At 61.5% G+C, this 50,441-nt stretch carries 31 protein-coding genes; 16 read left to right on the top strand and 15 right to left on the bottom strand.

From position 1 onward, the window contains the following. The first annotated feature begins 375 nt into the window (after positions 1 to 375). The 14 genes from gyrA (at position 376) to ABEH27_RS23905 (ending at position 19,470) form a co-directional block, all read left to right on the top strand. Positions 376 to 3,147: a DNA gyrase subunit A gene (gyrA, locus tag ABEH27_RS23840; protein ID WP_346615924.1), complete on the top strand. Its 2,772-nt coding sequence runs from the start codon at positions 376 to 378 to the stop codon at positions 3,145 to 3,147. Between the two features lie 197 nt (positions 3,148 to 3,344). After that, the gene (serC, locus tag ABEH27_RS23845; RefSeq protein WP_346615925.1) at positions 3,345 to 4,430 is read left to right on the top strand and encodes a 3-phosphoserine/phosphohydroxythreonine transaminase; all 1,086 of its coding nucleotides are present in this window, start codon (positions 3,345 to 3,347) and stop codon (positions 4,428 to 4,430) included. Further along, positions 4,430 to 5,524 (top strand): prephenate dehydratase, encoded by a 1,095-nt coding sequence (gene pheA / locus ABEH27_RS23850; RefSeq protein ID WP_346615926.1) that lies wholly within the window; start codon positions 4,430 to 4,432, stop codon positions 5,522 to 5,524. The genes serC and pheA overlap by 1 nt, the downstream gene beginning before the upstream one ends. 164 nt (positions 5,525 to 5,688) lie before the next feature. Then, a complete protein-coding gene (locus ABEH27_RS23855) occupies positions 5,689 to 7,896 on the top strand; it encodes a bifunctional prephenate dehydrogenase/3-phosphoshikimate 1-carboxyvinyltransferase (RefSeq protein WP_346615951.1) in 2,208 nt (735 codons plus the stop codon). Then, positions 7,893 to 8,579, top strand: coding sequence for a (d)CMP kinase (gene cmk / locus ABEH27_RS23860; protein ID WP_346615927.1), 687 nt, complete (start codon positions 7,893 to 7,895; stop codon positions 8,577 to 8,579). The genes ABEH27_RS23855 and cmk overlap by 4 nt, the downstream gene beginning before the upstream one ends. A gap of 124 nt (positions 8,580 to 8,703) precedes the next feature. After that, the gene (rpsA, locus tag ABEH27_RS23865; protein WP_012313291.1) at positions 8,704 to 10,380 is read left to right on the top strand and encodes a 30S ribosomal protein S1; all 1,677 of its coding nucleotides are present in this window, start codon (positions 8,704 to 8,706) and stop codon (positions 10,378 to 10,380) included. A gap of 257 nt (positions 10,381 to 10,637) precedes the next feature. Next, on the top strand, positions 10,638 to 10,934 hold the full coding sequence (ihfB, locus tag ABEH27_RS23870; protein ID WP_008095149.1) for an integration host factor subunit beta: 297 nt from the start codon (positions 10,638 to 10,640) through the stop codon (positions 10,932 to 10,934). A gap of 19 nt (positions 10,935 to 10,953) precedes the next feature. Next, positions 10,954 to 11,217, top strand: coding sequence for a lipopolysaccharide assembly protein LapA domain-containing protein (locus tag ABEH27_RS23875; protein ID WP_346615928.1), 264 nt, complete (start codon positions 10,954 to 10,956; stop codon positions 11,215 to 11,217). 104 nt (positions 11,218 to 11,321) lie between these two features. Beyond that, on the top strand, positions 11,322 to 12,773 hold the full coding sequence (locus ABEH27_RS23880) for an MBL fold metallo-hydrolase (protein WP_346615929.1): 1,452 nt from the start codon (positions 11,322 to 11,324) through the stop codon (positions 12,771 to 12,773). 387 nt (positions 12,774 to 13,160) lie between these two features. Further along, positions 13,161 to 13,757 (top strand): sugar transferase, encoded by a 597-nt coding sequence (locus ABEH27_RS23885; protein ID WP_346615930.1) that lies wholly within the window; start codon positions 13,161 to 13,163, stop codon positions 13,755 to 13,757. Next, positions 13,754 to 14,380: an acetyltransferase gene (locus ABEH27_RS23890; RefSeq protein ID WP_346615931.1), complete on the top strand. Its 627-nt coding sequence runs from the start codon at positions 13,754 to 13,756 to the stop codon at positions 14,378 to 14,380. Before ABEH27_RS23885 ends, ABEH27_RS23890 begins: the two co-directional genes overlap by 4 nt. Positions 14,381 to 14,472: 92 nt before the next feature. Further along, positions 14,473 to 15,651: a DegT/DnrJ/EryC1/StrS aminotransferase family protein gene (locus ABEH27_RS23895; RefSeq protein ID WP_346615932.1), complete on the top strand. Its 1,179-nt coding sequence runs from the start codon at positions 14,473 to 14,475 to the stop codon at positions 15,649 to 15,651. Between the two features lie 150 nt (positions 15,652 to 15,801). After that, entirely contained in the window at positions 15,802 to 17,796 is a 1,995-nt protein-coding gene (locus ABEH27_RS23900; RefSeq protein WP_346615933.1) for a nucleoside-diphosphate sugar epimerase/dehydratase, read from the top strand. A 246-nt stretch (positions 17,797 to 18,042) separates the two neighbouring features. Then, positions 18,043 to 19,470: a hypothetical protein gene (locus tag ABEH27_RS23905; protein ID WP_346615934.1), complete on the top strand. Its 1,428-nt coding sequence runs from the start codon at positions 18,043 to 18,045 to the stop codon at positions 19,468 to 19,470. A gap of 85 nt (positions 19,471 to 19,555) precedes the next feature. On the opposite strand, the gene ABEH27_RS23910 is transcribed toward ABEH27_RS23905, so the two are convergent. From ABEH27_RS23910 to ABEH27_RS23940, 7 genes are all read right to left on the bottom strand, one after another. Then, positions 19,556 to 20,986, bottom strand: a complete 1,431-nt coding sequence (locus ABEH27_RS23910; RefSeq protein WP_346615935.1) for a hypothetical protein — start codon at positions 20,984 to 20,986, stop codon at positions 19,556 to 19,558. Positions 20,987 to 21,211: 225 nt separating this feature from the next. Next, a complete protein-coding gene (locus tag ABEH27_RS23915; protein ID WP_346615936.1) occupies positions 21,212 to 22,333 on the bottom strand; it encodes a glycosyltransferase family 4 protein in 1,122 nt (373 codons plus the stop codon). After that, complete coding sequence (locus tag ABEH27_RS23920) at positions 22,326 to 23,366, bottom strand: NAD-dependent epimerase/dehydratase family protein (RefSeq protein ID WP_346615937.1); 1,041 nt, start codon at positions 23,364 to 23,366, stop codon at positions 22,326 to 22,328. The genes ABEH27_RS23915 and ABEH27_RS23920 overlap by 8 nt, the downstream gene beginning before the upstream one ends. Before the next feature lie 11 nt (positions 23,367 to 23,377). Next, positions 23,378 to 24,661: a nucleotide sugar dehydrogenase gene (locus tag ABEH27_RS23925; protein ID WP_346615938.1), complete on the bottom strand. Its 1,284-nt coding sequence runs from the start codon at positions 24,659 to 24,661 to the stop codon at positions 23,378 to 23,380. A 31-nt stretch (positions 24,662 to 24,692) separates the two neighbouring features. Then, the gene (asnB, locus tag ABEH27_RS23930; protein WP_346615939.1) at positions 24,693 to 26,630 is read right to left on the bottom strand and encodes an asparagine synthase (glutamine-hydrolyzing); all 1,938 of its coding nucleotides are present in this window, start codon (positions 26,628 to 26,630) and stop codon (positions 24,693 to 24,695) included. A gap of 17 nt (positions 26,631 to 26,647) precedes the next feature. Beyond that, entirely contained in the window at positions 26,648 to 27,955 is a 1,308-nt protein-coding gene (locus ABEH27_RS23935) for an O-antigen ligase family protein (RefSeq protein WP_346615940.1), read from the bottom strand. Between the two features lie 6 nt (positions 27,956 to 27,961). Further along, positions 27,962 to 29,413: an oligosaccharide flippase family protein gene (locus ABEH27_RS23940; protein WP_346615941.1), complete on the bottom strand. Its 1,452-nt coding sequence runs from the start codon at positions 29,411 to 29,413 to the stop codon at positions 27,962 to 27,964. A gap of 545 nt (positions 29,414 to 29,958) precedes the next feature. On the opposite strand from ABEH27_RS23940, the gene ABEH27_RS23945 reads away from it, so the two are divergent. Further along, a complete protein-coding gene (locus tag ABEH27_RS23945; RefSeq protein WP_346615942.1) occupies positions 29,959 to 37,461 on the top strand; it encodes an SDR family NAD(P)-dependent oxidoreductase in 7,503 nt (2,500 codons plus the stop codon). A gap of 9 nt (positions 37,462 to 37,470) precedes the next feature. After that, a complete protein-coding gene (locus ABEH27_RS23950) occupies positions 37,471 to 38,826 on the top strand; it encodes an aminotransferase class I/II-fold pyridoxal phosphate-dependent enzyme (RefSeq protein WP_346615943.1) in 1,356 nt (451 codons plus the stop codon). 197 nt (positions 38,827 to 39,023) lie between these two features. Here ABEH27_RS23950 and ABEH27_RS23955 read toward each other — a convergent pair whose 3' ends face one another. From ABEH27_RS23955 to ABEH27_RS23990, 8 genes are all read right to left on the bottom strand, one after another. After that, entirely contained in the window at positions 39,024 to 40,067 is a 1,044-nt protein-coding gene (locus ABEH27_RS23955) for a phytanoyl-CoA dioxygenase family protein (RefSeq protein ID WP_346615944.1), read from the bottom strand. Between the two features lie 3 nt (positions 40,068 to 40,070). Then, positions 40,071 to 42,191 carry a capsular polysaccharide biosynthesis protein gene (locus ABEH27_RS23960; RefSeq protein ID WP_346615945.1) on the bottom strand — a complete coding sequence of 707 codons (2,121 nt, stop codon included), beginning with the start codon at positions 42,189 to 42,191 and terminating at the stop codon, positions 40,071 to 40,073. After that, positions 42,188 to 42,757, bottom strand: a complete 570-nt coding sequence (locus tag ABEH27_RS23965) for a GNAT family N-acetyltransferase (protein ID WP_346615946.1) — start codon at positions 42,755 to 42,757, stop codon at positions 42,188 to 42,190. The genes ABEH27_RS23960 and ABEH27_RS23965 overlap by 4 nt, the downstream gene beginning before the upstream one ends. 4 nt (positions 42,758 to 42,761) lie before the next feature. After that, entirely contained in the window at positions 42,762 to 44,360 is a 1,599-nt protein-coding gene (locus ABEH27_RS23970; protein WP_346615952.1) for an LTA synthase family protein, read from the bottom strand. A gap of 7 nt (positions 44,361 to 44,367) precedes the next feature. Next, positions 44,368 to 45,144 (bottom strand): SDR family NAD(P)-dependent oxidoreductase, encoded by a 777-nt coding sequence (locus tag ABEH27_RS23975; protein WP_346615947.1) that lies wholly within the window; start codon positions 45,142 to 45,144, stop codon positions 44,368 to 44,370. Beyond that, positions 45,141 to 46,460, bottom strand: a complete 1,320-nt coding sequence (locus ABEH27_RS23980; protein WP_346615948.1) for a capsular biosynthesis protein — start codon at positions 46,458 to 46,460, stop codon at positions 45,141 to 45,143. The genes ABEH27_RS23975 and ABEH27_RS23980 overlap by 4 nt, the downstream gene beginning before the upstream one ends. Further along, on the bottom strand, positions 46,400 to 48,424 hold the full coding sequence (locus ABEH27_RS23985; protein ID WP_346615949.1) for a capsular polysaccharide biosynthesis protein: 2,025 nt from the start codon (positions 48,422 to 48,424) through the stop codon (positions 46,400 to 46,402). Before ABEH27_RS23985 ends, ABEH27_RS23980 begins: the two co-directional genes overlap by 61 nt. 586 nt (positions 48,425 to 49,010) lie before the next feature. After that, complete coding sequence (locus ABEH27_RS23990) at positions 49,011 to 50,060, bottom strand: phosphotransferase (protein WP_346615950.1); 1,050 nt, start codon at positions 50,058 to 50,060, stop codon at positions 49,011 to 49,013. Positions 50,061 to 50,441: the final 381 nt, after the last annotated feature.

Here is a 50,441-nt window from a genome sequence, read left to right on the forward strand (position 1 = left end):
TGAAAGGAGGAGGGGTGATTTCTCCCACGGTCTGTACTGCTGCGAACAGTCAGAAGCGAGCTATGTCCCTCCTCCTCCCTTCAAGTCCTACCATACAAGCGGGCTTGCCCCGCGAAAGGGCCGGCACAGCCGTCGAAAATCTTCAAAGTGATGCCGCTTAAGGCAACCTGCCATATCTCCCCACCGCTACTGCCTTTGTGATAACATCCGGCAGTTTCCAAGACCGCCCATCACGGCGGCTAATTTTGCGCAGATCCATGGCACAACTCATTGATTTGTCGTAAGTCGTCGCACCCCTATGCGCTGCGGCGGCGAGCTTCGTTCGGCCCTTGATGGAGCTGCGAAGTTTCACCAGAAAAAGGAATCAGGCTTCTCATGGGCGAACTGGCCAAAGAAATCCTCCCGGTCAATATCGAAGACGAACTGAGACAGTCTTACCTCGACTACGCGATGAGCGTGATTGTCGGGCGAGCGCTGCCCGATGCGCGTGACGGCTTGAAGCCCGTGCATCGTCGCGTTCTCTATGCGATGAGCGAACTGGGCAACGACTGGAACAAACCGTACAAGAAGTCCGCCCGTGTGGTCGGTGACGTGATCGGTAAGTACCACCCGCACGGCGACACTGCGGTCTACGACACCATCGTGCGTATGGCCCAGCCGTTCTCGCTGCGCTACCTGCTGGTCGACGGCCAGGGCAACTTCGGTTCGGTGGACGGCGACAACGCCGCGGCCATGCGATACACCGAAGTGCGCATGTCCAAGCTGGCCCACGAGCTGCTGGCCGACCTGCACAAGGAGACCGTCGACTGGGTGCCCAACTACGACGGCACCGAGCAGATCCCGGCGGTCATGCCAACCCGCATCCCCAACCTGCTGGTCAACGGTTCCAGCGGTATCGCCGTGGGCATGGCGACCAACATTCCGCCGCACAACCTCGGTGAAGTCATCGACGGCTGCCTGGCGCTGATCGACAACCCGGACGTCACCATCGATGAGCTGATGCAGTTCATCCCTGGCCCGGACTTCCCGACTGCCGGCATCATCAACGGCCGCCAGGGCATCATCGAGGCGTACCGCACCGGCCGTGGCCGCATCTACATGCGTGCGCGCTCCGAGATCGAAGACATCGACAAAGTCGGTGGTCGCCAGCAGATCGTGGTCACCGAGCTGCCGTACCAGCTGAACAAGGCCCGCCTGATCGAGAAGATCGCCGAGCTGGTCAAAGAGAAGAAGATCGAAGGCATCACCGAGCTGCGCGACGAGTCCGACAAGGACGGCATGCGCATCGTCATCGAGCTGCGCCGCGGCGAGGTGCCGGAGGTGGTGCTCAACAACCTCTACCAGCAAACCCAGCTGCAGAGCGTCTTCGGTATCAACGTCGTGGCGCTGATCGACGGTCGCCCGCGCCTGCTCAACCTCAAGGACCTGCTCGAAGCGTTCGTCCGTCACCGCCGTGAAGTGGTGACCCGCCGTACCGTATTCGAGCTGCGCAAGGCCCGCGAACGCGGCCACATCCTTGAAGGCCAGGCCGTCGCGCTGTCCAACATCGACCCGGTCATCGCCCTGATCAAGGCCTCGCCGACGCCGTCGGAAGCCAAGGAAGCGTTGATTTCCACTGCCTGGGAATCCAGCGCCGTGCAGGTCATGGTCGAGCGCGCCGGCGCCGACTCCTGCCGCCCGGAGGACCTCCCTGAGCAGTTCGGCCTGCGCGACGGCAAGTATTACCTGTCGCCGGAACAGGCCCAGGCCATCCTCGACCTGCGTCTGCACCGCCTGACTGGCCTTGAGCACGAGAAGCTGCTGGCCGAGTACCAGGAGATTCTCGAGCAGATCGGTGAGCTGATCCGCATCCTCAGCAGCGCCCAGCGCCTGATGGAAGTGATCCGCGAAGAACTCGAAGCGATCCGCGCCGAATACGGCGATGCCCGCCGCACCGAGATCCTCAATGCCAGCCACGACCTCAACTACGGCGACATGATCCCGGAAGAAGAGCGCGTGGTGACCATCTCCCACGGTGGCTATGCCAAGACCCAGCCGTTGTCCGCTTACCAGGCCCAGCGCCGTGGCGGCAAAGGCAAGTCGGCAACCGGCGTGAAGGACGAGGACTACATCGAGCACCTGCTGGTCGCCAACAGCCACGCCACCCTGTTGCTGTTCTCCAGCAAGGGCAAGGTGTACTGGAAGAAGACCTACGAAATTCCTGAAGCCTCCCGCGCTGCGCGTGGTCGTCCGCTGGTCAACCTGCTGCCGCTGGAAGAAGGTGAACGCATCACCGCCATGCTGCAGATCGACCTCGAGGCCCTGCAGCAGAGCGCCGACCCGGATGAAGAGCTGGAGGACGGCGACGAGGGCGTGATCGAAGGCGAAGTGGTCGAAGTCGAAGAAGTTGACGAAGAAGACGGTGACACCCTTGAGTGGGTGGCTGAACCGACTGGCGCGTACATCTTCATGGCCACGGCATCCGGTACCGTCAAGAAAACCCCGCTGGTGCAGTTCGCGCGTCCGCGCTCCAACGGTCTGATCGCCCTGAAGCTGAAAGAAGGCGACACCCTGATTGCCGCGGCCATCACCGATGGTGCCAAGGAAGTCATGATGTTCTCCGACGCCGGCAAGGTGATCCGCTTCGCCGAGAGCGTGGTGCGCGAAATGGGCCGTACCGCCCGTGGCGTACGCGGCATGAAGCTGGGCAAAGGGCAGCAGATCATCTCGATGCTGATTCCGGAGTCCGGCGCGCAGATCCTCACCGCCTCCGAGCGTGGTTTCGGCAAGCGTACCCCGCTGTCCAAGTTCCCACGTCGCGGTCGCGGCGGCCAGGGCGTGATCGCCATGGGTACCAAGGGGCGCAACGGTCTGCTGATCGGCGCCATCCAGGTGCAGGAAGGCGAAGAGATCATGCTGATCTCCGACCAGGGCACCCTGGTGCGCACGCGGGTAGGTGAAGTGTCCAGCCTGAGCCGTAACACGCAGGGCGTGACGCTCATCAAGTTGGCCGCAGACGAAACCCTGGTAGGCCTGGAGCGCATCCAGGAGCCGTCCGAGGAAGAGCTCGACGAATTGATCGAGACGGGCGAGGAGGGTGTCGAGGCCGATGCCCCGGAAGCGGCGGACGATGACAGTGCCGGCGCCGAAGAGGCACCTCACGAGTAAGCAAGTGCAACAACCCGAACGGGGCGACCAAGGTCGCCCCGTTTGACTGATTACAGCAGGCAACGCCTGGCCCGCCTCTGTAGCTGGGGTTTAGGTGGGTGGCATTTGTGGGAGCCGCCCTGCACGGCCGCTCCCACAAGGGTGGTGCGCGGCCTGCAACAGATGATTTTGTTCTATTTGGCAGAGCGAGAGTGGATGTGAGCAAACGAGCCTTTAACTTCTGCGCAGGCCCTGCCGCGCTTCCGGAAGCTGTCCTGCAGCGTGCCCAGGCCGAAATGCTGGACTGGCGTGGCAAGGGCTTGTCGGTGATGGAAATGAGCCATCGCAGCGACGATTACGTGGCCATCGCCGAAAAGGCCGAGCAGGACCTGCGTGACCTGCTGTCCGTCCCCTCCAACTACAAAGTCCTGTTCCTGCAGGGCGGCGCCAGCCAGCAGTTCGCCGAGATCCCGCTGAACCTGCTGCCGGAAAACGGCACCGCCGACTACATCGAAACCGGCATCTGGTCGAAAAAGGCCATCGAAGAAGCGCGCCGCTTCGGCAATGTCAACGTTGCCGCCAGTGCCAAGCCCTACGATTACCTGGCCATCCCGGGCCAGAACGAGTGGAGCCTGACCAAAAACGCCGCGTACGTTCACTACGCGTCCAACGAGACCATCGGTGGCCTGCAGTTCGACTGGGTGCCAGAAACCGGTGACGTTCCGTTGGTGGTCGACATGTCGTCCGACATTCTCTCCCGCCCGATCGATGTGTCGCAGTACGGCCTGATCTACGCCGGCGCGCAAAAGAACATCGGCCCGAGCGGCCTGGTCGTGGTGATCGTGCGTGAAGACCTGCTCGGCCGCGCGCGCAGCAGCTGCCCGACCATGCTCGACTACAAGGTCTCGGCCGACAACGGCTCCATGTACAACACCCCGGCGACCTATTCCTGGTACCTCTCGGGCCTGGTCTTCGAGTGGCTCAAGGAGCAAGGTGGCGTCGAGGCCATGGAGCAGCGCAACCGCGCCAAGAAAGAGCGCCTGTACGGCTTTATCGATGCCAGCGACTTCTACACCAACCCGATCAGCGTCAACGCACGTTCCTGGATGAACGTGCCGTTCCGCCTGGCGGACGAGCGCCTGGACAAGGCCTTCCTCGCCGGTGCCGATGCCCGCGGCCTGCTCAACCTCAAGGGCCACCGCTCGGTAGGCGGCATGCGCGCCTCGATCTACAACGCCCTGGGCCTGGATTCGGTTGAAGCCCTGGTTGCCTACATGGCCGAATTCGAGAAGGAGCACGGCTGATGTCCGAACACGAGCTCAAGGCGCTGCGCGTACGCATCGACAGCCTCGACGAGAAAATCCTCGAGCTGATCAGCGATCGCGCCCGTTGCGCCCAGGAAGTGGCCAGGGTCAAAACCGCCTCGCTGGCCGAAGGCGAAAAGCCGGTGTTCTACCGCCCCGAGCGTGAAGCCGCCGTGCTCAAGCGCGTCATGGAGCGCAACAAGGGGCCGCTGGGCAACGAAGAGATGGCGCGGTTGTTCCGCGAGATCATGTCGTCCTGCCTGGCCCTGGAAGAGCCGCTGAAGGTCGCCTATCTGGGGCCGGAAGGTACCTTTACCCAGGCTGCGGCGATGAAGCACTTCGGCCACGCGGTGATCAGCCGTCCGATGGCCGCCATCGACGAAGTGTTCCGCGAAGTGGCGGCCGGTGCCGTCAACTTCGGCGTGGTGCCGGTGGAAAACTCCACCGAGGGCGCCGTCAGTCACACCCTGGACAGCTTCCTCGAGCACGACATGGTGATCTGCGGCGAAGTCGAGCTGCGCATCCACCATCACCTGCTGGTGGGCGAAAGCACCAAGACCGACAGCATCACCCGCATCTACTCCCACGCACAGTCCCTGGCCCAGTGCCGCAAGTGGCTGGACGCGCACTACCCGAACGTCGAGCGCGTAGCGGTTTCAAGCAATGCCGAAGCCGCCAAGCGGGTCAAGGGTGAGTGGAATTCGGCAGCGATCGCCGGCGATATGGCGGCCAACCTGTATGGCCTGACTCGCCTGGCCGAAAAGATCGAAGACCGCCCGGACAACTCCACGCGCTTTTTGATGATCGGTAGCCAGGAAGTGCCGCCAACCGGCGACGACAAGACTTCGATCATCGTTTCGATGAGCAACAAGCCGGGTGCCCTGCACGAGCTGCTGGTGCCCTTCCACGAGAACGGCATCGACCTGACCCGCATCGAGACCCGCCCGTCGCGCAGCGGCAAGTGGACCTACGTATTCTTCATCGACTTCGTTGGCCACCACCGCGACCCGCTGATCAAGGCGGTGTTGGAACAGATCAGCCAGGAGGCTGTGGGGCTCAAGGTGTTGGGCTCGTATCCCAAGGCGGTGCTTTGATCGAGTTTGCCGGGTCCCCCGCGGGCCGCGCAACGCCGATCGGTGTGGGAGCCGGCTTGCCGGCGATGGGCTGCAAAGCAGCCCCCTGCGGTCTCACAGACTGCCTTGATTTCTGAACAGGGTTCGCACCAGTGGTAAATGCCGTAACAACCAAACCCGCGCCAATCATCGGTCGCCTTGTCGTCGTAGGCCTCGGCCTGATCGGCGGCTCTTTCGCCAAAGGCCTGCGTGAAAGCGGCCTCTGCCGCGAAGTGGTGGGTGTCGATCTGGACGCGCCGTCACGCAAGCTCGCCGTAGACCTGGGTGTAGTCGACCGCTGCGAAGAAGACCTCGCTGCCGCCTGCATCGGCGCCGATGTCATCCAGCTCGCCGTGCCCATCCTGGCCATGGAAAAGGTGCTGGCCCGCCTGGCTCGGCTTGATCTGGGCGACGCCGTGATCACCGACGTCGGCAGTGCCAAGGGCAACGTGGTGCGCGAGGCGCGCGCCGTCTTCGGTCAGCGTCTGCCGCGCTTCGTGCCTGGCCACCCGATCGCCGGCTCCGAGCAGAGCGGGGTAGAGGCCTCCAATGCCACCCTGTTCCGCCGCCACAAAGTCATCCTCACGCCGCTGCCTGAAACCGATCCCGCCGCGCTGGCGCTGGTTGATCGCCTGTGGCGCGCGCTGGATGCCGATGTCGAGCACATGTCGGTGGAGCGCCACGACGAGGTCCTGGCCGCCACCAGCCATCTGCCGCACCTGCTGGCCTTCGGCCTGGTCGATTCGCTGGCCAAGCGCAATGAAAACCTCGAGATCTTCCGGTACGCTGCAGGGGGGTTCCGCGATTTCACGAGAATCGCCGGCAGTGATCCGACCATGTGGCACGACATCTTCCTCGCCAACCGCGAGGCCGTCCTGCGCACCCTGGACACATTTCGCAGCGATCTCGACGCCTTGCGCGACGCGGTCGATGCTGGGGACGGGCACCAGTTGCTGGGTGTATTCACCCGCGCACGCGTTGCCCGCGAGCATTTCAGTAAAATCCTGGCCCGCCGGGCCTATGTGGACGCTATGAACGCCAACGATCTGATTTTCCTGGCCCAACCGGGTGGCCGCCTGACCGGGCGAATCCGTGTACCGGGCGACAAGTCGATTTCCCACCGTTCGATCATGCTCGGCTCGCTGGCCGAAGGCACGACCGAAGTCGAAGGCTTCCTGGAAGGCGAGGACGCCCTGGCGACCCTGCAGGCTTTCCGCGACATGGGTGTGGTTATCGAAGGGCCGAACCATGGTCGCGTGACCATTCACGGTGTCGGCCTGCACGGCCTCAAGCCGCCGCCCGGGCCGATTTACGTGGGCAATTCGGGTACCTCGATGCGCCTGCTGTCGGGCCTGCTGGCCGGCCAGTCGTTCGATGTCACCATGACCGGCGACGCGTCGCTGTCCAAGCGCCCGATGAACCGTGTGGCCAACCCGCTGCGCGAAATGGGCGCGGTGGTCGAGACCGGTCCGGAAGGCCGTCCGCCGCTGACCATTCGTGGTGGCCACACGCTCAAAGCGCTGACTTACACGCTGCCGATGGCCAGTGCCCAGGTCAAATCCTGCCTGCTGTTGGCCGGCCTGTACGCTGAAGGCAAGACCACCGTTACCGAGCCTGCGCCGACCCGCGACCACACCGAGCGCATGCTGCGCGGCTTCGGCTATTCGGTCGAGTCGAATGGCCCAGTAGCCTCGCTGCAGTCCGGTGGCAAGCTCACCGCTACCCGCATCGAAGTGCCGGCAGACATCTCCTCGGCCGCGTTTTTCCTGGTTGCCGCGTCGATTGCCGAAGGCTCCGAACTGGTGCTCGAGCATGTCGGCATCAACCCGACCCGCACCGGTGTCATCGATATCCTGCGCCTGATGGGCGGCGACATCACCTTGGAGAACCAGCGTGAAGTCGGCGGTGAGCCCGTGGCCGACCTGCGCGTGCGTGGCGCCAAGCTCAAGGGTATCGAGATCCCTGAGCACCTGGTGCCGCTGGCCATCGACGAGTTCCCGGTGCTGTTCGTTGCCGCCGCCTGCGCCGAAGGGCGTACGGTGCTGCGTGGCGCCGAAGAGCTGCGGGTCAAGGAGTCCGACCGCATCCAGGTCATGGCCGACGGGCTGATTGCCCTGGGCGTGAAGTGCGAGCCGACCCCTGACGGCATCATCATCGATGGCGGCCAGATCGGCGGCGGCGAAGTGCATGGCCACGGCGACCACCGTATCGCCATGGCCTTCAGTGTCGCCTCGTTGCGTGCCAGTGCGCCGATCCGCATCCATGACTGCGCCAACGTCGCTACCTCCTTCCCGAACTTCCTCAAGCTCTGCGCTGAAGTCGGTATTCGCGTTGCAGAAGAGGGCAAGCCGTGACTTCGCAACCACCCGTCATCACCATCGACGGCCCAAGCGGTTCCGGCAAGGGCACTGTTGCCGGCCTGATGGCGCGCGAGCTGGGCTGGCGGCTGCTGGATTCTGGCGCGCTGTACCGGTTGCTGGCGTTCAACGCCAGCAACCACGGCGTCGACCTCACCAACGAAGAGCTGCTCACCAAGCTTGCCGCCCATCTGGATGTGCAGTTCATTGCAGCTGAGCCCGGTAAGCTTCAACAGATCATTCTCGAGGGTGAGGATGTCAGCAATGTCATCCGTACCGAAACCGTTGGCGCCGGTGCCTCCATGGTCGCCTCGCTGCCCGCGGTACGTGACGCATTGCTGGTGCGTCAGCGCGAGTTCCGTGAGGCGCCAGGGCTGATTGCTGACGGCCGCGACATGGGTACCGTGGTGTTCCCGGATGCACCGCTGAAGGTGTTCCTCACCGCCAGTGCCGAGGAACGTGCCCGTCGCCGTTACCTGCAGTTGAAGGGCAAGGGCGAAGATGTTAGTCTGTCGAGTCTGCTGGATGAGATTCGTGCACGCGATGAGCGTGACACCCAACGTGCAGTGGCCCCGCTGAAACCAGCGGCAGACGCCATTCAGTTGGACTCCACCGAGTTGTCCATCGAGCAGGTGTTGCAACGTATCAGGAGCGAGATCGCCCAGCGCGACCTTCTCTGATCATCAGGAGAGCAGGCAGGTTCACCAGTCAACGTCCTGTCGGCCCTCCTTTACTTAAAACAGACCCACATTGTCTGGAATGTGGCGAGGGGCGTTTGTTTCGCCCGAATCTACAGGAATTAAAATGAGCGAAAGCTTTGCAGAACTCTTTGAAGAAAGCCTGAAAACCCTCAATCTTCAGCCGGGCGCGATCATCTCCGGTATCGTTGTCGACATCGACGGCGACTGGGTTACCGTACACGCTGGCCTGAAGTCCGAGGGCGTCATCCCGCTCGAGCAGTTCTACAACGAAGCTGGCGAGCTGACCATCAAGGTCGGTGACGAAGTTCACGTTGCGCTGGACGCGGTCGAAGACGGCTTTGGCGAAACCAAACTGTCCCGTGAAAAAGCCAAGCGCGCCGAGTGCTGGATTGTTCTGGAAGCAGCTTTCGCCGCCGAAGAAGTGGTCAAGGGCGTTATCAACGGTAAGGTTAAAGGCGGCTTCACTGTCGACGTTAACGGCATCCGTGCGTTCCTGCCGGGCTCCCTGGTTGATGTCCGCCCTGTGCGCGACACCACCCACCTGGAAGGCAAAGAGCTGGAATTCAAGGTCATCAAGCTGGACCAGAAGCGCAACAACGTTGTCGTTTCCCGTCGCAGCGTGCTGGAAGCCGAGAACTCCGCCGAGCGCGAAGCCCTGCTGGAAACCCTGCAGGAAGGCCAACAAGTCAAAGGTATCGTCAAGAACCTCACCGACTACGGCGCATTCGTGGACCTGGGCGGCATCGACGGCCTGCTGCACATCACCGACATGGCCTGGAAGCGCATCAAGCATCCTTCCGAAATCGTTAACGTTGGCGACGAAGTCGACGTACGCGTTCTGAAGTTCGACCGTGAGCGCAACCGCGTTTCGCTGGGTCTGAAGCAGATGGGCGAAGATCCGTGGGTTGCTATCACTGCCCGCTACCCAGAAGGTACTCGCGTACAAGCTCGCGTTACCAACCTGACCGACTACGGCTGCTTCGCTGAGCTGGAAGAAGGCGTTGAAGGTCTGGTACACGTTTCCGAAATGGACTGGACCAACAAGAACATCCACCCGTCGAAAGTCGTTCAGGTTGGCGACGAAGTGGAAGTCATGGTTCTGGACATCGACGAAGAGCGTCGTCGTATCTCCCTGGGCATCAAGCAGTGCAAGTCCAACCCATGGGAAGACTTCTCCGGCCAGTTCAACAAGGGTGACAAGATCACCGGTACCATCAAGTCGATCACCGACTTCGGTATCTTCATCGGTCTGGACGGCGGCATCGACGGCCTGGTTCACCTGTCCGACATCTCCTGGAACGAAACCGGCGAAGAAGCCGTACGTCGTTTCAAGAAGGGCGACGAGCTGGAAACCGTCATCCTGTCGGTTGACCCAGAGCGCGAGCGCATCTCCCTGGGCATCAAGCAGCTGGAAGACGATCCGTTCTCCAACTTCGTTGCTGTCAACGACAAGGGCGCTATCGTCAAGGGCATCGTGAAAGAAGTTGACGCCAAAGGCGCCATCGTCACTCTGGCCGACGACATCGAAGCTACTCTGAAAGCTTCCGAAATCAGCCGTGACCGCGTTGAAGACGCGCGTAACGTCCTGAAGGAAGGCGAAGAGATCGAAGCCAAGATCATCAGCGTTGACCGCAAATCGCGCGTCATCAGCCTGTCGATCAAGTCGAAAGACGACGCTGAAGAGCGTGAAGCCATCCAGAGCCTGAAAAACGCTCCGGAAGCGGCTGCCGACACCACCATGGCTGCGCTGCTGCGCGAAGCAATGGCCAAGCAGAACTAAGTTCTGTTTGATCGGTACAAAAAAGGGGTGGCCTTCGGGCCACCCCTTTTTTTGTGCCAAGAAACTACCCATGCCCCCGCAATCCCTGTAGGAGCCGGCTTGCCGGCGATGGGCTGCAGCACAGCTCCCGCTTGTTTCCTCTACCCACCAATCTTGAATTTTTTTATCAAGTCAAGAACCGGCCTGTTCAAAACCTTCCGAGCGTGCTACAAACTGATTAAGCAATGATCTAGCTGCTTGATAACGAAGGGAAAAATATGACGAAGTCGGAGCTGATCGAACGTATTGTCACCCATCAAGGGCTGCTCTCGTCCAAGGACGTCGAGTTGGCCATCAAGACCATGCTTGAACAGATGTCCCAATGCCTGGCCACTGGCGATCGCATCGAGATCCGTGGTTTTGGCAGCTTTTCCTTGCACTATCGGGCCCCGCGCGTAGGGCGCAATCCCAAGACAGGTCAGTCTGTGGAGCTCGAAGGCAAGTTCGTGCCGCACTTCAAACCGGGTAAAGAGCTGCGTGACCGGGTCAACGAAGACGAGCACGAGCACCCCTGAGCCATGAAGGAGCAGTCTGATGCGTAACCTCAAGCGCGCCCTGGCGGCGCTGTTCGTGCTGCTGCTGGCGGCTGTGGTGCTGTTCTTCGTGCTGGAGAATCAGCAAGCCGTGGCGCTCGTCCTGTTCGGCTGGTCTGCCCCCGAAGTCCCTGTAGCTGTGCCGGTGTTGGCGGCCCTGGTGGTTGGGCTCGCAGTGGGGCCACTGTTGGGGGCTTATGGCGTGCAGCGCAGCAAGCGGAAGATCCGCGCTTCGGTCCGCCAGTCACTGATTAACGGCAATTGAGGAAAATTCCTACGCCCTCGTAGGAAAGTCTCACCTGTGCACGCGGCTCCGAAAATGAAGTAATAGTCACTTCATTTTTTCGGCCCAGGCGAGCGCGCAGCAGTATGGAATTTCCTGCCCTTTCCCATCATGGTGGCACTCGAGGCGTAACCGGCTCCTGTCACCAACTGCACCTCGACGCCACCACCAGTCTGTTGATCGATTGTGGGCTGGAGCAGGGTGCCGATGCGGCTCCCGGATCAGAATTTGCCCCCATCGGCTTTGATATAGCCGGTATCAAGGCGCTGATCATCACCCATGTTCACCTCGATCATGTCGGTCGCATTCCGGCATTGCTGGCTGCCGGCTACCGCGGCCCCATCCTGTGTAGTGAGCCGTCGGCCAAGCTACTGCCACTGGTGCTTGAGGATGCCTACAAGCTCGGTATCAGCGCAGATCCCATTCAGGTCGATCGTTACCTTGCGCTGGTGCAGCGGTTGATGGTGGCAATACCCTTCGAGCAATGGCACCTGGTGGCCGAGCAGGAGGGCGTGGCATGTTCCATCCGCTTGCAGCGCGCGGGCCACCTGTTGGGTTCTGCCTACGTAGAATGCGACGTGCGCTATCCCGGCGTCGAACCCAGCTCGCGCGTGGTTTTCTCCGGCGACCTCGGTGCGCCGGGCAATCCCCTGCTACGCGCCGTGAAGCCCCCTGAGCGAGCCGATATCCTCATTCTCGAAAGCACCTATGGCGATCGCCTGCACCCAGACCGCAGCGATCGCCAGCAGCGCCTGGAGGCCGTTATCGACCGTGCCTTGGCCGATAGCGGCACCATCCTCATTCCAGCCTTCAGCCTGGGCCGAACCCAGGAGTTGCTGTACGAGATCGAAGACATCCTCCACCGCAAATCGCTGCAGGCCGAACAAAGGCAGGAGCCTGCCGATGATCCGCTCGCTGCGCTCGACTGGTCGCGCTTGCCGGTCATTCTTGACTCGCCGCTGGCCCAGCGCATCACCCGCGCTTACGCGGAGCTGCATGAATACTGGAACTGCGAGGCTCGGCAACGGTTGGGGGAAGGGCGTGACCCGCTTGGGTTTGGGCAGTTGGTTTGTGTTGATACCCATGCCAAGCATCAGCAGGTGGTCAACTATCTGAAGAGTACTGGGCGGCCGGCCATTGTCATCGCTGGTAATGGCATGTGCTCGGGTGGGCGGATCGTCAATTACCTCAAGGCGATGCTGGGGGATTCACGGCATGAGGTGGTGTTTGTGGGGTATCAGGCGAAGGGGACGCTGGGGGCGGTGATTCAAGCTGGTAAGCGAAGTGAAGGGTTTGCGCAGGTTGATCTCGACGGGGAGATGTATGAGGTCCGGGCGAAAATAATGACCCTAGGAGGTTACTCCGCCCATCTTGATCAATCAGGATTACTGGCTTTCGCAAGTGAAATTAGTAAGCCACCCGGCCGAGTGGCGCTGGTCCACGGGGAGCAGCGGGCGAAAAAGGCGCTTCGTTCCGTTTTGCAGCAACGCTACCTGCAGATGAAAGTCGCCGTTGAGGTGAAAATCGCCACCGCTTAGCGTGCATTTGAAGCGAGGCAGCGCCTCGCCTAAGGCGTTGTTTTCAGCCGGTTGGTCCTTCGGCGTGTAGCGAGTCCGGCCATTTTTCCCATGATCTGTTGCAAGTCGTCGCTTGGTCCTTATACTCATTTTTCAATTCTTTCAGCCTGAGCTCTTGGTGGCGGCTTCACCAGCCCTATGAACCCCACCTGGCTACATCCATTTCGTCGCGCTGTACTGAGCGGCGTCAACCCAGAATCAATTGCTTGAGCGGCGAGGTGGTCTTGGGGTAGAGAGTGTTGAGTTGGCCAAACTTCAAGGTACTGCGGGCTGACCCAGTGATCTTGCTTGAGCCGAAAAACAGCGTCGAATATGTGCACGCCTCCACTCAATATCCGAGTCAACTCTATGTTAAAGCGGCTAATCGATATCAGCGCTTCGTTGTGCGCTCTCATTCTCCTTTCTCCGGTCATGGCTGTTGTTGCCTGGAATATTCGAAAAAAACTGGGCTCGCCGGTGCTCTTTCGTCAGATTCGTCCTGGGCTGGATGGCAAAACCTTCGAAATGGTCAAGTTCCGGACGATGCGGGATGCTGTGGACAGCGAAGGCAACCCCTTGGCCGATGCAGAGCGCATGACGGCTTTTGGTAGCTTCCTGCGTGCCAGCAGTCTGGATGAGTTGCCCGAGCTTTGGAATGTGCTGAAGGGGGATATGAGCCTGGTTGGGCCAAGGCCACTGCTGGTGGAGTACCTGCCACTCTATAGCCCGGAGCAGAGACGGCGACACGAGGTGCGCCCGGGTGTGACCGGTTGGGCGCAAGTGAATGGCCGTAACGCACTAGGCTGGGAAGAAAAATTTGCTCTGGATGTCTGGTATGTGGACAACCAAAGCCTGAAACTGGACCTCAAGATCCTGTTCATGACGCTAAAGAAGGTCGTGGTCAAAGAGGGGATCAGCGCAGAAGGCAATGTGACCATGTCCAAATTCACAGGGAAGAGGCAATGAAGAAACTGGCGGTGCTTGGCGCTAGCGGGCATGGCAAAGTTGTGGCGGATACCGCGCAGTGCTGCGGGTGGGGGCAGGTGGATTTTTATGACGATGCGTGGCCAGGTCGTTCGCGCAATGGCTGTTGGCCAGTTGTCGGAGATTCGGCGACAATGCTCGCGCGGCTTGACGACTACGAGGGGGTCATCGTCGCAATTGGCCAAAATGGGGTGCGCCATGCGAAGCTGTCGGCACTGATGGCTGCGGGTGCCCCTTTGGTTTCCCTGTTTCACCCAATGGCCTATATCAGCCAGCACGCCAGCATTGATGTTGGCTCCGTAGCTTTTGCTGGCGCGGTAGTGAATGCTGATGCAAAAATTGGTCTGGGCGCAATCCTCAATACCGGTTGTAGTGTTGACCACGACTGTGTTCTCGGGAACGCTGTTCATGTCAGTCCTGGCGCCAGGCTTGCCGGCGGTGTTTGTATCGGAGAGCGAAGCTGGGTTGGAATTGGGGCTAGCGTCAGGCAGCTAACAAAACTAGGCAGTGACGTCATTGTGGGGGCCGGCGCATCGGTAGTCAGTGATGTTTCTGATGGCCTGGTAGTTGTGGGGGTCCCCGCGAAAGCCATTGCCAAGGTATGAGTTGAGCATCAGCTATGCTGACTTGATGCCTCGAATGAATTGTAAACGATTGATTTCATGAATTTTTATTTTGCAATTGGTGGGTGTGAATTGTGCTGAACTCTCCTTTTTCACCGTGGCCGTCTTTTACAGAAGAAGAAGCCAATGCAGTACGTGATGTCATTCTGTCCAATAAAGTCAATTACTGGACTGGGCAGCAATGCCGTGAGTTCGAGAAAGAGTTCGCCAGCTGGAGCGGGTGTGCTTACGCGGTTGCGCTAACCAATGGTACTGTTGCCCTTGATCTAGCATTTCAGGCGTTGGGTATCGGCGCCGGGGATGAAGTTGTCGTCACCTCTCGCACCTTCCTTGCTTCGGTATCCAGCATCGTCAACACGGGTGCGACCCCCGTGTTCGCTGATGTTGCGCCCGATTCGCAAAATATTACTGCTGAAACCATCGCTGCCGTGCTCACTCCGCGTACTCGCGCTATCGTGTGCGTCCATCTGGCAGGCTGGCCTTGCGATATGGACCCCATCATGGCATTGGCTGAAAAGCATGGCCTGAAAGTCATTGAAGACTGCGCCCAGGCTCATGGGGCCAAGTACAAAGGGCGCCCAGTCGGCTCCATCGGGCATGTGGGGGCATGGTCATTCTGTCAGGACAAGATCATGACGACAGGCGGCGAAGGGGGTATGGTCACTACCAATGACCGTGATCTGTGGTCCGCCATGTGGTCGTTCAAGGATCACGGCAAGAGCTGGGAAGCGGTTTATGAACGCCAGCATGCACCTGGGTTCCGTTGGTTACACGAGAGCTTCGGTACTAACTGGCGGATGATGGAAGTGCAGGGGGTGATTGGGCGAATCCAGCTCAAGCGTATGGCGCAGTGGCATGAGGCGCGATTGGCCAATGCCCGACGCATCTGGGATGTGGCCGAACAGCTGGCAGGCCTGCGCGTTCCTGCCGTTCCGCAGGATTGTTTGCATGCGGCATACAAGTGCTACGTGTTCGTCGACCCCCAGTCATTGAGTGCCGAATGGTCGCGCGACAGAATTCTCAACGAGATCACTGAGCGTGGCGTCCCTTGCTTCTCTGGCTCTTGCTCCGAGGTTTATCTGGAGAAAGCGTTTGACAACACGTCCTTGCGCCCGCAAGAGCGCCTCCCTGTGGCCAAGGACCTGGGCGAAACAAGCTTGATGTTCATGGTGCACCCAACCCTGAGCACTGCAGAAATCGACAAGACTTGCCAGGTTTTGAAAGACGTAATGCAGCAAGCGCATCGCGCTTGAACTTCTGTATGTGTTTGCGGCTCTACCTAAGCTGGCAAGCGCTCAGCGCAAAGTGTCCTGCCGGTCGGGGCTCACGGTAAATATATAATAGAGGCCGGGCCGCTCACCTTATTGAGCGGCTCGAGAAGGTCCAGGTTTTTAGAGGGATTTATGGATAGAGCACGGGCACTATTGCTGGGGCTATCGCGCAGGAAAAAGCGGCTGATCCAGGTTTTTACCGACGTTCTGCTTATCTGGTTGGCACTCTGGTTGGCATTTGTCGTGCGCCTTGGCCTTGAAGAAACCATCAATCCGCTGGAGGGGCATCGTTGGCTGTTTATTAGCGCTCCCATTGTGGCAATACCGTTGTTTATACGGTTTGGCTTGTACCGTGCTGTCATGCGTTATTTCGGCAACGATGCGCTTATCGCGATTATCAAAGCGGTCAGCTTGGCAGCATTGATGCTGACGGTTATTGTTTATTTGTACAGCAATCATGAGCCGGTCGTCCCGCGTTCGGTGATCTTCAATTACTGGTGGCTTAGCCTGATCATGATCGGCGGGCTTCGTTTGGCCATGCGCCAATTCTTTTTGGGGGATTGGTTTGCAGCGGTTCAGCATGTGCCTTTTGCCAGCCGGCCCGATGGTCTGCCTAAAGTGGCTATCTATGGCGCGGGCTCTGCCGGTAATCAGCTGGCTGTGGCGCTGCGTATGGGGCGGGTAATGCGTCCGGTAGCGTTCATTGACGATGATCGCAGCCTCGCCGGCAGGGTCATTGCGGGCTTGCAGGTTTATACGCCCAAGCATATCCAGCAGTTAATCGACTCAACGGGGGCCCAGGAGGTCTTGCTGGCGATTCCATCGGCGACCCGGGGGCGGCGCCGTGAAATCCTGAACTTTCTGGAGCCTTTTCCGCTACACGTGCGAACAGTTCCAGGTTTCATGGACCTGGCCAGTGGCAGGGTCAAAGTAGACGATATTCAAGAAGTGGACATCGCCGACTTGTTAGGGCGGGATATCGTGCCAGCTGAAAAGGATCTGTTCTCCCGCTGTATCGAAGGCCAATGTGTAATGGTTACTGGCGCAGGTGGCTCTATCGGTTCAGAGTTGTGTCGGCAGATTCTCAATGCTCAGCCTAAAACCCTGCTGCTGTTCGAGCACAGTGAATTCAACCTCTACAGTATTCTCTCTGAGCTGGAACATCGGGTCGTCCGTGAATCGTTGCCAGTCAAATTGCTGCCGATACTGGGTTCGATACGCAATGAGACCAAGCTTCTGGATGTCATGAAAACCTGGAATGTCGATACGGTCTATCACGCAGCTGCTTACAAGCACGTGCCGATGGTGGAACACAATATTGCTGAAGGGGTAATGAACAACGTCATTGGGACGCTCAATACCGCTCAGGCTGCATTGCAGGCTGGGGTGGCCAATTTTGTGCTGATTTCCACTGACAAAGCGGTGCGGCCTACCAACGTGATGGGGAGCACCAAGCGTCTGGCCGAAATGACGTTGCAAGCACTTAGTCGTGAAGCAGCCCCGGTGCTATTTGGTGATGTACGCAACGTGTCTCAAGTGAACAAGACACGCTTCACCATGGTGCGTTTTGGCAATGTGCTAGGGTCGTCAGGGTCGGTCATTCCTTTGTTTCACAAACAGATTAAATCCGGCGGACCGCTGACAGTCACGCACCCGAACATTACGCGTTATTTCATGACCATTCCGGAAGCCGCACAGCTGGTCATTCAGGCGGGTTCGATGGGGCAGGGCGGGGATGTGTTCGTTCTGGACATGGGCGAGCCGGTAAAAATCGTCGAGTTGGCCGAGAAGATGATCCACTTATCGGGGCTAAGCATCCGTTCCGAGCGGAACCCTCACGGAGATATCGCCATCAAATTCACCGGGTTGCGGCCTGGTGAAAAATTGTATGAAGAACTGTTGATTGGTGACGGTGTGCTTGCTACCTCACACCCAATGATCATGAGTGCCAATGAGGACTATCTGCCGTGGGAGGTGCTCAAGCCAAGGCTGGTCGCGCTCGTGGCGGCAGTGGAGCAAGACGACTATGCACGAGTGCGCCAGCTTTTGCGTGATTCGGTGAATGGTTATACACCTGATGGCGAAATCGTGGACTGGATCTACCAGCAGCGGAGGCTGGACACATAACCCGCACTGCACACTACCTTCATTCCGGCTGCTGGAGCGCTGCCGCCAGGCGCTCCCCACCGCACATGAAAACGTGGGCTTGAATTGGGCCGGTAGTGGCAGGATCTGACTAATGCCGGATTTCTTCGCTGCAAAGGAAATATCTGCCATCCCGCTTATGGCATACTCGGCCCAGATCTGCTTGGTGTAAGCATTCTCCCGCTGGCCGGTGTCGCGCTTGTCGTTGATGAAAGGATTTGTTCTCCAATGCATAAGAGTAGTGTTGTTCCTGTGGTCGCAGCGCTGATCGCATTCCTGTCGGTTTCAACGATGTTACGTCTTCCAGGGCTGCCGATTGGCGTGGGCGAAATTATCGTTGTGCTCGCAGCCTGTGTTTTCCTACGCCGCGGCAACTTTTTACAGAATCTGAAGCATCCGTTGATGTTGTTCTGGATCGCATTTATTGGAACGGCCGCTGTGGGCTATTTCGCACGGTCGGTGCAGGGGGAAGGTACTGTCCATACTGCGATAGCTTATATATATGCTGCCGGTTTTACCCTCATCGCCTTGGCCTATGTCGGGGATCTGAACAGGGTTGGGTTTCAGCGTTTTATCAGGGCGATGGGTACGATTCCGGTGCTGCTGCTCGCTATCCCGCTGTTTGTTTTCCTGATCGGAAGTGTTTGGCTTTCCGATATGTTAGAAATCAACACCACTTTTTACCCCTCCCGGGTAGCGGCGTGGTCAACCAATCCTAACCAACTTGCATTATTCTTACTGCCGGTGCCTATCTGGTTGGCGGCTATTTATCAAAATACCCAGTGGCAAGGCTGGCGATTGTTTAAGAAATTTTTCTTTCTTTGGTTCTTCTTCTTCCTGGGTTTCTGTGTAAGAAGTGATGCGTTATTGCTGGCATGGTGTATTGGGTTGCCGCTGTTGACAGGGATGGCGTGGTGGTGGCTGGGAGGCTTGAACTGGAAGTTTTTTGTCACGCTGCTTGCAGCTTTTGTGCTGGCATTTGGCTCGTTCAAGTTCTTCTTCGACGGCCCGGGTCAACAAGTTTTCGAAACTGCGCGCGCCACCATTGCCAAGCAGCTTAGCGGGTTCGGGTCTAGTACAACTACCAAGCCAAGCGAATCCGCAGGTTCCGAGAAAGCTGAAAAACCTTCGGGTTTCGCTGCAATTTTGGATCATGCTCGAACGATCGTTCCGGGTATCAAGCAAGAAAGCGCGCTCGACGAGCAGCCCGCGACTCACGCTGGTTTTGGCCGATCGGACTCGGCGCTGGGGATAGGCATGGATCCCAACAAGGCAGGGGTTCGTAAAACTTTATGGGTGCATGCATACGAAGTCTGGAAGTTGTCACCCATTGTCGGCCACGGACCAGGTGCATTTTCTTATCTGGACTCACCTGACGTGAGGCAAGAGGCGCACAACCTTCTGTTGGATATGCTGACTCAAGTCGGTATTGTCGGCGTGCTTCTGTTTGCCGCCCTCTATCTGTGGCTGTTGATCGGTGCAATCAAGGCCCGCGATCCCTACTCGATTACGTTGCTCGTAGTGCTGATGATTTTCTCTGGCGCACACTTCATGCTCCGTCAGCCGATGTTCACCCTGTATATGGTGATGTGCGCGGTGATTATTAGAAACCGGCTCTTCGGCCAGGCCAATACCGAGCCTGAGAAGCTCCAGTAGTCCCTCAATCGCGATATTTGATCGCGACATTTCAGGCTTCTGTGTTTCTACCTTGGATAGAACACAGGAAGCCTGGCTTGTTTGCTCAAGATTTTTGCTGTCGCTGCAGGAGGCGCCTGCCGATATAGCAGGCTAGAACGATCGCAGCGTAGACGAGTAAAAAGGGAATTACGCTGTAAAGCCCAGTTCGCGGTAGCAACATGATTTTCACAAATACCATCACATGTGCACCGAACACGAGTGGGTGTGTGGCGTTTACCAGTCTCGCCATTGCTGCCCCGAACGCGGCTGCTCCAACCAAGTACAGGCCTGGAACCCACAAGGTGTAGGCATGAAAGTCCGACAGCAGCGACCACCCCATGCCGAAGCCTTGTTCGTAAGCACCGCCTGTCAGCGTCGCTTTCGACAGATATTGACCAAAATACAATTGATCCAGCGGAATGGTGATGCCCTGCAATGCGGCGAGTACGGGAGTGACAGGGAAGAAACCATGAAAATAGGCGAGGGCAGGGTAGTGGTCGATTTGCGTCGCTGAGTGAATATAAAGCGCTGTCAGCCCTTGGTTGTCAATGAACCAGGTCAGGAATAGCCCCGCACTTCCACCGAAGTGAGCTGCGCGCGGGCCCAATGCTGCAAACAGTATGATACCGCCCAGCAACGCGGGAATTGCTACCAGCGCAATACGATCAATCCGCCGAATTTTGACATGAAACAACCAGACGCAGAGTAGAGCGAACCCCATGATCCCGCCGCGAATGCCCAGTAGCAGGTTGGCTGTGTAATAAGCGGCCAGCAAGCCCAAAATACTCCACCCCAGCCACCGTGTTCCAGAAGCGAAGGCTAAGCCAAGGGCCAGCAACAAACCGTACTGGGCCGCTGTACTACCACGGGTGGTAAAGTCCCCCGCACTGGTTTCGTACAGCGAAAGGTAGCCATTGCTGTGCACGGCCCGGTAAGCATCAGGGAAACTGACCATGAACGCTATGACGGATAGAGCGGCTAAGGCGATGGCAGGTATGCGCAAGCTGATCGCCCACGGTATTTGCGCCGGCTGTACTTTAGGGACGGGTGCCTTCCACAAGCTGAACATGTACCCCGCATGCATCGCGTGCAAGCAGGTCACAATATAAAGCGTCAAGCTAATGCCCTCTTGGGCCGTTAACTCGATGGAGACAAAATCGGGCCGGTGAACAGAGAAAAAGCTGCTTTCCATTCCCAGGATGCTCACGTCGAACCCCATGGCGTGGGCGACAAAACGGCCCCCGATGAAGAGTGCCGTGCATCCAAGGAACAAAATGTAGGTATGAACGAAGGTTCGGTGAACCAGTGCACCAGATAGAATCATCCAGACGAGCGAGGCTACTACGCATACTGTCGACCAGTTCTGTGCTTGCTGCAGCGTCACTGAGTCGGGGGCCATAAGCCAAAGACCAAAAAACACCGGTATGATGGCTGAAGACACAAGCGCAACGGTACGCGGATTGACCGTGGTTTGAAGCAGATTTTTGATGCGCATGCTAAAAACGATCCCTCTGAAATGGCTGAAGGCAGCGAATCCTGGGCAATCCGTTGGTATTGCATTGGTCGCGCGCTGAGGCGTACTACCTGAGAAACTTACCCGCTATATTGAAAGCGGCGAGCAGTGCTCAGTTAAGTCCGTAACCTTAGCGAGATGTCCATTCGCCTCTTGCAGGTTATGACTCTGGCTGAGCGCTGCGCCGCGAGATCGGCTTGGGTATTATTAGCTGAGTTTCATCGCTTCGAGCATCGCAGCATTCACCCGGTGAACATCATATTTATCTTCCGCCAGTGTGCGGCTGATACGGCCCATTTGCTCCCGCAGTTCGCCCGAGGCAGCCAAGCGCGCCATCGCATTGGCCAACTCGGTTGAGCTGCGCGGCGCTACCAGGAAACCATTGACTCCGTCTTCTACCGTTTCACGGCAACCTGGCGCGTCGGTTGTGATGACTGCCCGCCCACTGGACATGGCCTCGAGCACCGAGCGTGGCGTGCCTTCGCGGTATGAGGGAAGTACAAAGACGTTGCTCGCAGCGAGGTAAGGTTTTACATCGCTGACGGCGCCGTGATATTGCAACGTGCCTTCCTGAACCCAGCCAGCTACGGCTTCAGCGTTGATGCCGGAGGGGTTGGAGTCCAGAGGGCCTACCAAGTGTATGGCGGCATGAGGGTGAAGCGTCTTCAGTGTGCGTGCTGCCTCAATATACTCGATTACTCCCTTGTCCTTGAGTAACCTGCCCACGAACAAGAAGCTCGGTTCGGAAGGCAGCGGTGCAACGGGATAACTTTGCGTGTCGACTCCCGATCCGTTAACCACCCACGTAGCAAGCTTTCCGCTTATCAGCTTTTGCTCTTTAAACAGCTGTTGATCATCTGGGTTCTGGAAGAACAAGCCATGGGCGAAGCGCAGTCCTAGCGTGTACAACCCCGACGCGATACGGTTAATCAGCTTGCGCTTGAAACTCGAATCGACATCGGTGAATGCATAGCCTAATCCGGTGATAAGCGCGTAGCGCCGCCTGACACCAGCCAGTGCTGCAGCAGGCAGGCCATAGACCACCGGTTTGATGGTATAGGCGAGTACAACATCGGCCTTGATAGTGCGCAGACATTTGCTCAGCCGAAGCAAATACGCCAGATCAGCTAGGGGGTTCAGCCCGGCGCGTGCCATGGGCACTACGTGGTAATCCACACCTTTGTCGGCAAGCCGTTGACGAACGGAATCATCATCTTCGGGTGCAATGGCCACGACTTGGTGGCCATTAGCGCGCATCGCATCCAGAAGATCCCCGCGAAACCGAATCAGCGATTCGGCATGCCCGGCAATGACGGCAATCCTAGACATGCTTACCTACATGGGTAATGTAATAAGCGGCAGAATCTTGCAAGCCAGCGGCGATGCGGTGCGTCGGCGTATAGCCCAGCAACGCTTGTGCTTTACCGATGTCTGCCTGGGAGTGGCGTACGTCCGCTGCCCGAAAGTCACGGTAAACCGGGCTTACGCCTCTCAGTTCCGGTTTGTGGGTTGCGGCTAGATCACGCACGTGGGTGAACAGTTCGTTTAAGGTTGTACGGTCGCCAACAGCCACGTTGTAAACCTGATTGACAGCGCCGGTGTTCTGGGTGGTCGCGGCCAGTAGGTTGGCCTGCACAGCGTTGGCGACAAAGCAAAAATCGCGGCTTGTTTCACCGTCGCCATTGATATGAATGTCTTCGCCACGCAGCAAGGCACCGAACCATTTCGGGATAACGGCCGCATAGGCGCCGTCAGGGTCTTGGCGTGGGCCGAATACGTTGAAATATCGCAGGCCGATAGGTTGCAGGTCATAGCAGCGTGCAAACACATCCGCATACAACTCGTTGACGTACTTGGTGACAGCATAAGGCGACAGTGGTCGGCCGATCCGATCCTCCACCTTGGGCAGGTCCGGATGATCGCCGTAAGTGGAGCTGGAGGCCGCGTAGACAAAACGCTTGACGCCGGCATCGCGGCTGGCAACGAGCATGTTCAGGAAGCCATCAATGTTCGTGCTGTTGGTCCGTATCGGGTCTTCCAGAGACCGCGGAACACTGCCGAGGGCTGCTTGATGCAGCACGTAGTCGATGCCCTCAGCCAGAGCCAGCTGGCAGTCTTCCAGTTTGCGAATATCGCCTTTTACGAATTTGAACTGTGCCCAAGCGCTCGCCGGCACGGCTTGCTGTACCAGGTCGAGGTTTTTCTGGTGGCCTGTCTCAAAGTTGTCCAGACCGATCACTCGCTGATTAAGGCGTAGAAGTGTTTCCAGCAGGTTCGATCCAATAAAGCCAGCCACGCCCGTGATCAGCCAGGTACGCGGCGCAACTGACAGCTCGCCGCGCAGTGTTTCGTAAGCGTTCATGCCTTTCTCCATTACAAGCGCCAGAACCTTGAGCCGGCTTTTTCCAGGGCCGGACCGTCGCAGACCCCTTTTACATCAATGACGACCGGATTGCTGTGCATCAGGTTCAAGTATTGCTCCGCAGACCACCGAGCATAGGTGTCGTGAGCCACGGCTACGACTACTGCCGCTGCGGGCTGAAGCTGGTCGAGCGGCAACAGCGAAACGCCATATTCGTGCTGCGCTTCTTCCGGTGCAGCCTCAGGGTCGAACACCTGAACCTTGACGCCAAAATCCTCAAGCTCACGAATGATGTCGATGACTCTTGAGTTGCGCAGGTCTGGGCAATTCTCTTTGAAGGTCAAACCCAGCACTGTGACAACTGCGCCTGCGATGGGGTGACCGGCATGGATCATCTGTTTAATCGTCTGCTGGGCAATGAAGGCGCCCATGCTGTCGTTGATCCGGCGGCCGGCCAGGATGACCTGAGGGATGTACCCGAGTTTCTCAGCCTTGTGCGTCAGGTAATAAGGGTCGACGCCGATGCAGTGCCCGCCGACCAGCCCCGGTTTGAATTTGAGGAAGTTCCATTTCGTGCCGGCTGCTTCGAGTACGTCGAGGGTGTCTATGCCCATGCGATCGAAAATAAGCGCGAGTTCGTTCATGAGCGCGATATTCAGGTCGCGCTGGGTGTTTTCGATAACTTTGGCGGCTTCGGCTACTTTGATGGAGGCAGCCTTGTGGACGCCCGCCGTGACCACGGAGGCGTAGACATCGGCAACTATTTCAAGTGTCCTCTCGTCTTGGCCGGACACCACTTTTTTAATTTTGGTGAAGGTGTGTTCCTTGTCACCCGGGTTGATACGTTCAGGGCTGTAGCCAACGGTAAAGTCTGCGCCGCACTTGAGTCCAGAAAGGCGCTCGAGAATAGGCACGCATATCTCTTCCGTCACGCCCGGGTATACGGTGGACTCATAGACGACGATGTCGCCCTTTTTCAGCGCCTTGGCAACAGTTTCAGATGCCTTCACCACCGGTGTCAGGTCGGGTTGGTGTGCATCATCGATAGGTGTCGGTACCGCGACGATATGGAAATCTGCCTTGGCCAAGATCTCGGTCTTGCTGGTGAACTCGATCTGCGTCTGTGACAGTTCTTCGCGTGTGACTTCGTTGGTGCGGTCCTGGCCAGCTCGAAGCTCCTGCAGGCGGCCTTCATTGATATCGAAGCCGATCACCGCCCCGTGCCTGCCGAAGGCCACTGCCACCGGTAGTCCCACATAACCCAGCCCGACCACGGATATCTTTCTTGGATACATCGACATACCTCAAAGTAGTGACTGCTTATATTCAGATGGCTCGTTTTTTGTCGAGCCAAGCTTGGAACATCAGTACCGGCCATAGTTGTTGCTGATAGTTGCCTTGCCCGCGCAGATGTTTTTCCCAAACCGCGCGGATAGCGCCAGGTTTGAAATAACCTTCTTTTGCAAGACGCTGAGGGTCAAGCAATGACTCAGCCCAGTCGCGCAGCGGGCCACGCAACCAGTCGTGAAGCGGAATACCGAAACCCATTTTTGGGCGTTCGATGAGTTCGCGGGGAACATAGCGATAAAGTAGCTCCCGCAGAATCCACTTGGTATTACCGTTGCGGATTTTCAGCGACATGGGCAACGTCGAGGCGAACTCCACGATACGGTGGTCCAAGAACGGTACTCGGGTTTCCAGGCTTACGGCCATGGCGGCACGATCGACCTTGGCTAAGATATCGTCTGGCAGATAGGTTAATGAGTCCTGTCGCATCATCCATGCGGCGAAATCGCTACTGCCAACGGACGGAAACTCCGGCAAGCTGGCTCCAATGACTACGTCGGCTGCGTTCTGCCATTGCGACACCACATGGTCGTACATCTGGCTAGATGTATCGTGGCGCATCACCCCTGCGAGCTTGTGCAGCTTTTCACCTGGCAAGCGCACACGCAGTGCTGCCGGTGTGATTGGCCCCAGGCCATTGGCTATAGAATCCCAGCGGTCGGGGGAGGCCGATTCGATCATCCGCGCGGCGAGTTTGCGTGCCGGGCTTGGGAGGCCACCCAGTTTTTGCCACACCTTGGGCAGATACTGGTAACGGTTGTAGCCACCGAATAGCTCGTCCCCAGCGTCACCGGACAGGCTCACTGTCACATGGCTGCGCGCCATTTGCGATACGAGGTAGGTGGGAATCTGTGAGGAATCAGCGAAGGGCTCGCCGTAAATCTCAGGCAGTTTTGGTACCACATTCAGTGCATCAGTACCCGTTACGTAAAGCTCGGTGTGGTCTGTACCAAGATGGCGAGCAACTGCTTTGGCGTGTTCCGCTTCGTTATAGCCCGGGTTATCGAAACCGATGGTAAACGTCTTGACCTTCTGCTCCGACAGCGACTGCATCAGGCTGACGATCAATGTCGAGTCGATGCCGCCGGATAGAAACGCCCCTAATGGCACGTCCGCGACCATCTGTTCACTGATTGTGGTGCGCAGCAGCGAATGGAGCTTCTCGATTGCTTCGTCATCCGAGCAAGTTTCGCGTGAGCTGGCATCGACATTTGGCATTTCCCAGTAATGCTGGGGCGTGCCGGTCATGCCGTCGGCCAGTGCCGCACGGTCAAGTGTCAGCCATGTGCCTGGGGGCAGTTTGTGAATGCCTTGGTAAATGGATTGGGGCGCCGGAACATATGCATATTTCAGTAGCAGGGCCAGGCTGTCACGGGAGACGGCCGCATCGAAGCCAGGATGGGCTTCGAGCGCTTGCAGTTCCGAAGCAAATAGCAGTGCGCCGTTCTGAAAGCCGTAATACAGGGGCTTTTCGCCAATTCGGTCGCGGGCCAGCGTCAGTGTTTCACTGTTGCGGTCCCATAAGGCCAAGGCAAACATGCCAACCAATCGGCGCAGCGTTTGCTGAATCCCCCAGCGCTCAAAAGCTGCCAACATGACCTCGGTGTCCGAGTGGCCACGCCAGGGGAGTGGCCCCGAGGCCTCAAGCTCATTGCGTAATGTCCGAAAGTTGTAGATCTCACCGTTGAAAACCATGACATAGCGATCACTGGCTGAAGCCATGGGCTGGTGGCCTGCCGAGCTCAGATCGACGATCGATAGCCGGCGGTGGCCAAGAAACAACCCGGCGCCATTATCCCAGGCGCCCGCGTCATCCGGGCCGCGGTGGATAATGGCGTCAGTCATGCGGGCCAGCGCGGTGAGCCCGTCATACCTACCTTGGCTGTTTGGGTGCCAAAACCCTGCAATACCGCACATAGCACAATCCTTGGTGATCAGTTGGGTTGAGGTTTCTCTCGCAAGGCAGTGAAGATGCCTTGTTTGACAGCAAGGGCGCAGATGATCATGTAGAGGCTGAATACGGGTTGTCGGAGCATGAAGTGAGCCCCCGAAAAAATCAGCAGCACGACAAGAACTGTCAACGAAAAAGGGTCCCGAGCTTGACAGGCCTTGAACATCAACCACAGGTAAAGCGCAGCGAATAGTAGCACGCCGACTATGCCAGCTTGAGTCAGTATGTCGAAGCCCAGGTTGTGAGCTTCTTCCTTTTTTGCCGGGTCATCCAGATAAGAAAATGCCCCTGGGCCATGCCCAATGAGTGGGGACTGCAGCCACACCTCGTAGGAATGGATCCACAGCGTTTTGCGTACACCGCTTTTGTTCTGATCAAAACCCACACCCATTACAGAGTCGGATTTCCCTGGCGCGAACGTACGACCGCTGGTTTGTGAGGGCTTCTCGCCAAACAGCGAGCTGACGGCGCCTACGACAACCGCTTCGGTCTTGGCCAGATGCTCGCGCCCAGGTCCGTCGATCATGAATTTGAAGGCCCCAAAAGCCAACACAAACGCAGCAAGGGTAGTGGCGAACAGTTTCCAGTTGAAGGGTTTGATCCAGGCCCACGCTACAGCGGTGAGCACCGGCAAGCCGATGATCCAGGCCAGCAGCAGCGCATCGCTGCGCACACTGATGCCCAGAAAGAAGAACGCCCACAGCAGCCCGAAATAGCGAAGCCAGTGTAGGCCCTGCCACTTCGTGTTTCGGTAGACGGCCAGCAGCCAGAATGGAACAGGCAGCAACAGTAGGGCGAGCTGGTTAGGGTTGGTCGACCATGCGGACAAGCGAGAAGGGTACTCGGTGTTAATGCCGAACAGCGCTGCCAGGTCGGTGGAGTCGGTCAGAAAACACAAAAATGGTATGAAAAGCATAATCCCCGGTATGATCGACAGCGCTTTGATGAAGCTGATGAACTGCTGTTTTGACACCTGCTCCAGGCAGGCGAGTGCCATAAGTGAGAAGCACCCAGCGTACAAATAGGCGGCAGCGGTATGCAGGGAGCTGGCCCCTTTGAGTGTTCCGACCGCCATGGCCACTGCGACAGTGGCAATAAAACTCATCCAGAACAGCATGATGGGATGCTGAATGTAAAGCATGGCTTTTCTATAACGCAGGGCCCAAATAAAGGCCAGTATGACTGCGACTTCCCCTATGCCTATGGGCATGCTGCCAAATCGCAGTGCTGTTGCAACCGACGCGAAAACTATCAGTGCAGCGCCGATAACAACGAAGTTCATCTTGCTCATTCCATCTCACCTGACAACACGCAACCGCATCGCCAGAAGCGCGAGGCAGCTCATTGATACCGCCAGCAGGAGCAGTGCTGTCAGCACCGCCGCCATACCGTTATTTGATGATGCAGCCATCACGCCGATGCCGACGCCGAGCCAAGGTAGCAGCCCCACCAGAGACTTGAACCATGCTGACTTCAGCAGTGCCCCGTTGCGGATGTCCACAATGGCTACGGCGAGGAATTGAGAGGCAAACCAGGCCAAACCGATTTCACGTGTTCCTTCACCTTGGAATGCAAACAACGTGACCGCTCCCACTGCCAGTGATAACAGATTGATCAGCAAGGCGGTGCCAGCGTCTTTTTGAGCCTGAAGAAACTCGTAACCCAGGCGTACGTGCCCCGACATGCAGATGCCTGACAGCAACCCTGCGGCGAATGGAGCTGCGGCCTGCAAGGGCGGAAACCACTGCGACAGAAAGGGGTACACAATCAGCCCAATCAGCGTGAGGACCGCGTATGCAAGTGCACTACCCAGGTTGATTTTGGCGATCATGCCTTGCAGCCATGTCCGCTGTCGCTCATCGGCCAACCACTGACAGATCCTGGGGTAGACAAGTACCGGATAGAGTGTGGCAACAAACCAGATCTTGTTCAGTACGTCATAAACGGATCGGTACTTGCCCAGTGTCTCAGCACCATAGGCGTGGCTGATATAGATAGAAATGAACTCGGTGCTGAGCACTTGTAAAAGAGCAACGCCCACGATCGGCGCCGCCTGCCGGAAGAGCTTGGCTACGTAGTTCCACGCCACCCCACCTGCCGGCTCGGCCCCCTGCCTGCGCCAGAACAGCCAGAGGATGAGGTAGTCGGGGATCTTGCGCAGAAGAATAGCGGCAAGTACCCACTCGATTTGCTGCGTGGCCGCGGCGACGATAGCCACTGTAAAAAAACGACTCAACTGGATGGATAATTGATATTGCGCGTAGGTGAAGTGCCTGGCATTCAGTACATTGAGCATCTGAAAATACTGGCCAGGCAATGCGAGCACGTATTCGATCAGCGCTGCAGCGCCAATCCAGTAAGCCAAGTCCAGCCGGTCGGTGCGCAAAGGGAATAATAGTGAAATGCCCTGCGCAAGCATTGGGGTCGCTAGAAGCAGCACTACACCGGTTGTGAGGTAAGCTGTTCGGGATGAGCTGATGAGTTGGCCACGCTGTTGGTCATTTGCCGAAAAAACGCTGCTGACCACCGACTTAGATAGCGCGGAGTCCAAAAACAGTAATGTACTCGATAAAACAATATAAACGGAATAAAATCCGTAGCCATCAAATCCGATAAAATAGACAACAATCGGAATAATGAGAATATTCAGAACGAAATTAAGACCGTTGACAGAGTAAAGTGCCAGGGATTTCTTTAACCAATTATTCAACTTTATCTCCCTATGCCGATTATCTTCGGTCTTGGCCATCCGTTTGCCCGTATGGATCGGCTCTACCGCACAATCTATTTTTCTTATGGTTCGGCACGCGCAGCACCCGCTCAGACCCCGTTAATGATTAATCGCTGGCGGTCGCCAGTCGCCTGGGCTGGAGGCGAGCAATAATACTGGATAGGGCGACCCTGACAAGGGTGTTAAATGGCCTGACTGGTACAGGGCGGCACCAAAAAGCGTTTGGCGACAGCCTCCATCTGCAAAGGTGGAGAGGGGTAGTTGCAACGCTGAGGTATCCTGGCGGCGCCAATGGCAAGGGGGCAATGCCTGGCACCGCACGCCCCAGTCGCCACCGCAGCCTTTTCCCACCCCCCCAACCCGCGTATCATCCCGTCACAAAATCTGAACCCACCCCACGCCCCCCTCTCGACCCAGTGTCCAGCCCCCCAGCGTGCAAAGCAGCTTCAGATACCACACGATCATCAGCGACACACAACGACCAGCCAGAATCATGGCAAGGCCAGGCATGCCGGCTGTCCGCAGGATGGGACGGTGCCCGATGAGTTTTAAAGGAATGGGTTTTGATTAAGCGTAGACAGGTTGCAATCGTTGGTTGTTCGTACCGTTTCCCCGGCTCTACTACTGCAAGCTTCTGGCAGAACCTGATGGAAGGGCGTGACCTGGTCACCCAGGTTGACGCGTCGCGTTGGGAGAAGGCCGAGTTCCTGCACCCGGACAAGGCCAACCCTGCCACCAGCTACACCTTTGCCTCTGGCACGCTGGGCGATGTCAGTGCGTTCGATGCGGGGTTCTTCAATATCTCCCCGCGTGAGGCAGGGATGATGGACCCGCAGCAGCGCATGCTGCTGGAAATGTGCTGGGAAACCTTCGAGAACGCTGGCGTCAAGCCGTCGAGCCTGCGTGGCAGCAACTGTGGTGTGTACCTGGGTATCGCCGCGGTCGAGCAAGCCTACCGCCTGGTCGATGACATGGCCTCGATCGATGGCGCCACCGCCACCGGCAACACCATGAGCATCGCTGCCAACCGGCTGTCGTTCTTCTACGACCTGCGTGGCCCGAGCATGGCCATCGACACCGCCTGTTCGTCTTCGCTGGTGGCCTTCCACCAGGCCTGCCAGGCGATCATCAGCGGCGATGTGGACCAGGCGGTAACGGGCGGCATCAGCCTGCACATGCACCCATTCGGCTTCATGATCTTCTCCAAGGCCACCATGCTTTCGCGCACCGGGCGTTGCCAGTCGTTCGACGAGAACGGCGATGGCTACGCGCGCTCCGAAGGGGGTGGCCTGTTCCTGCTCAAGGACTATGACCAGGCCGTGGCCGATGGCAACACCATCCTCGCGGTGGTCGCGGCCAGTGCGGTGAATACCGATGGGCGCAAGTCCAGCCTCACCCTGCCTAACGCCGAAGCCCAGGCGGCGCTGCTCAAGCAGGCCTACGCCAAGGCCGGCATCGCCCCCGAGCAACTGGACTACCTGGAAGCCCACGGCACCGGTACCTCGGTGGGTGACCCAATCGAGACCCGCGCCATCGGCGAGGCACTGGGGCAGGCGCGTGGCGCCGGCAACCCGCTGCCGATCGGCTCGGTCAAGAGCAACCTCGGCCACCTGGAGGCCGCTTCCGGCGTCGCCGGCCTGATGAAGGCCCTGAACTGTCTGGCCGAACGCACCGTGCCGGCGACCATCGGGGTCAAGGCGCTCAACCCGAACATCCCCTTCGGCGACCTCAACCTGCAGGTGGTCACCGAACCGCTGGCGCTCAAGCGCGAAGGCCAGTTGACCGTTGGCGTCAACTCGTTTGGCTTTGGCGGCGCCAACGCCCACGTCATTCTGCAAAGCCCGCAGCCTGTGCAAGCCGCAGCCGAAAAAACCACGGCCGCACGGGTGCCGCTGCTGCTCAGCGCCAAGACCGAGCAGGGCTTGCGCGCCACCGCCGAGCGTTTTGCCGCCTACCTGGCCGAGCATGGCGACGCCGATTACTACGATGTCGCCTACCAGGCGATGTTCCGCCGCGATGCCCACGCCCACCGCCTGCTGTTGGTTTGCGACAACGCCGCTGAGGCTGCCCAGGCACTGGACGATTACGCACAGGACCCAACCCTCAGCGAGCTTAGCGCCGTGCTCGAAGCCGGCCAGGCGCTGGAGGCGGCCAGTGGCCCGGTGTTCGTCTATTCCGGCAACGGGTCGCAGTGGCAGGGCATGGGCCGGGCGATGCTCGACCAGCCGCTGTTCGCCGCTGCCATCGATGAAGTAGACACGCTGTTCCAGCCGCTGGCAGGCTACTCGCTGCGTGCCGAGCTGCTGGGCGACAACGGCGAAGGCCGCTACGCACGTACCGAAATCGCCCAGCCGGCGCTGTTCGCCCTGCAAGTGGCGGTTACCCGTGTGCTGGCTGCCGAAGGCATTCGCCCACTGGCGGTGATCGGCCACAGCGTGGGCGAAGTGGCTGCGGCCTGGGCCAGCGGCGCGCTGAGCCTGGAGGATGCCACCCAGGTCATTTTCCACCGCAGCCGCCTGCAAGGCCTGACCCAGGGAACCGGCCAGATGACCGCCGTCGGCCTCTCGGGCGAAGCCACCGCAGCATTGATTGCCGAGCTGAAGCTGGAAGGCCGCGTGGTGGTCGCCGGCGAAAACAGCGCCCGTGGTGCCACCGTTGCCGGTGAGGTCGATGCGCTGGCCGTGCTGGAACACACCCTGGCCGAGCGCCAAGTGTTCGCCCGCCGCCTGGACCTGGACTACGCCTTCCACTCGCCGGCGATGAACCCCATCGAACAGGCGGTGGTCGCCGACCTGGCGCACATCCGCCCGCGTGCCACGCACACCCCGTTCTATTCCACCGTGGTCGGCGGCGAGCTGGCCGGCGAGCGCCTGAACAGCGAGTACTGGTGGCAGAACATCCGCTTCCCGGTGCTGTTCCAGGGCGCGCTGGACACCCTGGTGCGCAGCGGCCTGAACCTGTTCGTCGAGGTCGGCCCGCACCCGATCCTGCGCAGCTACGTGACCGATGTACTGGCCCAGTGCGAGCAGGCGGGCGAGGTGGTCGCCACCCTCAAGCGCAACGACCCGAGCCCGCAGCTGCTTGAGCGCTGCGTCGCGCGCCTGCTGCTTGCCGGTGTCGAGCCGCAGTGGCCCGCGCGCTTCCCGGTCACTGGTCGCCCGGTCAACCTGCCCACTTACGCCTGGCAGCGTGATCACTTCCAGTTGCCGGTCAGCGCCGAATCCTTTGGCACGCTGAGCCGTGAGCGCGTTCACCCGTTGCTCGGCTACCCGCTGGTGGACCAGGCACTGACCTGGGAAAACCGCCTGGATACCCAACTGTTCCCGACCCTGGGTGACCACAAGGTTGGCGAATCCGTGCTGTTCCCGGGCGCTGGTTTTACCGAGCTGGCGCTGGCCGTGGCGCAACTGCACCAGCCGGGCGAGTTCGTCGACATCGAAGAGCTGGAAATCCACAACCCGTTGCTGCTGAGCAGCGAGGGCAGCAAGAAGGTCCGCGTACAGGTCGAAGAGGCCGACGGCACCCTGCGCATCACCTCGCGTTCCCTGGCCCAGCGTGAAGACTGGGTGCAGCACGTGGTGGCGCGCCTGCCGGGCGAAGCCTGCGGTGTGCTGCTGGGCGGTCGCGCACCGGCGCTGCCGCAGCGCCCGGCCGACTTCAGCGCCGAGCAGCACCTGGCCCTGACCTGCGCCGTCGGCCTGAACTACGGCCCGGCCTACCAGGCCGTGGCGGCCGCCTGGGTCGAGGGTCAGCGGGTGCTGGCGCAACTCACCGTGCCTGCGGGCATCGAAGCCGAGCTGGCCGGCCTGCATGTACACCCGGCGTTGCTCGACGGGGCCTTCCAGCTGATTACCGAGCTGCTGGCCAGCCGCCCGTGGCGCAACAACGGCCTGGCGTTCATCCCGGTCAAACTGGGCCGTATCGCCTTCACCAAGGCCGGCGGCGTGCCGGTGCTGGCCGAAGTGCGTCAGCTCAAGCGCACCGAGCATTCCTTGCTGGTGGATGTGACCTTGTTCGACGGCAACGGCGACGCCGTGCTGGCCATCAAGGAAGCCCGCCTGCGTGCCGTGCGCCTGCAGTACGACCGCAGCGGCGAAATCAAGCGCCTGGGCCATGTCGGCCTGGCGGCACCGGGGGCGGTAGTGCCGCTGGCGCGTCATGCGGTGGCCGCAACACCGTTGGCTGACGCCCTGAGCAGCCTGGCGGATGAGCCGGCGCAGGTGCGCTACCTGAACGAGGTCGAGCCGCTGCTCGACGTGCTGTGCGCAAGTTTTGTGCTCGACCTGGTCGAGCAGGCCGGTGGCCGCCTGAGCGCCGAGCAGGTGGCGCTGTGGTCGCAGGGGCAGGGCGATTTCCTTGCCGCCTTGCTGCGCCATGCCGAACACGATGGCAGCCTGCGGCGCAGCGCCGATGGCAGCTGGTTGCTGGCCGACGCTGGCGAGCGCCCGTCGTCCGAAGCCATCTGGCAGGAGCTGTTCCAGAGCTACCCGGAATACTTCCAGATCATCCATTCGGTGGGCCGTATCGGCCGCCACCTGGCGGCGCTGCTGGATACCAGCCAGGCGCTCGAAAACCTGCTGCCACGGGAAACCAGCGGTGCCAGCCTGGCCCGCCTGGTGCTCGGTGCAGCCGGCCAGCAGCGCGTGCTGGCCGGCATTGGCCAGGCCTTGGCTGCGCGCCTGGCGCAACTGCCGGCCGGGCAGCGCCTGCGGGTGCTGGAGTTCGGCTTTGGCGGCGCATCGTTTGCCGAGCTGCTGTATGCCGGGCTCGATTTCGACCGTATCGATTACCTGTATTGCGTAGCCGAACCGGACCTGGAGCAACGCCTGCGCGACGATTGCCCGGCGCTGAACGTGCTCGGCCATGAGCAACTGGCCGAGGCTGGCAGCTTCGACTGGGTGCTGGTGCCGACCGACCTCAGCGCCTTGGCCGCCGTGGGCGATGCCCTGCGCCAGGCCAGCGCGCAACTCAACCCGCATGGCCAGCTGGCGCTGCTGGGGCAGTACCCGGCACGTTGGGCCGACTTCGTCTTCGGTGCCCAGGCTGACTGGTGGCTGGCAGGCCCGGAGCAGGCGCTGTCGCGTCAGCAGGGCCCGGCGTTCTGGAGCCACGAGCTGCAACGCCACGGCCTGACCGGGTTGCGAACCCTCGACGCACTGCCGGGCAATGCCTGCGGTAGCTACCTGCTGCTGGCCGACAAGCCGGCCCATGCCGCGCAGGTTGCAGCCCCCGTGGCTGTACAGCGTTGGGCGCTGCTGGCCGAAGCCGGGCAGGGCGCTGCAGAGCGCCTGGCCGCGCAGTTGCGCGAGCAGGGCCAGCAGGTCAGCCTGCTGCTGCCGGGTGATGCCCAGGCGCTCGCCGCCCAGCTGGCTGCACTCGACCAGGCACCCGAACACATCGCGCACCTGGCCGGTTTCGACAGCACTGCCGGCCTCGATGGCCAAGCCCAGCGTTGCCTGCAGGCTGCCGCGCTGGTGCAGGCCTGCGAATCACTGGCTATCGCCCCACAGTGCTGGCTGTTCAGCCGTGGCGCTGCCCAGCACCTGTACGCTGCCGACAGCGCTGCCGATGTCGACGCGATCGCCGACGCCGCCTTCTGGGGCTTCGGCCGTACCCTGGCCAACGAGTCGGCCAGCTGCCGCATTCGCTTGCTCGACCTGGCCCACAACGCACCCGTCGAGCTGGCGCTGCCGGCACTGCTGAACGCCGATGGCGAAACCGAGCTTGCCCTCGACGCCGAGGGCCGCCGCTTCGTGCCACGCCTGCGTGTGCTGGGCGATGCCAAGGCAGCCCGTGCTTCCGACGCACAGTGGGTGTGCCTGGGCTTCGACCTGCCCGGCCAGCTGCGCAACCTGCGCTGGGAAGTGCGCGAGCCGCGCCAGCCTGCCCCCGACGAGCTGGACATCGCGGTGCGCGCCACCGGCCTCAACTTCCGCGACGTGATGTTCGCCCTCGGCTTGCTGTCCGATGAAGCCATCGAGAACGGTTTCTCCGGCCCCACCCTGGGCTTCGAGTTTGCAGGCGTGGTACAGGGCAAAGGCGCTGAAGTGCTTGGCGACCTCGCCCCGGGCGATCGCGTGGTCGGCTTCGGCCCGTGCAGTTTCGCCAACCGCCTGGTGACCAATGCCAACGCCGTGGCGCGCATCCCTGAAGGCATGTCGTTCGAAGCAGCCGCTACTATTCCGAGTACCTTCTTCACCGTGTACTACGCGCTGCATCACCTGGCGCGTCTGGAGCCGGGCGAGAAGGTGCTGATCCACGGCGCCGCCGGCGGCGTCGGCATCGCCGCCATCCAGGTCGCCAAATGGCTGGGGGCGGAGATCCACGCCACCGCCGGCAGCGACGAGAAGCGCGACTTCCTGCGCCTGCTGGGCGTGCACCACGTCTACGACTCGCGTTCGCTGGCCTATGCCGACCAGGTGCTGGCGGCGACCGGTGGGCGGGGTGTCGACGTGGTGCTCAACTCGCTGGCTGGTGAGGCGATCAACCGCAACTTCCGTGTGCTCAAGCCATTCGGGCGCTTCCTCGAACTGGGCAAGCGCGACTTCTACCAGAACACCCGCATCGGCCTGCGCCCGTTCCGCAACAACATCAGCTACTTCGGCATCGACGCCGACCAGCTGATGAGCGAACGCCCGCAACTGACGCGCCGGCTGTTCGGCGAAATGATGGCGCTGTTCGAGCAGGGCATCCTGCACCCGTTGCCGTTCCGCGAGTTCGACGCCAACCAGGTGGTCGAAGCCTACCGCTACATGCAGCAGGCACGGCAGATCGGCAAGGTGGTCGTTACCTACGGCAACCCCATCGAGCAAACCGTCGACACCCGTGAACAGCCGCAGCGTGCGCTGCAGCTGGCGGCAGATGCCACCTACCTGGTCACCGGCGGCCTCGGCGGTTTCGGCCTGCGTACCGCGCAGTGGCTGATCGACAAGGGCGCCCGTCACCTGGTGCTGCTGGGCCGCCGTGGCCCGGCCAGCACCGAGGCGCAGCCGCAGCTGGCGCTGTGGCATGCCCAAGGCCTCGATGTGCAGGCCGTGGCCTGTAACATCACCGATGCAGCCCAACTGCGCGGCGTGTTCGAACGCATTGCCGCCAGCCCGTGGCCGCTGCGTGGCCTGGTGCATGCCGCGACGGTGATTGACGACAGCCTGATCCGCAACCTCGACGGCGAGCAGATGCAACGTGTGCTGGAGCCCAAGGCCAAAGGTGCCCAGTACTTGCACGCGCTGACGCAAGGGCTGGCGCTGGACTTCTTCGTGATGTTCTCGTCCGCCACCACCCTGTTCGGCAACCCTGGCCAGGCCAACTACGTGGCTGCCAACCACTGGCTCGAAGCGCTGGCACGCCACCGTCATGCCCAGGGCCTGGCGGCAACGGCTGTGCTGTGGGGGGCGATCGACGACGTAGGTTTCCTTGCCCGCAACAGCCAGATCAAGGATGCCCTGCAAAGCCGCATGGGCGGCGCCGCATTGCGTGCAGATGCTGCCCTGGCGCAGCTTGAAGCCATGCTGCTCGATGGCGACAGCGGGCAGGGTGTGCTGGAGCTCGACTTCAAGGCGCTGGCGCGCTTCCTGCCGAGCGCCAACACCCCACGTTTCATCGAACTGGCCCGTGCCCACGGCGGCGATCAGGACGACGACAACGACGGTGAGGACATCCAGCGCATGCTCGCCGAGCTGGACGACACCGCGTTGCTGGAGCGTTTCGTCGAGATGCTCAAGCACGAGGTGTGCGAAATCCTGCGCCTGCCGCCTGCGCGCCTGGACACCCAGCGCCCGCTGCAGGAGCTGGGCCTGGACTCGTTGATGAGTGTGGAGCTGGTGGTCGCCCTGGAGGAGCGCTTCGGCATTCGCCTGCCGGTGATGGAGCTCAGCGAGAGCTCCAGTATCGATAAGCTCAGCGTGCGCCTGCTTGAACTGTTGCGTGGTGAAGCCGGCAATGGTGAAGAGCAGCTGGCGCAGAGCGTGCTGGCCCGACACGGCAGCGAACTTAGCGCCGAGCAGGTGGCTGAGCTGAATGCCGAGCTGGCCGATGCCAGCGTGGCGCCCAACCGTCTGATTGATTAAGAGCCAGAGATGACTGCCAAAACCCCTACCGGCCTTGCTGGCGACACCAAGCAACGCCTGATCCAGCAAGCGCTGGCGCGCCGCAACAACAACGGCACCGGGCAGGAGGCGCAAAGCGCTACCCTGGAGCAGGCGCAGCAGGCTGCACTGAAGGTGCCCGAAGCGTTCTACCGCTTCGACCAGCACCCCGGTTACCAGCAGCTGCGCGTGATGCAGCAAGGTGCTGCGCGGCTGGGGTTGAGCAACCCGTTCTTCCGCCTGCACCAAGGCACCGCCGGCGCGCACACCTGCATCGGCGAGCGTGAGTACCTGAACTTCGCCAGCTACAACTACCTGGGTTACTCCGGCCACCCGCGCGTGGCCGAAGCGGCCAAGGCCGCCATCGACCGCTACGGCACCTCGGTGTCGGCCAGCCGCCCGGTATCGGGTGACCGCCCGCTGCACCGCGAGCTGGAGCGTGAGCTGGCCAAGCTGTATGACGTGGATGACGCGGTGGTGATGGTCAGCGGCCATGCCACCAACGTCACCACCATCGGCTACCTGTTCGGCCCGCGCGACCTGGTGGTGCATGACGAGCTGATCCACAACAGCGTGCTGCAAGGCATCCAGCTGTCCGGCGCACGCCGGCTGAGCTTTGCCCACAACGACTGGCAGGCGCTCGACCGCCTGCTGGGCGAGCAGCGCCAGCATTTCGAGCGCGTGTTGGTGGTGGTCGAAGGCATTTACAGCATGGATGGCGACTACCCCGAACTGCCGCGTTTCGTCGAGCTCAAGCACAAGCACAAAGTGTTTTTGATGGTCGACGAAGCGCACTCGCTGGGGGTGATGGGTGCAACCGGCAAGGGTATCCGCGAGCACTTCGGGCTGGCGGGTGATGCTGTCGATATCTGGATGGGCACGTTGAGCAAAACCTTGTCCAGCTGCGGCGGTTACATCGCTGGCAGCACGGCGTTGATCGAACACCTCAAGTTCCTCGCGCCCGGCTTCCTGTACAGCGTCGGCATGCCCCCGGCGGTCACGGCGTCAGCCCTGGCGGCGCTGCAGCTGCTGGCCGAAGACCGTGAGCGGGTTGCCCAGGTGCAGGCACGTGGCGAACTGTTCCTGCGCCTGGCGCGTGAGGCTGGGCTGGACACCGCGACCAGCACCGGGCTGGCGGTGATTCCGGTGATCACCGGCAGTTCGTTCAAGGCCGGGCGGTTGTCCAGTGCGTTGTTCGATAGGGGCATCAATGCCCAGCCGATCCTGTACCCGGCGGTGCCGGAGCAGTCGGCGCGGGTGCGGTTTTTTGTGTCTTGCGAGCATAGCGAAGAGCAGATTCGGCATACCGTGGCGGTGGTGGCCGAAGAGATGGCGCGGCTGGGGTGAGCAGGGCCGGCCTCTTCGCGGGGCAAGCCCGCTCCCACAGAGTTTGCGGCGGGCTTGCGGGCTTTGTTGTCTGTGCGACAGCGCAGCCCGAAGGGCTGGGTAATCTCCCACCGATACTCCGCCGCCTTCAAGGTGAGCGGCATACCTGTGGGAGCGGGCTTGCCCCGCGAAGAGGCCGGTGAAGTCAGCCAGGCACTTCAGATATACGGCGCCTCATAAGCATTCAACTGCTCCACAAACCGCCAGTGGCTCTTCTTGTCGAACCCCATCCACCGCTTCAACCGTATATCCCACCGCATGTGGTGGTTGGCAATCCAAGGCAAGGCAAACAGGTGCGCCCCGCGCCACGGAATGAACGGGTTACGCCGCAGGCTGGCGTAAATCTCCACCCGGTGGCTGGCCTTGTGGCTGGCGCAGCGGGCGTGGAAGCCGGAGGTGTCGGCGACCACCAGCGTATTGGCCGGCACGGCAAAGCGCCGCGGGGCTGGCAGGCCCAGGGCGGCGAGTTGCGGCGCGTCGATGCGGAACGAGCCTTCACGGTGCATCTGCTCGGGCGAGCGGGCGGCGTCCAGGCTCTGGCGGTATTCCCAGGCCAGGCGCTCCGGGGTCAGGCGGTGCGAGCCCGGCACGTAGCTGAACGGGCCCTGGTCATCTTCCACGTCATCCAGGAACAACCAGGCCTTCGCCGTCGGGTGGAACGTGTCGGCGTGCAACCGAGTTTGCGGGTCATGCTCGGCATTGGCAGCGTCGATCACGATTGACTGCAGCTGGTAGGTGATACCGCCGGTATTGGACGACGCATAGGCGATCAGGTCGCGCACCCCGCGGTCCGCCACGAACGCCGCACTGGCCGGGTTGGCCGCCAGCACGTCCTGGTCCAGGCTGACGCGCCGGGTGACCGCACGCCCTTGGCGCATTTCCCAACCCTTGCTGCGCAGGGCCCCCAGTTCGGCACGCAGGGCAGCGAACTGCTCGGCCGGCAGGGCGTTTTCACGGATGAAAAAGCCATTGTGCTCGAAGTGCTCGCGCTCGCCGGCATCCAGCCGCGCGGCCAGCGCCTGGCGGCGGTAGCCGGCCATGGCCATGGCCAGTTGCCGGCGCTGCACGTGCAGGCCCCAGGCGTTGAGGCGGGCGCTGCCGAGCACCGGGTTGTTCTCGAAGGATTTCGCGTGGGTAGCCAATTGCAGGCAATGCCAGGGCAATGCCGCATAGCGGCCGACGCCCTTGATCGATACAGGCATGGTCTAGTCCTTTGACGGGGCCAGCGGCCGGCCGCAGCCGAGCATGGTCCGGGTGTAATTGAGCAACGGCGCCACTCGCGGGTGTTCGGCCAGCCGCACCGGGCGTGGCGCAGACAGGCAGGCGAGGGCGTGCCAGGCATCGCAGGGCAGGGCTTGCTGGGCGTCGGCATAGCGCGCATAGCGCAACAGGGCGCCGGCCACCAACTGGTCCAGGGTCAGGCGCCGGGTACGGCGCGGCAGCGGCTGGTGATCGCGGGTCAGGCCCCAGCCGGCATAGAACGGTGTGCCATAAGTCACCACCGGCAGGCCGCGCAACAGCGCTTCAAAACCAGCGGTAGAACTCAAGGTGTGCAACTCATCGACCTGGCCGTACAACCCTGCGATATCGGCCCCGGCGAGCACCTGGTCGGCCAGCACTGCAAGCTGCTGTGCGGGCACCTGGCCCTGGCGCTTGCCGGCTTCGACGTCCGGGTGCGGCTTGTACAGCACCCAGGCATGCGGCAGCGCTGCGCGCACTTGCTGCAGCAGGCGCTGGTTGCAGCCGGCACCGCCGCCACTGCTCAGCGCCGACGCGTCATCCTCGACCTGGCCGACCACCAGCACCCGGCGCTGCCCCGGGGCGCCGAGCAGGGCGGGTGAGGGGCCATGGCGCAGGTTGAACTTGCTGGTGCCGCTGGCGACGATGCGGGCGCGCAATTGGGCCGCCTCGGCAAGGTCGGCAGGTGTGAATTCGCTGTGCTCGAGCAGCTGCTCCAGGTCGCTGGCAGACGCGGCGTCGTAATGAATGCCACTGCGGTCGAGCACCAGCGACAACGCCGGGCTGTTGTTCACGCCCAGCCCGGTGGAGCGCATGAAGCCATCCTCCACCCGCCATACCGGAACGCCGGCGGCCTGTGCGCGTTCAGCCAGGCCCGCTGGCTCTCGCGCCGCCCACACCAGCAACCGGCCCCGTTCGGCCGCCACCTGGCGCACCAGCTCGGGCCCGTCCACGGCAAAGCGCAGTTGGCCCCAACGGCTGGCAAAGAAGCGGCGGATGTTGTGCTGCTTGTGGCGCTTCACCCCCAGCACCGTGGTGGCCCCGGCAAACTCGGCATCACGGGCTTTTTTCGCCGCCAGCTGGCGGGCCACGGTCAGCGCGTCGGTCAGCGCACCGGTGAGGGGGTCGACGTAGCGGCAGTAGCGCACGTAGGCGGCCGCCACCAGTTGCACCAGGTCAGGCCGGGCCTGGCGCCGGGGGATGGCCATGCGGTCGTCGGTCAGGCCCCAGCCGGCGTAGAACGGCAACCCGAAACAGGTCACCGGCACGCCTTGGATCAATGCCTCGAGCCCGGCCTGGCTGGTGCCGATGTACACCCGCCGCGCACGCCTGGCCAGCGACGCCCAGGCGACCGGGCGTGCCTCAAGCGTCACCCCACGGGCCTTGGCCGCCGCCAGCAGGCAGCTGGGTTTTTGCCCGCCCAGGCAGTCCGGGTGGATGCGCACCCGCACATCGGCGTCGGGGTTTTCCGCCAGGGCGGTGTCGAGCATGCGCACATAGTCCGCTTCGCACAGACCGCCACCAGGGATCGAATAATCGCCGGCGGTCTGGTCCACCACCAGCACCAGCGGCCGCTCGCGGCCCAGCGGGTCATCGGCGGGCAAGTCCGGGGCGTTGTTGTACTTGCCGATGCCACTGCTGCGCATCAGCGCGATCAGCGCGCGGGCGCAGGCCAGTTCGTCTTCACTCAAGGCCTCGGGCTGCTGCAGGATGTTTTCCAACAACGAGGGCCGATCGGCCAGGTAGTGGATGCCGATCGGATCGACCACCATCGACATCGGCGTGTCGCCTTCGATGCCGAGCGACGACGAGCGCAAGAAGCCGTCTTCCAGCGCGATGTAGGGCAGGTTCCAGCGCTGGCACAGCACACGGGCATGGGCCGACGACTGCTTGTAACCGATGCCGGCGATGGCCTTCAGCCCTTTGGGCGCTTGACGGCCCCGGCGCCACAGCCAGAAGGGCGGGCCTTCGGGGCCGAGGAACTGCGGCAAATGCAGCACCTTCCAGGCCACCCATTGCGACATGATGCCAACCCAGCCGGGGCCCTCGACCAGCGCCTGCAGGTCGGTTTGCGGGGGATTGGTCATGGCAGCACCCGCCACATGCCGCGCACCGGCGGGAACGGCACCCAGCGCTTGCGCCGCAGGGCAAAGCCGTTGTGCAGGTACAGCCGCCGCGCCCGCGGGTTGTCCAGCGGCACTTCCAGCTCGATGTGGGCAAAGCCAAGGCTGGCCGCGTGCGCGCAGCAGGCCTGCACCAGCGCCGAGCCGACGCCGTGGTTGCGCGCGGCCTTGTCTACCCGCAGCCCGTACAGCAGGAACGGGTAGCGCCACTCGCGCAGCTCGCTCAGGCAAAAGCCGACAAACCGCACCGCGCCGCTCAGCACCCCGAACTCACGCAAAAACGGCCGCCAGTGCAAGCCGAACGGCCCACGCCGGCCATGCTTGAACGCCGCAAACCCAACTGCCTGCTCGCCATCGAAGGCCAGCAGCACACGGTCCCAGTGAATGCCCCCGCCCAACAGGCGCAGGCGGCAGGCCGCATTGCCGAGCAGAAACGCCAGCGAGCCGCGGCCCTGGCTCAGCAGGTGGGCCAGGGCAGGGTCTGCGGCACGCTCCGGTGCCAGGTCCGATCCCAGAACGATATGCACCACGTTGTCAGGCGACCCCAGCGGCAGCCGTGCGCGGCCGGGCGCCGGCCACCGGTGCCTGGGCCTGCGCCAGCAACGCGCTGGACAACGCCTCGACGCGGATCGGGCAGGGCTGGCTGCCCGGCTGGCGGCGGTTGGACCAAACCAGGTAATCGGTGTCGCCTGCGGGCGCGCCGATGGCCTGGTACACCTCGGGCAAAATCGGCACATGGTCACCGAAGAAGCACAGCAGCGCCTCGTTGGGCTGGCCGAGCAGCGTGTCGCGCAGCATGCCGAGCATACGGTCGGCGTTGCCGATGTGGCGCAGGTAGGGCGCGAGGTCTGTCATGCCCGGTTGCAGCGGGCGGTCGAACCAGCTGGGCAGCTCGTGGTCGCTGACGCTTTCCAGGTGCAGTGGGCCGTGGTTTTCCATGGTCACTGCATGGATGAACAAGGGCTGAGTGCGTTCAGGTGCCTGCAGCAAGGCGCGGATTTTTTCCGCCACGGCGCAATCGCCAATGAACGGGCCGGCTTTTTGCGAGGCGTCGAACGCCCGCACGTCGATGAACTCATCAAAGCCCAACGCCGGCAGCACCTTGTCGCGGCCATAGAAGCTGCCGTCGTAGGGGTGGATGCACACCGTGCGGTAGCCCAGGGCCTTGAGCCGCGAAGCGATGCTCGGCAGGCCTTGGCGGGCAAGCACGCGGTAAGGGTTGAAGCGGTGCACGCCCAGGCGCTCGGCCGGGATACCGGTGAGGTAGGCGAACTCGGTGCGTACCGTGTTGGCGCCCCAGGCGGCCACCTGCAGTTTGCCGTGGGCCAGGGATTCGCTGGCCAGCTGGTCGAACTGGGTGAGGACCTCGCGGCGTACGCCAGGCCAGAGGTCGCGCACGTCGAAGAACGATTCGCTCTGGATGGAGACCAGGTCGGCTGGCAGATTGGGTTGTGCCAGCGTTGGCCCTTTCGCGGGGCAAGCCCGCTCCCACAGGTCCGATGCCGAACCTGTGGGAGCGGGCTTGCCCCGCGAAGAGGTCGGCATTGCTTCGGCCGAAAACGGCGAGCCCAGCGCAGCCTTGTCGACCGCCGCCCTGGCCGCCCAGAAGTACCGCCACAAGCTGGCCGCCAACCCCCAGGCCAGCAGGTCTTTTTCGGCATTGAACGTGGGCGTGACCCGGCGATGCCCCAAACGCAACAGCCCCAGCCCCACGGCCAATGGCAGCAGCGCCTCCAGCCGCGCCTTGGGCACTTCAAAGTTCAGCCCGGCCCACAGGTAGACGAGAAACCCGACCGCCAGCACCGCCGCTTTGCCAAACCCGAAAAACGGCAGGTACAGGCGCGGAAACTTCACCGCATCGCTGAAATACTCGAAATCCGCACACACGAACGGCTCGCGCAGCGAGTGGTACTTGGAGTTGCTCACCAGCACCACCAGCAGCCATAGCAACAGCAGGTTCACACCGCTGAACAACGGCCGCGCCGTCAAGGCGTAAAGCAGCCCGAAACCCACGCACCACAGGCCCGTGTGCAACAGCCAGCTACTGGCCGGGCGGCGCAGGCCAGGGCGGGGTACCAGCAGGTGTTCCACCAGCACGGTCAGGCACAGGCCGGCCAAGGCAACCGGCAACAAGGCAACATCAATCACTGTACTTAAGCCCACGCAGGATCATCGAAGAAAGCCACTGCGGGATCAGCCCCAGCAGCCAGGTGCCCAGGTTGAGCGGGAAGGGGAAGCTGATGCGCGCCTGGTTTGCCGCCAGCCCACGCTTGATGCGTTTGGCGGCCTTTTCGGCGGTCCACAGGAACGGCTTGGGCCCGGGCATTTCGAAGCACATCTTCGACTCCACATAACCCGGCACGATCACATTGACCTTGACCCCTTCCGGCGCCAGCCAATCACGAATAGCCTCGCCGTACACGCGGATCGCCGCCTTGCTGGCGCTGTAGGTCGGCGTCACCGGCAAGCCGCGCCAGCCGGCCAGCGAGCTGAACAGTGCGATCTGCCCATGGCCGCGGCTACGCATGGCCGGCAGCGCGGCCTCGACGGTGGCCAGCGCGGCCATCACGTTCACTTCCATCAGCGCGCGGCTGTCATCCCAGCACTCGGCTTCGCCATTGGCACCGACGGCGGTATTGAGCCCGGCCCCCACCAACACCAGGTCGGGCTGATGCGCTTCGCTGACGCGGCGCACCATTGCCCGCAGGGCGTCCAGGTCGCGCACATCCATGGGTTCCAGCAGCACCTCGGCGCCCAGCGCCCGGCACTGCGCGGCCATTTCGTCCAGGCGGTCCTGGCGGCGGCCTTGCAGGATCAGCATCACGCCCGGGGCGGCATAGGCGGGCGCCAGTGCGCCACCGATGCCGCCCGTGGCGCCGGTAATGAAGATGCAGCGGGGCGAAGCGGTGTGGTTCATAGGTAGTTTTCGATTCTTGAAGTTTTTGCCATCAGCACTTCCAGGCAATTGGCCACGGCCATGTCGATGCCACAGCCGGTGTAGAACCCGCCGTTGATCTGCGTGGTATGGATGACCGTGTTACGAAAGCGCTGGAACAAGGTGTTGTCCGGGGCTTCGGCCTGCATCCAGAAGCTGTCCAGCCCACCCTGGTGGGTCAGGCCGGGCATGGCGTAGATCGGCTCGGCCAGCGTGCAGGTCGGGCGGTGATGGAGGATCGCCGAGGCGCCCGCAGTGCTATTGACGGTGATCATCCCGGCGATGTGCGACAGCAGCGTCGGCATGTGCCCGCTTTCCATGAAGTGCACGCGGTCAGCCACGCCGTACTGCTGCGCAAGCCGGTCGGTGACCTTGCGGTAGTTGACCAGCCCGGGCGTCAGCGGGTGGTTCTTGACCAGCAGGCGCGCATCGAATGGCGCGTTGAGCGAGAACGAGTCGATCACATGCTCGATCACCTGCTCCATGTTCTGGAACGGCGAGTGGTCGCGGATCTGCGCATCGCTGTCCAGCTGCAGCGGCAGCAGGAAGGTGGGGTGCCGTTCGCGGGCCACCTCGGCCACCAGTGCGTCGTCATGCACGCGGGCACGCAGCAGGCGCAGGCCCTGGCGCACGAAGCCTGCGTATTCCACTGCCGCGCTGTACGGCGCGTGGGTGCGGTAACGCGGGTAGCACAGCGCATTCAGCGCGCCACCGGCGTGGTACAGCACATCGTGGGTGGCCCGGGCAGTGAACGACAGCTTGAAGGCATTGCCATTCTGGTAACGCGGGATGTGCTTGCCCACCTCGCGGTACCACTGCGGGTCGCGCGGCAGGCGCGAATGGTTGTTCACCCCGTCGCGCTCCAGCGTCACCCAGTAGGGCCGGAAGTAGCCCTCTTCGAACACATGCACGCGCACGCCATACAAGCGCGCAAGCGTCACTGCCGGGCGATGCACCGGGCGGCAGTCGCCGAACAGCACCAGGTCGGTGATGTCCAGCTGGCGGAACACCTGGGCGTACCAGGCGTCCATGTCCTCGGCCCGGTGCGGGCAGCGCAGGTACGGGCCATTGGCGCCGTACAAGGTGTCGCCGACGTTGAAGCGCACGCTGTGCACGCGTTGGCCGATACCGCGCAGGGCGGTGGCCAGGCGGTTGAAGAAGGGCGAACTGACGCCCTGCAGGAACAAAAAATTATGGGTGGGGATGCGAAGCAGTGGACCACGCGCCGCCCGTGCATTCAGTTTTTCGGGCGCTTCCTGCCCAACAAACTGCTCAAGCGTCGTTTCAAGTCCTGCCATCGGGAGGTAGCTCCTTGCGGCTGCGGTAGCGCATGCCAATGCTGTAATTCGTAAAGCGTCTGTTCTGCGGTGGTGAAGCGGTTGGTGATGCGGCTTACATACGTGGGGTACAGCAGCAGCGTCCCCGCCACCAGCTCATCCAGGCTGAGGCGCCTGCTACGCCGGGCCTGCACCTCGGGCTGCAGGTCGAGGTCACGGGTCAGGCCCCAGCCGGCGTAGAACGGCTGGCCATAAGTGGTCACCGGCACCCCACGCAACAGCGCCTCGAAGCCCGATTGCGAGGTCAGCACATGCACCTCGTCGACCACTTCCAGCAGCTGCTGCAGGGGCGTGTCGCCGATCACTTCATCGCACCAGTGCACGGTCTGTGCTTCGTCATCGCCGCGCGCGCGGGTACCGGCCAGCACTTCGGGGTGCGGCTTGTACAGCACCCACGCCCCCGGGTTGTGCTCGCGCACCGCGCGCAGTAACTGCAGGTTGCTGCGGATCTGATGGCCACCGAAGCGGATCGACGCATCGCCCTCGACCTGGCCGGTCACCAGCAGCACCCGCGCGGCTTCGGCCGGGCGTTGCCAGCTGGCGCCGGGCAGGTTGTACTTGGTCAGCCCGGCGCGGCAGATGGCCAGGCGCAGGGCCTCGGCACGGGCCAGCAGCTCGGGGCTGAAGGGTTCGCTGGCGAGGATGCGCTCCAGCCGCGAAGGGCGGGTGGCGTCGTAGTAGATGCCCAGGTCATCCACCACCCACGACAGCGGCCGCGCCTTGCCGGCACCCAGGCCGACCGAGCGCAGGAAGCCGTCTTCGACGCGGTTGATGGGGTGGGGGTGGTTGTGCAGGGCTTCGTCGTGCTTGCAGCCCCACGACACCACCGGCAAATCACGGGTCAGCGGTTGCTCGGCCTTGACGAAACGGATGGCCGCGCCATTGAAGAACAGGTCGGCCAGCGGCTCTTTCCAGCGGCTGAAACCAAGCATCTGCACGGCATCGGGCAGCACACTGCGGTGGCGGCGTTGCAAGCCCAGCCATTGGATCAGCACTTCGGGCGTGCACGGCGTGCCGCGTTCGGGGCAGACATAGCGCGGGTACGCCACCAGGCTTGCGTGAACAAGCTGCGCCAGCGGCACCGGCTGGCGCCGCGCAGGGGCTGGCAGGCGGTCATCGGTCAGGCCCCAGCCGGCGTAGAACGGCATGCCCCAGGTGTGCACCGGCACCCCCCACAGCAGCGCGTCGAAGCCCAGCTGCGAAGTCATCACGTACACCGCACGCATGCGCGGCAGCAGGTCGGCCGGGTGCACATTTTGCGCAAGCACCCGTACCCGCGGGTTGCTGGCCAGCGCCGCCAGGTCGTAATGCCCGGCCTTGCGCCCGGCCACCACGTCGGGGTGCACCTTGAGCACGATGGTGCTGTGCGGGTAGCGCGCCAGTGCTGAATCCAGCATGGCGTTGAAGTCCTGTGCCGTAGCGCCCTGCAAGGAGGCGTCGGCGCAGGTCTGGTCGGCCACCAGCACGCAGTCTGCCGGCAGCGCTGGCTGCTCGAAACGTGCGTCGTTGTATTTGGAGATGCGCTGTTGCTGCCACTGGCTGCGCAGCGCCTGGGCGCGGGCGGTTTGTTCGGCGTCCAGTGGCGTGGCGATGAGTTGCTCGAGCCGCGAGGGCTGGCTGGCGTCGTAGTAAACGCCCACGTCGTCGACGATCAGCGACAGCGGCGGCTCATCGGCCCCCAGCCCTACCGACCGGACAAAGCCGTCTTCCAGCGTAAGCACCCGCTTGCCCGCCTTGCGTGCCTCGGCAATGGCTTTAAGCGCACTGGGCTTGCGGCCCCACGCCATCACCCAATCAGTGGTCGCGACATCGCGCACAGCACCGTTGTGCAGCACGTAGTCGGGCAACAAGGCAGGCAAGGTAGCGATGCGCTGGGCACCCTTGGACAGGACCAGCAAACGTGGGCGAGGCGACGCGTCATCCATAAACGTGGAGCGGCATTCCATTCAAAGAAGATGACAAGGGCTTACGTGCCCTTGAGGATCCAAAAATTTGGGACGCGAATATTAATACAAATTCACATTTGTAGGACGCCTCCTACAGCGAATTCGTATAAAGAAATTAGACATTATGCGGAATTGGCGATGAATGGCATCACGTTGATATCAATTCGCGTCTTGGCTGAGGGGTAGGCGGGGCCAAGGGTGGTTGGCGGTACATTCGCTATGGCTAGGCGGTAGAGTTGCAGCGCCCTCAAGATCGAGCGCCGCCCGCGCGGCGCATCGCGGGGCAAGCCCGCTCCCACATTTGTTGCAACGTGCCGTTCCAGTCAGGCCATGGTTGTCCGCCTTGGCGCATGGCTGAAGACAGGCGGGGCGCCGGCAGCGCCAGCCGAAACATCGCGTCATGCCAACAAGGCTGGCAACTATGGCCTATCAGGCCATGGCACGTTGCAACAAATGTGGGAGCGGGCTTGCCCCGCGAAGCGCCGCGCGGGCGGCGCTCGATCTCAAGGGCGCTGAAGATCTTGAGGCAAGCCCTTCGCGGGCGCCGCTCGATACCGAACGCGCCTCACCCCTCAAGGCATGCCCCCAGCAAATACTCATACTTCTCCCGCAACATCCCCATCCGCTCGCGCTCGCGATACTCTTCGACCGTCTCCGGCCGCAGGCAATGGAACAACGCAGTCAGCAAGAACACATAACGCAGATTCCCCAGCGCCTGCCCCTCATCAAACCGCTCTGCCAATGCCTCGCGATAGGCCTCGACAAACTCGCTCTGCGCGGCCAGAAAAACGCCCATATCCTTGCGCCGGAACAGGCTACCCAGGTAAGCCCCGCCATCGAAGCCAACCCGCCCGACCTTCACCTCGCTCCAGTCGATCAGGTGCAGTTGCCCCTTGTTCACGAACAGGTTCTTGCGCAGGTAATCCATATGGCTGAAGCACCGCGGGCTGCGCCGTGCCTCGCCGGCCAGCTTGCGAATCAGCGGCACAAATGCCTCGAAGCGCTCGGCCAACCCAGCAAACTGCGCATCTTCCCGCCCCAACTGCGCAAGCCCCGGCAGGCAACGGTCGAAATTGAAGCGCGGGCGCAGCAGGAACCACGGCCGGAAGAAGTCCATGCTCCACAGCAGGGGCGCCTTGCCCAGCGGTTGTGCCTGCAGCCAGGCGTGACTGAGGTCTTCAAGCTCAGCGATACCTGATGCCAACTGCCGCGCAATCGCCTGCATGCGCGGCGGCTTGCCACGCACGAACTCGGTGAAGATCAAACTCTCCCAGGGCGTTTCGATTACCCCAAGGCAGGACGGGTAACGGAACTGCGTGCTTCCCGCCAGCATGCCCTCGGCGCGGTGGAACCGCGCCTCCTGGCTACCGAGGAAGGCGACTTTGCGAATTGATTTTTCCACCACTTCTACCGGTTTACCGGTGTTGGGGTCGGTGAAGCGATGGTGGCGCACGTAGTTGACGAACGAGGCATTGGACGCCAGGTCCTGGCTGCTGATCTCCAGCGCCTGTCCGCCCCACTGGGGCATCAGTGCGTGAAGGTTGTTTTGCAGAGGGGCCCGTTGCCAGCGGAAGAGCGTCTTGCTCGGCGCAGGCGGGCTAGGAGGGGTTTTCATGACATCCAATCAGGCAGCAGCCGTCGTCCATTCAAAGCTGTGAAGGGCGGCTATGCTGCGTCATGTGCGTCCTGCGTACAACGAAAAGTTACAACAACTTGTTGATTTACTTGGGGGATGTGGGGGGGGGTGGTGTTCGCGGGGTGCATGGCTTGAGCTGTTTGGTGATGGTGAGATCGAGCGGCGCTCGCCTTGGTATCTTCAGCGCCCTTGAGATCGAGCGGCGCTCGCCTTTGTATCTTCAGTGCCCTTGAGATCGAGCGCCGCCCGCGCGGCGCATCGCGGGCAAGTCGGATCGCCGCACCGCCGCTCCTTGTATCTCGACTTTCGCCTCCCAAGAGGCGAAAGTTCTCGACTGATCATCGAGGGAAGGTCTTGAAG

The sequence above is a fragment of the Pseudomonas sp. P39-UII1 genome (assembly GCF_039672635.1).
Classification (GTDB): Bacteria; Pseudomonadota; Gammaproteobacteria; order Pseudomonadales; family Pseudomonadaceae; genus Aquipseudomonas.

What these genes read in the sequence shown, in the direction of transcription:
- ABEH27_RS23975 (WP_346615947.1), bottom strand. Translation starts at nt 45,144, where the DNA reads ATGAACCACACCGCTTCGCCCCGCTGCATCTTCATTACCGGCGCCACG.
- ABEH27_RS23925 (WP_346615938.1), bottom strand. Translation starts at nt 24,661, where the DNA reads ATGTATCCAAGAAAGATATCCGTGGTCGGGCTGGGTTATGTGGGACTA.
- ABEH27_RS23885 (WP_346615930.1), top strand. Translation starts at nt 13,161, where the DNA reads ATGTTAAAGCGGCTAATCGATATCAGCGCTTCGTTGTGCGCTCTCATT.
- ABEH27_RS23960 (WP_346615945.1), bottom strand. Translation starts at nt 42,191, where the DNA reads ATGACCAATCCCCCGCAAACCGACCTGCAGGCGCTGGTCGAGGGCCCC.
- ABEH27_RS23905 (WP_346615934.1), top strand. Translation starts at nt 18,043, where the DNA reads ATGCATAAGAGTAGTGTTGTTCCTGTGGTCGCAGCGCTGATCGCATTC.
- ABEH27_RS23980 (WP_346615948.1), bottom strand. Translation starts at nt 46,460, where the DNA reads ATGGCAGGACTTGAAACGACGCTTGAGCAGTTTGTTGGGCAGGAAGCG.
- ABEH27_RS23910 (WP_346615935.1), bottom strand. Translation starts at nt 20,986, where the DNA reads ATGCGCATCAAAAATCTGCTTCAAACCACGGTCAATCCGCGTACCGTT.
- ABEH27_RS23900 (WP_346615933.1), top strand. Translation starts at nt 15,802, where the DNA reads ATGGATAGAGCACGGGCACTATTGCTGGGGCTATCGCGCAGGAAAAAG.
- gyrA (WP_346615924.1), top strand. Translation starts at nt 376, where the DNA reads ATGGGCGAACTGGCCAAAGAAATCCTCCCGGTCAATATCGAAGACGAA.
- ABEH27_RS23935 (WP_346615940.1), bottom strand. Translation starts at nt 27,955, where the DNA reads ATGAGCAAGATGAACTTCGTTGTTATCGGCGCTGCACTGATAGTTTTC.
- rpsA (WP_012313291.1), top strand. Translation starts at nt 8,704, where the DNA reads ATGAGCGAAAGCTTTGCAGAACTCTTTGAAGAAAGCCTGAAAACCCTC.
- ABEH27_RS23875 (WP_346615928.1), top strand. Translation starts at nt 10,954, where the DNA reads ATGCGTAACCTCAAGCGCGCCCTGGCGGCGCTGTTCGTGCTGCTGCTG.
- ABEH27_RS23940 (WP_346615941.1), bottom strand. Translation starts at nt 29,413, where the DNA reads ATGGCCAAGACCGAAGATAATCGGCATAGGGAGATAAAGTTGAATAAT.
- ABEH27_RS23915 (WP_346615936.1), bottom strand. Translation starts at nt 22,333, where the DNA reads ATGTCTAGGATTGCCGTCATTGCCGGGCATGCCGAATCGCTGATTCGG.
- ABEH27_RS23920 (WP_346615937.1), bottom strand. Translation starts at nt 23,366, where the DNA reads ATGAACGCTTACGAAACACTGCGCGGCGAGCTGTCAGTTGCGCCGCGT.
- ABEH27_RS23990 (WP_346615950.1), bottom strand. Translation starts at nt 50,060, where the DNA reads ATGAAAACCCCTCCTAGCCCGCCTGCGCCGAGCAAGACGCTCTTCCGC.
- ABEH27_RS23890 (WP_346615931.1), top strand. Translation starts at nt 13,754, where the DNA reads ATGAAGAAACTGGCGGTGCTTGGCGCTAGCGGGCATGGCAAAGTTGTG.
- ABEH27_RS23880 (WP_346615929.1), top strand. Translation starts at nt 11,322, where the DNA reads ATGGAATTTCCTGCCCTTTCCCATCATGGTGGCACTCGAGGCGTAACC.
- ABEH27_RS23985 (WP_346615949.1), bottom strand. Translation starts at nt 48,424, where the DNA reads ATGGATGACGCGTCGCCTCGCCCACGTTTGCTGGTCCTGTCCAAGGGT.
- asnB (WP_346615939.1), bottom strand. Translation starts at nt 26,630, where the DNA reads ATGTGCGGTATTGCAGGGTTTTGGCACCCAAACAGCCAAGGTAGGTAT.
- pheA (WP_346615926.1), top strand. Translation starts at nt 4,430, where the DNA reads ATGTCCGAACACGAGCTCAAGGCGCTGCGCGTACGCATCGACAGCCTC.
- ihfB (WP_008095149.1), top strand. Translation starts at nt 10,638, where the DNA reads ATGACGAAGTCGGAGCTGATCGAACGTATTGTCACCCATCAAGGGCTG.
- ABEH27_RS23950 (WP_346615943.1), top strand. Translation starts at nt 37,471, where the DNA reads ATGACTGCCAAAACCCCTACCGGCCTTGCTGGCGACACCAAGCAACGC.
- ABEH27_RS23955 (WP_346615944.1), bottom strand. Translation starts at nt 40,067, where the DNA reads ATGCCTGTATCGATCAAGGGCGTCGGCCGCTATGCGGCATTGCCCTGG.